43 protein-coding genes and 1 pseudogene (1 of these 44 running past the window's edge) are annotated in these 57,671 nt (G+C 59.9%); 20 read left to right on the top strand and 24 right to left on the bottom strand.

Features of this window, described 5'->3' with window-relative positions; translation table 11 throughout:
- Positions 1 to 82 precede the first annotated feature (82 nt).
- Positions 83 to 2,338: an autotransporter outer membrane beta-barrel domain-containing protein gene (locus KL786_RS06340; protein ID WP_215517046.1), complete on the top strand. Its 2,256-nt coding sequence runs from the start codon at positions 83 to 85 to the stop codon at positions 2,336 to 2,338.
- 62 nt (positions 2,339 to 2,400) lie between these two features.
- On the opposite strand, the gene KL786_RS06335 is transcribed toward KL786_RS06340, so the two are convergent.
- From KL786_RS06335 to KL786_RS06325, 3 genes are all read right to left on the bottom strand, one after another.
- Positions 2,401 to 3,042 carry a DUF1345 domain-containing protein gene (locus KL786_RS06335; RefSeq protein ID WP_215517045.1) on the bottom strand — a complete coding sequence of 214 codons (642 nt, stop codon included), beginning with the start codon at positions 3,040 to 3,042 and terminating at the stop codon, positions 2,401 to 2,403.
- 83 nt (positions 3,043 to 3,125) lie between these two features.
- Positions 3,126 to 6,218: a multidrug efflux RND transporter permease subunit gene (locus KL786_RS06330; protein ID WP_032860423.1), complete on the bottom strand. Its 3,093-nt coding sequence runs from the start codon at positions 6,216 to 6,218 to the stop codon at positions 3,126 to 3,128.
- An 18-nt stretch (positions 6,219 to 6,236) separates the two neighbouring features.
- Complete coding sequence (locus KL786_RS06325) at positions 6,237 to 7,394, bottom strand: efflux RND transporter periplasmic adaptor subunit (RefSeq protein ID WP_215517044.1); 1,158 nt, start codon at positions 7,392 to 7,394, stop codon at positions 6,237 to 6,239.
- Positions 7,395 to 7,632: 238 nt separating this feature from the next.
- Here KL786_RS06325 and KL786_RS06320 point away from each other — a divergent pair, with 238 nt between their 5' ends.
- The 4 genes from KL786_RS06320 to nudC all read left to right on the top strand — a co-directional run bounded on the left by KL786_RS06320 (position 7,633) and on the right by nudC (position 11,578).
- Positions 7,633 to 8,334: a response regulator gene (locus KL786_RS06320; protein ID WP_032860419.1), complete on the top strand. Its 702-nt coding sequence runs from the start codon at positions 7,633 to 7,635 to the stop codon at positions 8,332 to 8,334.
- A gap of 4 nt (positions 8,335 to 8,338) precedes the next feature.
- Positions 8,339 to 9,634, top strand: a complete 1,296-nt coding sequence (locus KL786_RS06315) for an ATP-binding protein (RefSeq protein ID WP_215517043.1) — start codon at positions 8,339 to 8,341, stop codon at positions 9,632 to 9,634.
- A 291-nt stretch (positions 9,635 to 9,925) separates the two neighbouring features.
- Positions 9,926 to 10,738 carry a crotonase/enoyl-CoA hydratase family protein gene (locus KL786_RS06310; protein ID WP_215517042.1) on the top strand — a complete coding sequence of 271 codons (813 nt, stop codon included), beginning with the start codon at positions 9,926 to 9,928 and terminating at the stop codon, positions 10,736 to 10,738.
- 6 nt (positions 10,739 to 10,744) lie between these two features.
- Positions 10,745 to 11,578 (top strand): NAD(+) diphosphatase, encoded by an 834-nt coding sequence (gene nudC / locus KL786_RS06305; RefSeq protein ID WP_215517041.1) that lies wholly within the window; start codon positions 10,745 to 10,747, stop codon positions 11,576 to 11,578.
- Here the strand turns inward: nudC and KL786_RS06300 are convergent.
- A complete protein-coding gene (locus KL786_RS06300) occupies positions 11,546 to 12,325 on the bottom strand; it encodes a TSUP family transporter (protein ID WP_215517040.1) in 780 nt (259 codons plus the stop codon). The genes nudC and KL786_RS06300 overlap by 33 nt on opposite strands.
- A gap of 242 nt (positions 12,326 to 12,567) precedes the next feature.
- Between KL786_RS06300 and sfnG the strand changes: the two genes are divergently transcribed.
- Positions 12,568 to 13,680, top strand: coding sequence for a dimethylsulfone monooxygenase SfnG (gene sfnG / locus KL786_RS06295; protein WP_215517039.1), 1,113 nt, complete (start codon positions 12,568 to 12,570; stop codon positions 13,678 to 13,680).
- Between the two features lie 3 nt (positions 13,681 to 13,683).
- On the opposite strand, the pseudogene KL786_RS06290 reads toward sfnG, so the two are convergent.
- Positions 13,684 to 14,154 (bottom strand): annotated as a pseudogene (locus tag KL786_RS06290) (GNAT family N-acetyltransferase); the annotation flags it as partial.
- Positions 14,155 to 14,246: 92 nt separating this feature from the next.
- On the opposite strand from KL786_RS06290, the gene KL786_RS06285 reads away from it, so the two are divergent.
- Positions 14,247 to 15,833: a RimK family ATP-grasp domain-containing protein gene (locus KL786_RS06285; RefSeq protein WP_252193615.1), complete on the top strand. Its 1,587-nt coding sequence runs from the start codon at positions 14,247 to 14,249 to the stop codon at positions 15,831 to 15,833.
- Positions 15,830 to 16,768, top strand: a complete 939-nt coding sequence (locus tag KL786_RS06280; RefSeq protein ID WP_458729634.1) for a magnesium transporter CorA family protein — start codon at positions 15,830 to 15,832, stop codon at positions 16,766 to 16,768. Before KL786_RS06285 ends, KL786_RS06280 begins: the two co-directional genes overlap by 4 nt.
- A 26-nt stretch (positions 16,769 to 16,794) precedes the next feature.
- Here KL786_RS06280 and map read toward each other — a convergent pair whose 3' ends face one another.
- Positions 16,795 to 17,550 (bottom strand): type I methionyl aminopeptidase, encoded by a 756-nt coding sequence (gene map / locus KL786_RS06275; protein WP_215517038.1) that lies wholly within the window; start codon positions 17,548 to 17,550, stop codon positions 16,795 to 16,797.
- Positions 17,550 to 17,750: a ParD-like family protein gene (locus KL786_RS06270; protein WP_197881097.1), complete on the bottom strand. Its 201-nt coding sequence runs from the start codon at positions 17,748 to 17,750 to the stop codon at positions 17,550 to 17,552. The genes map and KL786_RS06270 overlap by 1 nt, the downstream gene beginning before the upstream one ends.
- A 251-nt stretch (positions 17,751 to 18,001) precedes the next feature.
- On the opposite strand from KL786_RS06270, the gene ilvA reads away from it, so the two are divergent.
- On the top strand, positions 18,002 to 19,048 hold the full coding sequence (gene ilvA, locus KL786_RS06265) for a threonine ammonia-lyase, biosynthetic (protein WP_215517037.1): 1,047 nt from the start codon (positions 18,002 to 18,004) through the stop codon (positions 19,046 to 19,048).
- A gap of 118 nt (positions 19,049 to 19,166) precedes the next feature.
- Here ilvA and eco read toward each other — a convergent pair whose 3' ends face one another.
- The gene (eco, locus tag KL786_RS06260; RefSeq protein WP_215517036.1) at positions 19,167 to 19,649 is read right to left on the bottom strand and encodes a serine protease inhibitor ecotin; all 483 of its coding nucleotides are present in this window, start codon (positions 19,647 to 19,649) and stop codon (positions 19,167 to 19,169) included.
- A 198-nt stretch (positions 19,650 to 19,847) separates the two neighbouring features.
- On the opposite strand from eco, the gene KL786_RS06255 reads away from it, so the two are divergent.
- Entirely contained in the window at positions 19,848 to 20,105 is a 258-nt protein-coding gene (locus KL786_RS06255; protein ID WP_065942995.1) for a DUF1652 domain-containing protein, read from the top strand.
- A 153-nt stretch (positions 20,106 to 20,258) separates the two neighbouring features.
- Entirely contained in the window at positions 20,259 to 20,945 is a 687-nt protein-coding gene (gene aqpZ, locus KL786_RS06250; RefSeq protein ID WP_215517035.1) for an aquaporin Z, read from the top strand.
- Between the two features lie 6 nt (positions 20,946 to 20,951).
- On the opposite strand, the gene KL786_RS06245 is transcribed toward aqpZ, so the two are convergent.
- The 8 genes from KL786_RS06245 to KL786_RS06210 form a co-directional block, all read right to left on the bottom strand.
- Positions 20,952 to 23,606 carry an autotransporter family protein gene (locus KL786_RS06245; protein WP_215517034.1) on the bottom strand — a complete coding sequence of 885 codons (2,655 nt, stop codon included), beginning with the start codon at positions 23,604 to 23,606 and terminating at the stop codon, positions 20,952 to 20,954.
- Positions 23,607 to 23,746: 140 nt separating this feature from the next.
- Positions 23,747 to 24,688, bottom strand: coding sequence for a carbohydrate kinase family protein (locus KL786_RS06240; RefSeq protein ID WP_215517033.1), 942 nt, complete (start codon positions 24,686 to 24,688; stop codon positions 23,747 to 23,749).
- 12 nt (positions 24,689 to 24,700) lie between these two features.
- Entirely contained in the window at positions 24,701 to 26,182 is a 1,482-nt protein-coding gene (gene xylB, locus KL786_RS06235) for a xylulokinase (protein WP_215517032.1), read from the bottom strand.
- A gap of 137 nt (positions 26,183 to 26,319) precedes the next feature.
- The gene (locus tag KL786_RS06230) at positions 26,320 to 27,801 is read right to left on the bottom strand and encodes a mannitol dehydrogenase family protein (RefSeq protein ID WP_215517031.1); all 1,482 of its coding nucleotides are present in this window, start codon (positions 27,799 to 27,801) and stop codon (positions 26,320 to 26,322) included.
- A 17-nt stretch (positions 27,802 to 27,818) separates the two neighbouring features.
- Complete coding sequence (locus tag KL786_RS06225) at positions 27,819 to 28,922, bottom strand: ABC transporter ATP-binding protein (RefSeq protein ID WP_215517030.1); 1,104 nt, start codon at positions 28,920 to 28,922, stop codon at positions 27,819 to 27,821.
- 28 nt (positions 28,923 to 28,950) lie between these two features.
- On the bottom strand, positions 28,951 to 29,781 hold the full coding sequence (locus KL786_RS06220; RefSeq protein WP_215517029.1) for a carbohydrate ABC transporter permease: 831 nt from the start codon (positions 29,779 to 29,781) through the stop codon (positions 28,951 to 28,953).
- A gap of 10 nt (positions 29,782 to 29,791) precedes the next feature.
- Positions 29,792 to 30,679 (bottom strand): carbohydrate ABC transporter permease, encoded by an 888-nt coding sequence (locus tag KL786_RS06215; RefSeq protein WP_215517028.1) that lies wholly within the window; start codon positions 30,677 to 30,679, stop codon positions 29,792 to 29,794.
- Between the two features lie 162 nt (positions 30,680 to 30,841).
- Positions 30,842 to 32,152, bottom strand: coding sequence for an ABC transporter substrate-binding protein (locus tag KL786_RS06210; protein ID WP_215517027.1), 1,311 nt, complete (start codon positions 32,150 to 32,152; stop codon positions 30,842 to 30,844).
- A gap of 261 nt (positions 32,153 to 32,413) precedes the next feature.
- Here KL786_RS06210 and KL786_RS29930 point away from each other — a divergent pair, with 261 nt between their 5' ends.
- Positions 32,414 to 32,695, top strand: coding sequence for a chitin binding peritrophin-A domain-containing protein (locus KL786_RS29930; protein ID WP_353844645.1), 282 nt, complete (start codon positions 32,414 to 32,416; stop codon positions 32,693 to 32,695).
- 89 nt (positions 32,696 to 32,784) lie between these two features.
- On the opposite strand, the gene KL786_RS06200 is transcribed toward KL786_RS29930, so the two are convergent.
- The 3 genes from KL786_RS06200 to KL786_RS06190 form a co-directional block, all read right to left on the bottom strand.
- Positions 32,785 to 36,534 carry a hypothetical protein gene (locus KL786_RS06200; protein ID WP_215517025.1) on the bottom strand — a complete coding sequence of 1,250 codons (3,750 nt, stop codon included), beginning with the start codon at positions 36,532 to 36,534 and terminating at the stop codon, positions 32,785 to 32,787.
- Between the two features lie 125 nt (positions 36,535 to 36,659).
- Positions 36,660 to 37,565, bottom strand: coding sequence for an AraC family transcriptional regulator (locus KL786_RS06195; protein WP_215517024.1), 906 nt, complete (start codon positions 37,563 to 37,565; stop codon positions 36,660 to 36,662).
- A gap of 72 nt (positions 37,566 to 37,637) precedes the next feature.
- Positions 37,638 to 38,930, bottom strand: coding sequence for a glycosyltransferase (locus KL786_RS06190; RefSeq protein WP_215517023.1), 1,293 nt, complete (start codon positions 38,928 to 38,930; stop codon positions 37,638 to 37,640).
- A 168-nt stretch (positions 38,931 to 39,098) separates the two neighbouring features.
- Here KL786_RS06190 and tpx point away from each other — a divergent pair, with 168 nt between their 5' ends.
- The 7 genes from tpx to KL786_RS06155 all read left to right on the top strand — a co-directional run bounded on the left by tpx (position 39,099) and on the right by KL786_RS06155 (position 51,982).
- Positions 39,099 to 39,599 carry a thiol peroxidase gene (gene tpx, locus KL786_RS06185; protein WP_215517022.1) on the top strand — a complete coding sequence of 167 codons (501 nt, stop codon included), beginning with the start codon at positions 39,099 to 39,101 and terminating at the stop codon, positions 39,597 to 39,599.
- Positions 39,600 to 39,832: 233 nt separating this feature from the next.
- Complete coding sequence (locus tag KL786_RS06180) at positions 39,833 to 41,137, top strand: MdtA/MuxA family multidrug efflux RND transporter periplasmic adaptor subunit (protein ID WP_215517021.1); 1,305 nt, start codon at positions 39,833 to 39,835, stop codon at positions 41,135 to 41,137.
- Positions 41,134 to 44,235: an MdtB/MuxB family multidrug efflux RND transporter permease subunit gene (locus tag KL786_RS06175; RefSeq protein WP_215517020.1), complete on the top strand. Its 3,102-nt coding sequence runs from the start codon at positions 41,134 to 41,136 to the stop codon at positions 44,233 to 44,235. The genes KL786_RS06180 and KL786_RS06175 overlap by 4 nt, the downstream gene beginning before the upstream one ends.
- On the top strand, positions 44,232 to 47,339 hold the full coding sequence (locus KL786_RS06170; protein WP_215517019.1) for an efflux RND transporter permease subunit: 3,108 nt from the start codon (positions 44,232 to 44,234) through the stop codon (positions 47,337 to 47,339). Before KL786_RS06175 ends, KL786_RS06170 begins: the two co-directional genes overlap by 4 nt.
- The gene (locus tag KL786_RS06165; protein ID WP_215517018.1) at positions 47,336 to 48,787 is read left to right on the top strand and encodes an efflux transporter outer membrane subunit; all 1,452 of its coding nucleotides are present in this window, start codon (positions 47,336 to 47,338) and stop codon (positions 48,785 to 48,787) included. The genes KL786_RS06170 and KL786_RS06165 overlap by 4 nt, the downstream gene beginning before the upstream one ends.
- Before the next feature lie 280 nt (positions 48,788 to 49,067).
- The gene (locus tag KL786_RS06160) at positions 49,068 to 51,158 is read left to right on the top strand and encodes a putative bifunctional diguanylate cyclase/phosphodiesterase (protein WP_215517017.1); all 2,091 of its coding nucleotides are present in this window, start codon (positions 49,068 to 49,070) and stop codon (positions 51,156 to 51,158) included.
- A gap of 77 nt (positions 51,159 to 51,235) precedes the next feature.
- Positions 51,236 to 51,982, top strand: coding sequence for an SDR family oxidoreductase (locus KL786_RS06155; RefSeq protein ID WP_032860379.1), 747 nt, complete (start codon positions 51,236 to 51,238; stop codon positions 51,980 to 51,982).
- Positions 51,983 to 52,033: 51 nt separating this feature from the next.
- Here KL786_RS06155 and KL786_RS06150 read toward each other — a convergent pair whose 3' ends face one another.
- The 5 genes from KL786_RS06150 to KL786_RS06130 form a co-directional block, all read right to left on the bottom strand.
- Positions 52,034 to 52,492 carry a hypothetical protein gene (locus tag KL786_RS06150; protein WP_252193614.1) on the bottom strand — a complete coding sequence of 153 codons (459 nt, stop codon included), beginning with the start codon at positions 52,490 to 52,492 and terminating at the stop codon, positions 52,034 to 52,036.
- A gap of 97 nt (positions 52,493 to 52,589) precedes the next feature.
- On the bottom strand, positions 52,590 to 53,999 hold the full coding sequence (gene mapR / locus KL786_RS06145) for a GntR family transcriptional regulator MpaR (protein ID WP_032860373.1): 1,410 nt from the start codon (positions 53,997 to 53,999) through the stop codon (positions 52,590 to 52,592).
- A gap of 86 nt (positions 54,000 to 54,085) precedes the next feature.
- Complete coding sequence (ccoG, locus tag KL786_RS06140; protein WP_215517016.1) at positions 54,086 to 55,501, bottom strand: cytochrome c oxidase accessory protein CcoG; 1,416 nt, start codon at positions 55,499 to 55,501, stop codon at positions 54,086 to 54,088.
- A gap of 286 nt (positions 55,502 to 55,787) precedes the next feature.
- Positions 55,788 to 56,345 carry a hypothetical protein gene (locus tag KL786_RS06135; RefSeq protein ID WP_215517015.1) on the bottom strand — a complete coding sequence of 186 codons (558 nt, stop codon included), beginning with the start codon at positions 56,343 to 56,345 and terminating at the stop codon, positions 55,788 to 55,790.
- Positions 56,346 to 56,488: 143 nt separating this feature from the next.
- On the bottom strand, positions 56,489 to 56,647 hold the full coding sequence (locus KL786_RS06130) for a hypothetical protein (protein WP_215517014.1): 159 nt from the start codon (positions 56,645 to 56,647) through the stop codon (positions 56,489 to 56,491).
- 200 nt (positions 56,648 to 56,847) lie between these two features.
- Here KL786_RS06130 and KL786_RS06125 point away from each other — a divergent pair, with 200 nt between their 5' ends.
- Positions 56,848 to 57,671, top strand: partial view of an alpha-1,4-glucan--maltose-1-phosphate maltosyltransferase gene (locus KL786_RS06125; protein WP_215517013.1) — the 5' portion only. Its footprint extends 1,150 nt past the window's final position; 824 of the gene's 1,974 nt are visible here — the first part of the coding sequence; its start codon is at positions 56,848 to 56,850; its stop codon lies beyond the right edge, outside the window.

Below are 57,671 nucleotides of genomic sequence, written 5' to 3'. Positions count from 1 at the left end.
AGCGTTCGATTGGCAGGGTCCCATACACATTGGAACCGGCCAATTTCTTGTGAATTGGAACGCCAACCCAGAGGTCTGTTTAATGTCATCCATATTCAATTTCAATCCTTCGCCCTTGAGTCTCGCGTTGAAGGCCAACGCTGTCACTTTTCTCATGCTTATGGCTCATGCAGCAGAAGCCCGCATTATCACGGGGCCTGACGAGTATGTCCGCCCAGGTCCGGCACCGGATCGTTTTGAGTTACGTCCAGGTTCGGGTTTGACCGTCAAAGGCACCGCAACCAAGGACATCAGTGCCCAATCCGCTCGCCTGGTGGTCACGCCGGGCAGTTCGACTCAAGATATCACCGCTTTTGACTCCAATATTCGTGTAGACGGCTCCGATGTCGTTGCCCGCAAGACTGCGGATGCCGCAATTCGTGCTACTTCAAGCAATGTGTTGGTCACCAACAGTAACCTCATCCACAACAATGGTACCGCGCTGATAGCCGGGCGCTCCCTCAGTGGTACTGATGGCTCCAGCGTCAAGGTCGTCAACAGCACGGTTACCGGGACTAACCGGGGCGCCAGCGCCAGTGCCTATAGCGTGCTGGACTTCATCGACTCCTATATTGAGGCGACGAATGCCAATGGTATTGGGGTCGCATTGCACAGTGGAACAGCCTTTGCCACGGGCAGCACAATTGTAGGAGGCGACAATGGCGTGCAAATGGGGGTCGACGCCTCCTCCGGCATCATGGACAGCACGCTGGTACTGGACGGTTCCACGGTCTCGGGCACGAACGGCGCAGCGATCCTGACAAAGGCAGGTACTCACGCGGATATCCAAGTGCTCAACGGTTCGAGCCTGACGGGTGGCAACGGCAACCTTCTGGAGGTTACGGGAGGCTCCACGGCCAACCTGAATGTCGACCGCAGCGAGTTGTTTGGCGACATCGTGGCCGAAGATGGCAGCACCGCCAAAGTCCAGCTCAACAATGGTTCCTGGCTGACCGGCCAGTTGCATAACGTTGCCGAATTGAGCGTGAACGAGGCATCTCACTGGGTACTGGTGGGCGACAGCAATGTCGATGCACTGAAGATGGACGGTGGTGCCGTGCATTTTGGTGGCGCGGATGAGTTCTACGATTTGGATGTGAAGAGCCTGGAAGGCAATGGTACGTTCATCATGCATACCGACTTCGCCACCCACCAGACCGACTTCCTGAACGTTGAGGGCAAAGCCGAAGGTAACCACAGCCTGCTGCTTGCCGCCACCGGCTCGGAGCTGGCGAGCGGCGAGCCGATCAAGGTCGTACACACCGAAGGCGGCGACGCGCAATTCTCTCTGCTAGGTGACGCCGTGGAAATCGGCGCCTACAGCTACGGCTTGCAAAAAGACGGCACGGACTGGCTGCTCGACCCGACACGCCGTGGCACCAGCGCCAGCGCCCGCTCGGTATTGGCCTTGTTCAATAGCGCCCCCACCGTACTGTACGGCGAGATGAGCATCCTGCGTACACGCATGGGTGAGCTGCGTTTTAGTGCTGGCCAGGGCAACGGTTTGTGGATGCGCAGTTACGGCAACAAATTCGAGGTGGCAGGCAACAAAAATGGTGCGGGGTACTCACAAATCCAGCGAGGTTTCACCATCGGTACCGATGCACCGCTGTCGAGCGGTGACGGCCAGTGGATCGCTGGCGTGATGGCTGGCCACAGCACTTCGGACCTGAACCTGAGCCGTGGCAGTTCGGGGGAGGTCAAGAGTTACTACCTCGGCGGTTACACCACCTGGTTGGACGCCGAGAGCGGGTTGTACTTCGATGGTGTGATCAAGTTCAACCGTTTACATAATGACAGCAACGTCATCATGAGCGATGGCAAGAAAGCCAAAGGTAATTACACACAAAACGCAGTGGGTGCGTCGGCAGAATTTGGCCGCCATATCCAGTTGGACGATGACTTCTTCGTCGAGCCTTATGGGCAGTTGTCGACGGTTATCACCCAGGCGCAGAGCTATGAGTTATCCAACGGCCTGCGAGGCAAGGGGGACCGCTCAAGCACCGTTGTCGGTAAAGCGGGTGTCACCGTCGGCAAGAACATCCAGTTGGAAAGCGGCGGCGTGTTGCAACCGTACCTGCGTACCGCCCTGGCCCATGAGTTTGATCAGAGCAACAAGGTGTTCATCAACAACCAAAGCTTCAACAATGACGTGTCAGGCTCGCGCATTGAACTTGCCGCAGGTGTTGCGATGTCCGTGTCGCAAAACCTCAAATTGCATGCTGACTTTGAAACCAGCGAAGGCAAGGCGATTGACCAGCCATGGGGTGTCAACGTTGGCCTGCGTTATGACTTCTAAGGCGCACGCGTGACAAAAAAAGGAAGCTTGTGCTTCCTTTTTTTGTGGGCGCTTATCCGTTCTCAATTGAACAAGCCCGCTGCAATATTGATCGAAAATCCCAGAATGGCAGTATTGAACAGAAAGCCAATCAACGATTGTCCCAGCACCACTTTGCGCATTTCGCGGGTGGCAACACCGACATCGGAGGTTTGCACGGCTACGCCGATAGTGAAGGAAAAGTACAGGAAGTCCCAGTAATTGGGGGTAATCACCCCTTCGGCAAAGCGCAATGCTGGCTCCTTGCCTTCAGCGGTGTAATAGAGGCGGGCGTAGTGCACGCTGAAAATCACCCCGATCAACAGCCACGAGCCCATCACCGTGACCCCGGTAAAACCGTAATGCAGCAGGCGTTCGGCGGTGCCCAGGTCCTTGCTGCCGGCAAGGCCAAAGGCGATGGTCGCCAGGCTGGCAATTGCGGCAATACACACCATGAACAACACCAGGGCGGCGTTTTCATCTTCGACTTCGGCGATGCGTTTGACGTCCTCGGCCTTGGCGCGGATGGTCAGGCGCACCATCAGTATCAGGTAGGTCCAGACCCCGGCGTTCCAGCCGATCAGGACTTTGGTGAGGATTGAGTCGAAGGGCGCCAGAATGCCGATTGCCAGTCCCAGGACGGCGGCAGCGGACAGGCGAGGGTGGGTACGGGCGAGGTAGGACATGGTGCTCACAAATGCAGGTTTGGTGAGCAACCATAGCCTATTCCTGTAGGAGCCGGCTTGCCGGCGCCTACAGGGTGGGACTATCAATCGTGGCGTTTGCGCACCAGTTTCATGACGACCACGAAGAACACCGGTACAAACACCACCGCCAATGTCGCGGTGATCATCCCGCCAATCACCCCCGTACCAATCGCCTGCTGGCTCGCCGAACTGGCACCGGTGGCAATCGCCAGTGGCACCACGCCGAGGATAAACGCCAGGGACGTCATGATGATCGGTCGCAGGCGCAGGCGTGCGGCTTTCAGCGTGGCCTCGACCAGATCTTCACCCTGGTCATACAGGTCCTTGGCAAACTCGATGATCAGGATCGCGTTTTTTGCCGACAGCCCGATAATCGTGATCAAGCCGACCTTGAAGAACACGTCATTGGGCATGCCGCGCAGCGACACCGCCATGACCGCGCCCAACACGCCCAGCGGCACTACCAGCAACACTGAGGTGGGGATCGACCAGCTTTCATACAGCGCGGCCAGGCACAGGAACACCACCAGCAGCGACAACATCAACAACAGTGGCGCCTGGGCACCCGACAAGCGCTCCTGCAACGATAACCCGGTCCATTCCTGGCCCAGGCCCGCCGGCAGTTGTGACACCAGCCGCTGGATCTCCTCCATCGCCTCGCCGGTGCTATGTCCAGGTGTCGCTTCACCGGAAATGGCGATGGCCGGGTAGCCGTTGTAACGGGTCAACTGTGTCGGGCCCTGGACCCAACGTGCCTCGACAAAGGCCGATAATGGCACCATCTTCCCGGCGTTGTTGCGCACATGGATCTTCATCAAGTCTTCGACCTGGCTGCGTTGGTCGCCTTCGGCTTGCACCACCACGCGCTGCATGCGGCCCTGGTTGGGGAAGTCGTTGATATACGCCGAACCAATGGCCGAGGAGAGGATATTGCCGACATCGGCGAACGACACGCCCAGGGCGTTGGCCCGCTTGCGATCCACTTCAAGCTGCACTTGCGGTGCCTCGGCCAGGGCGCTTTCACGCACGTTGGCCAGGATCGGACTTTTTTCCGCCGCTGCCAGCAGCTCGGTGCGAGCCGCCATCAACGCGGCATGACCCACGCCACCCCGGTCCTGCAAGCGGAACTCAAAGCCACTGGAGGTGCCCAGGCCATCCACCGGCGGCGGCAGCACGGCATAGGCCATCGCATCCTTGAGCTCGGTAAACGCCATGTTGGCGCGATCGGCAATCGAGGCGGCGGAGTCGTCGCTGCTACGCTGCGACCAATCCTTGAGCGTGGTAAACGCCAGCGCCGCATTCTGCCCGGAGCCGGAGAAGCTGAAGCCCATGATCATTGTCGTGTCACCGACGCCCGGCTCGGTCGCGTTATGTGCCTCGATCTGCTCGGCCACCAGCACCGTTCGGTTCTTGCTCGCACCCGGCGGCAGTTGGATATCGGTGATGGTGTAACCCTGGTCTTCCACCGGCAGGAACGAGGCGGGCAGGCGGCTGAACAAAAAGCCCAGGCCCACCAGCAATACCAGGTAGATCAGCAGGTAGCGGCCGCTGCGCTTGAGGGCATAGGCGACCCAGCCTTCGTAGCGATCGGTCAGTTGTTCAAAGCGGCGGTTGAACCAGCCGAAGAACCCGCCCTTGGCATGATGCTCACCCTTGGCAATCGGTTTGAGCAACGTGGCGCACAGGGCCGGGGTCAAGGACAGGGCGAGAAACGCCGAGAACAGGATAGAGGTGGCCATCGACAGCGAGAACTGCTGGTAGATCACCCCCACCGAGCCGGCCATAAAGGCCATCGGCAGGAACACCGCCACCAGCACCAGGGTAATGCCGATGATCGCCCCGGTAATCTGACCCATGGCCTTGCGCGTAGCTTCCTTGGGCGACAGGCCCTCGGTGACCATGATCCGCTCGACGTTCTCCACCACCACAATCGCATCGTCCACCAGGATGCCAATGGCCAGCACCATGCCGAACATGGTCAGCACGTTGATCGAGAAGCCCAGCAACAGCATGGTGGCAAAGGTCCCCATCAATGCAATCGGCACCACCAGCGTGGGGATCAAGGTGTAGCGCACGTTCTGCAGGAACAGGAACATCACCGCAAACACCAGCGCCATGGCCTCCAGCAAGGTGTAGACCACCTTGGTGATCGAGATTTTGACGAACGGCGAGGTGTCGTAAGGAATCTTGTATTCCACATTGGCCGGGAAGTAGCGTGACAGCTCATCCATCTTCGCCCGCACCAGGGTCGCGGTGTTCAGGGCGTTGGCGCCTGGCGAAAGTTGCACGCCGATAGCGGTGGACGGTTTGCCGTTCAGGCGTGTGGAGAACTGGTATTCCTGGCTGCCGATCTCGACGCGCGCCACATCACCAATGCGCACAGTGGAGCCGTCCGGGTTGGCTTTGAGCACAATGTCGGCAAATTCGGCCGGGGTTGAGAGCTGGCCCTTGACCAGGATCGACGCGGTAATCTCCTGGGTGTTGGTGCCCGGCAAATCACCAATGCTGCCGGCCGAGACCTGGGCGTTCTGCGCGCTGATCGCGGCATTGACGTCGGCCGGGGTCAGGTTGAAACCGATCAACTTCTGCGGGTCGATCCAGATCCGCATCGCCCGCTCGGCGCCATACAGCTGGGCTTTGCCCACACCGTCCAGGCGCTTGAGCTCGTTCATCACGTTGCGCGCCAGGTAATCGCTGAGCGCCACGTCATCGAGCTTGCCGTCGTTGGATGTCAGCGTGACCAGCAGCAGGAAGCCGGCGGAGACCTTTTCCACCTGCAAGCCCTGCTGGGTCACCGCTTGCGGTAGGCGCGGCTCGACGACCTTGAGTCGGTTCTGCACATCCACCTGGGCCATTTCCGGGTTGGTGCCCGGCTGGAATGTCGCGGTAATGGTCGCCGAGCCCAGGCTGCTCTGGGATTCGAAATACAGCAGGTGATCGACACCGTTGAGCTCCTGCTCGATCAGGCTGACCACGCTTTCATCCAGGGTCTGGGCCGAAGCACCGGGGTACACCGCATAGATTTCCACTTGCGGCGGCGCGACGTTAGGGTACTGCGCCACCGGCAACTGCGGGATGGCGAGGGCGCCGGCCAGCAGGATAAACAAGGCGACCACCCAGGCGAAGATTGGGCGGTCAATAAAGAACTGCGGCATTGTCTCTGATCCCTTTGATTACTGGCCGGCTGCCTGGGCGACAGGTTCGGAGCTGGCATCGACGTCGACTTTTTCACCGGGGCGTGCATGCTGCAGGCCTTCGACGATAATCCGGTCACCGGCCTTCAGGCCGCTGTTGACCACCCAGCGATCATTGATCGCCGCGCCCAATTCCACGGGTTGCTGGCTGACGTTCTGCTCGGCGTCCACCAGTAACACCATCGGGATACCGGCGCTGTCGCGGGTGATTGCGCGTTGCGGCACACTCAGGCCTTGCTGATCGACCGCCTGCTCCAGGCGCACGCGGATAAAGCTGCCGGGCAACAGGTCAAGGTCCGGGTTGGGGAACTCGCTGCGCAGGATGATTTGCCCGGTGCCGGGGTCGACGGAAATTTCCGCAAACAGCAGCTTGCCCGGCAGCGGGTAAAGGCTGCCGTCATCCTGGATCAACGTGGCCTTGGCCTGGTCCTGGCCTACTTGCTTCAAGTGCCCGGCGCGGAAGGCACGGCGCAGGTCATTGAGTTCGCGGGTCGATTGGGTAAGGTCGGCGTGGATCGGGTCCAGTTGCTGGATCAGCGCCATGGGCGTGGCTTCGTTCTGGCCCACCAGAGCGCCTTCGGTCACCAGCGCACGGCCAATGCGCCCGGAGATCGGCGCGGTCACCGTGGCATAGCCGAGGTTGAGCTTGGCGCGCTGCACCGCCGCCTGATTGGCCGCAACATCGGCGGCAGTTTGCCGGGCAGCGGCGCGGGCGTTGTCGTAGTCCTGGGCGCTGATGGCATTGCCTTCCACCAACTGGCTGTAGCGTTGCTCTTGCAGGCGCGCCTGGAAGGCATTGGCCTCGGCCTTGCGCAGGCTTGCCTGGGCGCTGTCGAGGTCGGCCTTGAACGGCGCCGGGTCGATACGGAACAGCACGTCGCCCTGTTTGACGTCGTGGCCTTCCTTGAATACCCGCTGCAACACCACGCCTGCGACCCGTGCGCGCACCTCGGCAATACGCGGCGCGGCGATGCGTCCGCTCAGCTCACTGCTGATGGACAGTGGCTTGGCTGCGAGGGTTTCGACGCGCACCTTGGCCAGGGGCATTTCGGGGGCGTCGCCTGCGGAGTTGCCACACGCGCTCAGGGCCAATGTCAGTGCGAGAAGGCAAAACGGCGCAAACAGATTCTTTGACATGCTTTTATCCCAATATTGACTGGCGCATCCTACGGGCGCCCCCGTCACTGTGCTGTGAAGCTCTGTAGGTGGTGTGTGAAGAAATGTAAGGTACGGCGCACGCCGAGGCACGTGCGTATATCCTTCACCGCCGTGGATCCTAACAAGCTCTTGTGATCAATGACGACCTAATGTGGAAGCAAGCCCGCTCCCACATTGGATTTGTGTACGACAAAAAACCGTATTAATTGGAAGCACCATGCCCAACATCCTCCTGGTCGAAGACGACGCCGCGCTGTCCGAGCTGATTGCCAGTTACCTTGAGCGCAATGGCTATCACGTCAACGTGCTCAGCCGTGGCGACCATGTGCGCGAGCGGGCCAGGCTCAATCCGCCGGACCTGGTGATCCTCGACCTGATGCTGCCCGGCCTCGACGGCCTGCAAGTCTGCCGCCTGTTACGCGCCGATTCGGCCGGCCTGCCGATCCTGATGCTCACCGCCCGCGATGACAGCCACGACCAGGTGCTGGGCCTGGAAATGGGCGCCGATGACTACGTGACCAAGCCCTGCGAGCCACGAGTGCTGCTGGCGCGGGTGCGCACCTTGTTGCGCCGCAGCAGCCTCAGCGAACCCCAGGCGGCTAACGACCAGATATTGATGGGCAACCTGTGCATCGACCTCTCGGAACGTTCGGTGACCTGGCGCGACCAGGCGGTGGAGTTGTCCAGCGGCGAATACAACCTGCTGGTGGTGCTGGCCCGGCATGCCGGTGAAGTGCTCAGCCGCGACCAGATCCTGCAGCGCTTGCGTGGCATCGAGTTCAACGGCACCGACCGCTCGGTGGATGTGGCCATTTCCAAGTTGCGCCGCAAGTTCGACGACCATGCCGGTGAGGCGCGCAAAATCAAGACGGTGTGGGGCAAGGGTTACCTGTTCAGCCGTTCCGAGTGGGAATGCTGAGACCATGTTCCGCGTCCTGATCCGTCTTTACCTGCTGACCATCGTGACTTACAGCGCGGCGATCTACCTGATCCCCATGGGCATCATCGAGGTCTTTCACGCCCGCTACATGAACTACAACATTGAGCAGTCCCGGGGTTTGCAGAGCCTGATCGTGCGCCAGTACCACAGCCGGCCGGTGGAGCGCTGGTCCGAGGTCACCGACCAGTTGGCCCGGGACTTTGCCCCCTTGAAAGTGCAATTGATGCATCGCCAGGATGCCCGCTACACACCGGCCGAAGAGCAATTGCTGGAGCAGGGCAAGCCGGTGATTCGCCTGGGGGAGTGGGGCTGGATGGAAGAAATCAGCTCGCCGCTCAATGGGCAATTGGCGGTCAAGATGACCATCCCACCCGACCCGCTGGACATGAACCTGCTGTACTGGACCATGAACGTGCTGATCGGCGCGGCGTTGCTGGGCGGGCTGTTGATATGGCTGCGACCGCACTGGCGTGACCTGGAACGCCTCAAGGCGACAGCGGCGCAACTGGGCCGGGGCCATCTGGAAGAGCGTACGCACATTCCCCCCAGCTCCAACATCGGCAGCCTGGCAGCGGTGTTCGACACCATGGCCAACGACATCGAGCACCTGCTCAACCAGCAGCGTGACCTGCTCAACGCGGTTTCCCACGAACTGCGCACCCCGCTGACGCGCCTGGACTTCGGCCTGGCGCTGGCACTGTCCGAAGACCAGCCGGCTGCCAGCCGCGAGCGCCTGCAAGGCCTGGTAGCGCACATCCGCGAGCTGGATGAGTTGGTGCTGGAGCTGTTGTCCTACAGCCGCCTGCAAAACCCGGCGCAACTGCCCGAGCGGGTGGACGTGGTGCTGGATGAATTCATCGACAGCATCCTGGGCAGCATCGACGACGAACTGGAAAACCCCGAGATCGTGATTGATGTGGTGCTCGATTGCGCCGTCGAGCGCTTTGCGCTCGACCCACGCCTTACCGCCCGCGCCCTGCAAAACCTGCTGCGCAATGCCATGCGCTACTGCGAGCGGCGGATCCAGATTGGCGTCAAGGTGTGCGCCAAGGGCTGCGAGATCTGGGTGGATGACGATGGCATTGGCATCCCCGAGGAACAGCGCGCACGGATTTTCGAACCGTTCTACCGCCTGGACCGCAGCCGCGACCGCGCCACCGGCGGCTTCGGCCTGGGCCTGGCGATCAGCCGCCGGGCAGTAGAGGCACAAGGCGGCACACTCACCGCGCAGGCCTCGCCGTTGGGCGGTGCACGCATGCGGCTGTGGCTGCCCACCTGACCCTGCGGTGGAGCGGGGCTTGTGTTAATGCCAGTCAGTTAAGGCTTTTTTGTAGGAGCGAGGGGGACGCCTAGTTCTTGCTCGCGAAGGACGTCAACGATAACGCGTGTTTGCTAGGTAAACGCGGCGCTCTCAAGTTCTTCGCGAGCAAGCTCGCTCCTACAGAAAGCAGAACCCGCTTAACAGACTGGCATTAAGAGTCCTGTTTTTGGCACATGCACAGCCTTACCGCCCCTGACGCACCCTTGCTATAGTTCGGCCTTTATCAGCCGCCCGCCAAGGATCACTGCCATGTCCGAATACCAAGCCTTTGTCGTCGAACTCCACGGCAACGTCGCCCATGTGCAGATCAATCGCCCAGAAAAGATCAACGCCATGAACGCGGCGTTCTGGAGCGAGATCATCGAGATTTTCCAATGGATCGAAGACACCGATGCGGTGCGCGCCGTGGTCCTGAGTGGCGCCGGCAAGCATTTTTCCTCGGGCATCGACCTGATGATGCTGGCCTCGGTAGCCAATGAGTTTGGCAAGGACGTGGGCCGTAATGCGCGCTTGCTGCGGCGCAAGATCCTGCAACTGCAAGCCTCGTTCAATGCCGTGGACAACTGCCGCAAGCCGGTCCTCGCGGCGATCCAGGGCTACTGCATCGGCGGCGCGATCGACCTGATCAGCGCCTGTGACATGCGTTATGCCGCTGACGACGCGCAATTCTCGATCAAGGAAATCGACATCGGCATGGCCGCCGACGTTGGCACCTTGCAGCGTCTGCCACGCATCATTGGCGACGGCATGCTGCGCGAGCTGGCCTACACCGGCCGTACCTTCGGCGCAGAAGAAGCGCGCAGCATCGGCCTGGTCAACCGCACCTTTGCCGATCATGAAAGCCTGCTGGCCGGGGTGATGGAGCTTGCAACGCAAATTGCCGCCAAATCGCCGATCGCCGTGACCGGCACCAAGGCCATGATCAGCTACATGCGTGACCACACCATCAACGATGGCCTGGAATACGTTGCCACCTGGAACGCTGCTATGTTGCAATCCAACGACCTGCGCGTGGCCATCGCGGCCCATATGAGCAAGCAGAAACCCGAATTCGTGGATTGACTGAACATGACCCCAGGCTGGATAACCACAACGCTGCTGGACAATGACGCCCCCGGCGGCTGGGCCGTGGCCCGCAGCCGTGAAGGCTTTTTGCTGGACGACAATGGGCCGCTGTTTCCCAGGGAATGGCTCAAGCGCCAGGACTTGTCGGTATTGGCCGAGCATGGCATCGGCCACCTGGATGGCGAGCCGGTGTACCTGCTGGAGCTGAACAGCCCTGGCGATGTGCAAGGTTGCCGCTGGCAAGGCCTGCGGGCCTTTATGCTGCAAGGTGACCACCGCCTGTACAAAGTCCTGGGCTATGCCGCGCAAATCGGCACCTGGGCCCGCGAGCACCGTTTTTGTGGCAGCTGCGGCCAGGCGATGGTGCAGGTGCCCCGGGAGCGCGCGATGTTCTGTCAGGCGTGCGACCTGCGCAGCTACCCGCGTATTTCCCCCAGCATGATTGTGTTGATCACCCGTGGTGATGAGATTCTGCTGGCACGCTCACCGCGTTTCGTCACTGGGGTCTACAGCACCCTGGCCGGGTTTGCCGAGCCAGGGGAGTCTGCCGAAGACTGCCTGATCCGCGAAGTGCGCGAGGAAGTGCAGGTCGAGGTGCAGAATATCCAGTACGTGGGCAGTCAGTGCTGGCCGTTCCCGCACTCAATGATGCTGGGCTTTCACGCCGAGTATGCCGGTGGCGAGATCGTGCCCCAGGCCGACGAGATCGAGGATGCGCAGTGGTTCAACATCCACCAGTTGCCACCCTTGCCGGCGTCGCGCTCGATTGCCCGCTACCTGATCGACCTGTATGTGGCGCGCCGCTTAGGCCACGCTGAACCAGTGCTGCCAGGCTAGGCGCACAGTCAGGCCGAGGACCACGGTGATAAACACCGGGCGAATGAATTTGGCGCCGCCGCTGATGGCACTGCGTGCGCCAAAGAACGCGCCCACCATCACCGACAGGCCCATGCTCAGGCCGACAATCCAGTCCACCGAACCATTGAAGATAAACACCGACAGCGCCGCCGCGTTGCTGACAAAGTTCATGCTGCGCGCCACGCCGCTGGCCTTGACCAGGTCGACGGGGTACATCAGCAAGGTGCTGACGGTCCAGAACGCGCCGGTGCCGGGACCTGCCACGCCATCATAGAAGCCCAGGCCAAAGCCCTGGGTCGACTGCCATTTCTTCTTGATCGGCGCATCCGCGTCCAGCGGCGCCTTGGGCGTACCACCAAATAGCAGGTAGATACCACAGGCGAAAACAATCACCGGCAGCATCTTGTTCAGCCATTCGGCGGGCAGGTAATGGGCGACGACGGCACCGACCAGCGCGCCGACCAGCGTACCGACGATGGCATGCACCCACTGGCGCGGGTGGAACAGCTTGCGCCGGTAGAAGGTGAAACTGGCGGTGGCCGAGCCGAAGGTCGAACTCAGTTTGTTGGTACCCAATACCAGATGGGGCGGCATGCCGGCAGTGAGCAAGGCCGGGGTGGTGAGCAAGCCGCCACCGCCGGCAATGGCATCGATAAAACCGGCAACAAAGGCAACCACGGCCAGGATGGCCAGGGTGGAGAGGTCAACGCTGAGTTCAAAAGGCATGGAGGCGACTTATTTTCGGCGAGGCGCAGAACGGGGCTGCGCGAAAGTCCGATAGCTTACCTATAACCGATTGTTACGGCGACTGTTGCAACAACAACAGTGATTCAACAATTCACCCACCTGGGCAACATTGCCCTGCCCAGGTCCGGAACAGCCGAGCGCCCCTAGCATGGGGCTTTGCGCACACTGGCACGCTTGCTGCTCCACAACCTGCACATCCCCTGTGTGCGAGGTACCGAACAATGACTCAGCAAGCCGTGAAATTTGCCTATTGGGTGCCCAACGTCAGTGGTGGCCTGGTGGTCAGCAAGGTCGAACAACGCACCGACTGGGGCATCGACTACAACCGCAAGCTGGCACAGTTGGCAGAGGCGGCGGGGTTTGAATACGCCTTGACGCAAATCCGCTTCACCGCTGGTTACGGCGCCGAATACCAGCATGAATCCGTGGCCTTCAGCCACGCGTTACTGGCGGCCACCAGCAAGCTCAAGGTGATCGCGGCGATCCTGCCAGGCCCCTGGCAGCCGGCACTGGCGGCCAAGCAACTGGCGACCATTGATCAACTGACCAATGGCCGGGTGGCGGTGAATATCGTCAGCGGCTGGTTCAAGGGCGAGTTCCAGGCCATTGGCGAACACTGGCTGGAACATGACGAACGCTATCGACGTTCCGAGGAGTTTATCCGCGCGTTGAAAGGTATCTGGACCCAGGACGAGTTCACCTTCAAGGGCGATTTCTACCGGTTCAACAATTACAGCCTCAAGCCCAAGCCCCTGGGGCAGCCGCACCCGGAGATTTTCCAGGGCGGCAGCTCCCGTGCAGCGCGGGACATGGCGGCACGGGTGTCGGATTGGTATTTCACCAATGGCAATACCCCGGAGGGGATCAAGGCCCAGGTGGATGACATCCGTGCCAAGGCCGCCGCCAATAATCATTCGGTAAAAGTCGGGGTCAACGCCTTCGTGATCGCCCGCGACACCGAGGAAGAAGCACAGGCGGTACTGGCCGAGATTATCGACAAGGCCGACCCGGAAGCGGTGAATGCCTTTGGTGATGCCGCCAAACAAGCGGGCAAGGCCTCGCCAGAAGGCGAGGGCAACTGGGCCAAGTCCAGTTTTGCCGACCTGGTGCAGTACAACGACGGTTTCAAGACCAACTTGATCGGCACGCCGCGGCAGATCGCCGAGCGCATCGTCGCCCTCAAGGCGGTGGGAGTGGACCTGGTGCTGGCGGGCTTCCTGCATTTCCAGGAAGAGGTGGAATATTTTGGCCAACGCGTGTTACCGCTGGTGCGGGAGCTGGAGGCCAAGACTGTTACGACGGGCAGTGCCAGGTTGGTTGCGTTACCGGTATAGCGCTAGGGCCTGCTCGTCAGGTTGCCGAAGGATGGATTTTTCCAGGCGCAGGGCGTCGGTGTGGTCGGCGTAATAGTCGTTGATCAGGGCAAAACGCCGGTAGCCACTGCGTTCATACAAGGCGATGGCGCCAGGGTTGTCGGTGCGCACCTCAAGACGCAGGTAGGCACAGTCGTGCGCCATGGCGCAGGCTTCGATGTGCGCCAGCAGTTGCTTGCCCAGCCCCATGCCCCGGGCAGGCGTGGCGATGGCCAGGGAATACAGGCGCGCCAACGAGGTGCCGCGATGGAACAGCACCAGGGCATAACCGAGCAATTGTCCTGCGTTTTCGGCCACCAGCAACTGTGCGTGAGCACGGCTGATCATCCATTGGAAACTGCGCGGGGAAAGTCGGTCCGTGGTGAAGCAGTGCTGTTCCAATGCCACCAGTGCTGGCAAGTCATTGAGTGTTGCAACGCGAAAGGAAAGAGTCATATAACCGCCGTAAAAGTTGCGTAATCGAACGGGACTTCTCTGAAAGATCGTGCTTAATAGAAAAGGTCAAGTTCTCTAGCGGATCAATCAATATGTCAGCGGTACAAAGTCATTGGCGAGAAGTATCCGAGCAAACAGTCACGGCGACAATAACTTCCGGTGGATATTTTTCCACACCTCCCAAGAGTGCAAGTCAAGTCGTGATCATTGTTGAACGCAAGGAAGATTGGGCCTCCTACTTTCCCAGCGAAGACATTGTCACCGCCCAGGAATACCTCGAACACCCCCGGGAAAACGAGGCGGGTAAGCGGGTACAGGTGATCAACCTGTGTCGCAGCTACAAGTACCTGGGGCATGGCTATTACTGCTCGTTGCTGGCTGAAGCGCGCGGGCACAAGGTGATTCCGTCGGTGCGGACCATCAGCGAACTGACAAAAAAGTCCCTGTATGGCCTGGCTCTGGATGACCTTGATAAAACCCTCGATAAAGCGCTGAGTCATCATCTTTACAGCAATACAGAAGGTTTTACCCTGACACTGTATTTTGGCCGAACCAATATTGCACCGTTGCAGGACTTGGCCCGGCAGTTATTTGAAGCCTTTCCGTGCCCAATCCTGTTAGTTGAGTTTCGCAAGAATAACGGCTGGCATATCGAAGGTGTCAAGTCCGGGGTCTTACATAAGTTGCGTGATGATCAGGAAGATCAATTTGCCCATGCCCTGGACAACTTCAGCCGCAGGATCTGGCGCCAGCCGCGTTCGCGGCGTCTGGCCCGTTATGACCTGGCGATCCTGCATGATCCCCAGGAACAGTTGCCACCGTCCAATGCCAAGGCCCTGGATAATTTCGTACGGGTGGGCAAGGGGCTGGGGATCGATGTCGAGTTGATCGAACGCAAGGACTACGCACGGCTGGCCGAGTACGACGCCTTGTTGATCCGCGAAACCACCAGCGTCGATAACCACACTTATCGTTTCGCCAAGAAAGCCGAGAGTGAAGGGTTGGTGGTGATGGATGATCCTGCTTCGATCCTGCGCTGTACGAATAAGGTCTACCTCACGGACCTGCTCAAGAGCCATCAATTGGGCATGCCCGCCACCGAAATCCTCTACAAGGAACGACCGGAAGATTTCGAGCGGGTTGGCGAGCGCCTGGGCTTTCCCCTGGTGCTGAAAATCCCCGACGGTTGTTTTTCCCGTGGGGTGATCAAGGTCGAAAGCCAGGAGGCGCTGCTGGCCGCCACGGCGGAGCTGTTCGAACATTCGGTGTTGCTGCTGGCCCAGGAGTTTTTCTATACCGAGTACGACTGGCGCATTGGTGTGCTCAACCGCAAGCCGATCTTTGCCTGTCAATACTTCATGTCCAAGGGCCATTGGCAGATCTACAACCACAAGGCCATCGGCCAGGATATCAACGGTGAGTGTCGCACCCTGGCAGTTCACGAGGCACCGAAGGCGGTGGTGGAACTGGCGGTCAAGACCGCAAACCTGATCGGCGACGGGTTGTACGGCGTGGATTTAAAGCAGTCTGGTGACAAGGTGGTGGTGATTGAGGTCAACGACAACCCGAATATGGATGCCGGGATTGAAGACGCCTATTTGCAGGACGACCTGTATTCCCTGGTGCTGGAGGAGTTCGTGCGACGCCTGGAGCTCAAACGCCAGGGTCAGGTCTGGTGATTTGCCTTGAACTCAGCGAGGGCGCATTGCGCCGCACCGAGCGCGAAAGCGCCGAGATCCTGTTGTTCAGCAATCCCGATAGCCATGAACGTGAATTATTGCGCGAGCGCTACAAAGTCGATGAGCATGCGCTGGCGTCAGCGCTGGACCCGGACGAGGTGTCGCGTATTGAGTTCCATCCCGACAACCTGTTCCTGATCTGGAAGCGCCCGCAAAACTATTCCGGTGGCAGCAACCTGGTGTTTGAAGTGTCATCCTGTGGCTTGCTGTTTTCACCGGACCGCCTGCTGGTGATTGCCACCGACGACAGCCAACTATCCGGCCTGGGTGCGCGCCGGCCACTGCATACACCGCTGGATGTGCTGCTGGATCTGCTGCTTAACAACATCCACCACTATCTGGGCCATCTCAAGGTGATCAAGCTGGTCGCCCGGGAATTGCAGCAGCAGTTCAACGCCTCGATGAGCAATCGCCACCTGATGCAGATGTTCAGCCTCAGCGAGAGCCTGATCTATTACATCAATGCGCTGCACAGCAACGGCGCAGTCTTGACGCGCTTGCGCAACCACGGCGAGAAGGAACATTTCAGCCCGCAGACCCTGGGCTTGATCGACGACCTGATCATCGAGAACAACCAGTGCTACAAGCAGGCAGAGATCTACTCCAATGTGTTCTCCGGGCTGATCGATGCCCGGGGCAACCTGATGAACAACAGCATGAATAACCTGCTGCGCAAGCTTACGCTGATCAACGTGGTGTTCCTGCCGTTGAACCTGATCGCCAGTATTGGAGGGATGTCAGAGTTCAGCATGATGACGGCAGGGACGCCGTGGTGGGTGGCGTATCCATTGTTTCTGCTGGCGATGGCGCTGGGTGCAGTGGGGATGGTGCTGGGGCTCAGGCGGATTGCCAGGGGCGGGGGGAAAGCGGGGTGACTGAAGCCCGCTTCCCACATGGGTGCCTAGGCACCGGCTTGCAGCGTCAGCACTTCAAAGCCATCCGCGGTGACGGCCACCGTGTGCTCCCACTGCGCCGACAAGCTGTTATCGCGAGTCACCACGGTCCAGCCATCCTTGAGACTGCGCACCTTGGCGCTGCCCTGGTTCAACATCGGCTCGATGGTGAACACCATGCCTTCGCGCAGAGTCAAGCCGGTGCCCGGGCGGCCGAAGTGGAGGATTTGCGGCTCTTCGTGCATTTCACGGCCAATCCCGTGGCCGCAGTACTCACGCACCACACTGTAGCCATTGGCCTGGGCGTGGCTCTGGATCGCATGACCGATATCTCCCAGGCGGGCGCCGGGCTTGACCTGGCGAATGCCGGCCCACATGGCCTCGAATGTCTGCTCCACCAGGCGCCGGGCCTTGGGTGCGACCGCGCCGATCATGTACATCTTGCTGGAGTCGGCGATAAACCCGCCTTTCTCCAGGGTGATGTCGATATTGACGATATCGCCGTCCTTCAACACGGCCTTGGCATCCGGCATGCCGTGGCACACCACTTCGTTGATGGACGTGTTGATGCAGAAGGGGTAGTCATATTGCCCAAGGCTGGCAGGGCGCGCCTGCAGGTCGTGGCGGATAAACGCCTCGACGGCGGCGTCCAGTTCCAGGGTTGACTGGCCGGCGCAGACCCGGCTGTCGAGCATGCTGAATACTTGGCCCAGCAGGCGGCCCGCTTCGCGCATCACGGCGAGCTGTGGGGCAGTCTTGATCATCAACTGCGCCCCCGGATCAGATCGGGCTTGTCGAGCAATAGTTTGTTGATCAGATCGTTGTAGGCCAGGTGCGGATTTAGCTCGGCCAGCAGGCCGATCTTGATCCAGAACTCGGCCTGGGCGTTGATGGAACGGTCCATGGCGGCGCTGGCCAGGCGGATTTGTTCATGCAGTTGGTCGGTGATCTTGACGATGCCCATGAGCTTCACTGTGCGGGATTGATATACAAAGCGTATACGTTTCGTATATTGCTCGTAAACCCCGGCAGTTGACTTGCCACTGGCCGCCGGTTAGTTTCGCTTCATGACATTTCAAACCTATCGTTCCCAGCCAAGCATTATTACCGCCATTCCTCATTTGGCGGGATAGCGCTCGGCTGTACCCAAACCCGCCCTAGAGGCGGGTTTTGTTTTTCCGTCTCCTGGGCTCTGCTAAACGTCAGGAGACACCCATGAGTAGCCCGCTGCCGCAGCCCAACGCCGACGATGGATTGCTTGAGCATTATGTAAAGAAAATCCTCGCCGCACCGGTCTACGACCTGGCCGTGCGCACTCCCTTGCAGCCGGCCCCGGCGCTATCCGCGTTGCTTGGCAATCAGGTCCTGCTCAAGCGCGAAGACTTGCAGCCGACGTTTTCCTTCAAGATCCGCGGCGCTTACAACAAACTGGTGCAGCTTACGGATCTGCAAAAAGAACGCGGGGTAATCACTGCATCGGCGGGTAACCACGCCCAGGGCGTGGCACTGGCGGCGCGTGAACTGGGGATCAAGGCGACCATCGTGATGCCGTGCACCACGCCTGAATTAAAAGTGCTGGGCGTGCGCTCGCGAGGCGCCGACGCGGTGCTGCACGGGGCCAGTTTCCCGTTTGCCTTGGCCCATGCATTGCAGTTGGCCGAACAGTCGGGCGGTACCTTTGTTTCGCCGTTCGACGATCCGGATGTGATCGCCGGCCAAGGCACGGTCGCCATGGAAATCCTGCGCCAGCAACAAGGTGCGCTGGACGTGATTTTTGTGCCGGTGGGCGGTGGTGGCTTGATTGCCGGGATCGCTGCCTACATCAAGTATTTACGCCCAGAGGTGCGGGTCATTGGCGTGGAACCGGAAGGCTCCAGTTGCCTGCTGGCAGCCCTGCGCGCAGGCGAGCGGGTGGTATTGCCCAGCGTGGACAGCTTCGCCGATGGCACCGCCGTCGCACAGATCGGCGCCTACGGTTTTGAAATCTGCCGCCAGTACGTCGATGAGGTCATCACCGTCAGCAACGATGAACTGTGCAGTGCGATCAAGTTGATCTACGACGATACCCGCTCCATCACCGAGCCATCAGGCGCGCTGGCGGTTGCCGGAATCCGCCGCTACGTGGCACGTACCGGGGCCCAGGGGCAGACGCTGGTGGCGATCAACTCCGGGGCCAATATCAACTTTGACAGTTTGCGTCACGTTGCCGAACGGGTGGCGGCGCAAGAGCACAGATTGAATGTGGGAGTTGTCGAGCTTTAGCGAGGCTACGATGGCGCCAGCAAAAACACCTCGGGGTGTCAGATGGCCAACGTCATCGTTAACGACCATCGCAGGCAAGCCAGCTCCCGCATTTGATCTGCGGCGTTGACTGGCTGCGTTATTGCACACTGGCCTTCTCGACGGTGGCCGATGCCGACCAGATGCGGTAACGCACTTCGACATCTTTTGGAACATATACAACGATGGGCAGCTTGCTGTTGTAACGCAGTACAAAACCGTCACCGACTACCGGCACAAAGTCCTTGCGGGTCTTGCCGTCGGGGCAGGCCATCAGCGTGCTCATGGGGCCGTTGACCTTCTCCAGCCGGTAGAACGGATAGCCCCAGCCTTCGAGGTTCTTTTCTTCCAGCACACCGCCCAGGCGTTGTTGGTTGCAGTCTACGGTCAAGGTCTTGCCGGCCAGGATCTCGACCTTGAAGTCCTGCTCCTGCGGCTTTGCGACCAGGTGGATGACTTGGCGCACATAACCGGCATCAGCCTTGGGGTAAGGTGCAATGTCTTCAAGTTTTGCCGCATTGGCCTGGGCGCAACAGGCTGCAAGGCCAAGGAGGGCGAGGGTATTGAGCAGAGGGAAGTTCATGGGGCGTCCTTGTCTGGAAGGATGAAAAACCCGAACACGATGCCAGCCTACGGCCCAGGCTGCAAATTGCCCTACAACTTATATAAGCATCGTCGCTGCTTATGAGAAAAGGATCCAACGCGCTCGGACCCGGGGAGTAGGCTAGTGGGTTGAAGGCGTTTGCCAGCAGGTGAATATTGATAATAAGGAGAGGTAGCCATGCTTTCGGAACTGGAACTGCGCAGCATTATTGAAGGAAGTTTTCTGCCGAAACGTTGTGAATGCATCAAGGCCGAGGATGCGTCGCTGACGATCAAAGTCTACGACGATGACGGTACAGACCTGACCGTCACCGGCATCCAGGCCGACAAGCTCGACAGCAGTCGGGCCATTTGCAATCTGATCACTGAGTTGCGTGAAGACCTCAAGCACGCCCACGCACCCGCCCCACGCAGGGCCGGCGCGAGATTTTACTGATCAGCACGCTGTAGGCGGTGTCATGACAGTTTGCGGGCCTGGATAACCCCAGGCCCAGCATTATCTGCGTGGACACTGCCAGCCTCAGACAATTCCGATACGGCTCACTCCTATCTCCTTGTTACTGTTTCCCCACATCTGGGGAGGTAGTGCGTGCAACAAAAAATCGCAGCAGAGTTTCTCGGTACCTTCTGGTTGACTTTCGGCGGTTGTGGCAGCGCCATCCTGTCGGCGGCGTTTCCCGGACTGGGGATCGGTTTTGCCGGCGTGGCATTGGCGTTTGGCTTGAGTGTGCTGACCATGTCTTACGCGGTGGGTAGCATCAGCGGTGCACATTTCAACCCGGCGGTGACCGTCGGCCTGTGGGTTGGCGGACGACTGCCAGGGCTGGATGTATTGCCCTACATCATCGCCCAGGTAGCCGGTGCGACTGTTGCCGCGGCGATACTGGCGCTGGTTGCCAGCGGCAGGCCGGGGTTTGAAATAGGCGAATTCGCCGCCAATGGCTATGGTCACTTGAGCCCGGGGCAGTACAGCTTGTTGGCCGCAGTGGTGGTGGAAACGGTGTCGACGTTCTTCCTGGTGTTCATCGTCATGCGAACCACGGCGCCTGGGGCGACTCAGGGGTTTGCACCGATTGCCATTGGCCTGACGCTGACCCTGATTCACCTGGTGTCGATACCTGTGACCAATACGTCGGTCAACCCGGCGCGCAGCACCGGGGCCGCATTGTTTGCCGGCACCGATTACCTGATGCAGCTCTGGCTGTTCTGGCTGGCGCCGTTGGCGGGTGGCATTGTCGGCGCCGTGGTAGCCAGGGCCATACGGGAACGGCCGTGAGCCGGGCTACCAACTCATCCGGATGCCAGCATTGCCGCTCACGCCTTCCTGTGTGTTGGTGTCCAGTTGGGTGCTGTAATCAGCGGCCACGTACACGCTGACGCTGGAGGACAGTTTGGCGACCACGCCGACGCCAAGATCAGCATAGGCCGATTTGTGGTCACTTTTGATCCGGTCAACGTCATCGTAAGTCACCGTGTCGCTGCCACCGAAGGTGCGCCAAGCGTTGACCCGCAGATAAGGTTCGACAGGGGTGTCTTGCAGCAAGTAGCGGCCTTTCAAGCGTGCACCCACGCGTCCTGTCCAGTAATCCTGGGAGTCGAAGGACACACTGGAGATCCCGTCGTTCTGGCGGTCCAGGTCAATCTGTTGGTGGATCACCTGGGCTTGCGGCTCCACCACCCAGTTCGCGGAAACGGCAAACGGGTAGCCCGCTTCGGCAGACAAGGCCAGCGCATGGCCTTTGGTATCCATTTTTATCCCGCGCTCGGATTTATTATCACCGTCCAGGCGCGTGCCCATGGCCACCAGGTCCACGTACCAGCCCTTTGGATCGGTCAGCGTCCAGTAAGCGCCATAGTTGTCGCCGGTGAGTTTGACTTGCCCGGAACGCTGGTCCTCAAAACCCAAGGCAAAACCTTTGACATCGCCTTGCAAGCGGCTCTGACCGATAAACAGTCCCAAGCGCTGGATTTGCCCGTCATCGGTTGCCGAGGCGTACAGATCATGGCCCACCTGATAGCCCTTGAGGCTGCCGTCGAAACTCGGCGACACCGTGCCCGACCAACTCAGCCGCAAGTCGCTGCCATAGGCCCGGCCCCAACCAGCAGGAACCGTGCCGGTTTCGCCCAACAGGCTTTGCTCGCCCTGGCGATCATGGAAGGTGCCAAGTGCTTGCAAGGTCATGCGCTGGGCCGCCGGCACCACCACCGAGTACACCGGCACTTCGACGCGATACAGCGGGATCGGCTCCGCGCCAGCAACAGCGGTAGGCAAGGGCGGTGTGGTAACGGCGGGTGCCGGCGAGGTTTCAGCCGGTACGGTGGTCGGTGGTGGAGCCGGAGGCTCGACCGGTGCCACAGGCTGATCTGTGGGAGGTTCCACCGGTGGCTCGTCAGGATCGACCACCGGCGGCACGGCCGGGATCGGTGGTTCCGGAACGATCACCGGTGGAACCACTGGCGGCGTTGGCACGGCGGGAGGCTGGACGGCGACCACGGAGGAGCGCAGGTACCAGTTGTTCTCTGAACCGGCGGTTACGCCACCTTTGAACAGGAAATACTCATAGGCCCCGGCAGACACCGCGCCTTTGAGGGCAAAGGCATCGGTAGTGCTGGTTGCGCCGTTAAGCGCCTGCACCACTTCAATCCCGTTGTTGCGGGTCAGCCCACCCAGGCCACCAAGGTTGCTCACCGCCAGTTGGGTATTGCCGCTGATCGCACCTTGGGATACCACCAGCTTGTCACTGGCCGAAGTCTCGTCACCCAGCACTGTTTGCAGCCACAGTTGGCCATTGTTGCCGACATAATTACCGTACACCGTCAGCGAATCCGTGGCGCTGTTGCTGGCGCTGGTCATATCGATGGTCCCGGCGTTATTGACCGTCGCCAGTTGGCCGGCGGTATAGGGCCGGACACTGCCTTGGGTCACCGCCAGCACGCTGCTGTTGTCGATGGAGAACACCCCGGTGCCGCTGGCGCTATCGCCCAGGAACAGATCCCCCGCCAGGTCCAGGCGCGAGCCATTGTTGAGGTCGAAGGTTTCCCAGCCGATATAGCGGCCGGCGTTACTCGAAGTGGTGTTGTCGAAGGTCAATCGATCATTGCCCAGGCCACCATCTATCGACGGTGTGCCAGCCAGTTGGCTGGCACCCAGGCCAGCCAGCAACGCAGTGTCATCACCGTCGCCCATCAAGATGGCAGACTTGATCTGACCACCCGCGCGCCATTCCAAGGTGTCGTTGCCCACGCTGGCGCGTATCTCGCCATTGATCACGCCGCCGCTGACGATAATGGTGTCATTGCCGCCGCTGACGCTGATGTTGCCGCCAATACTGCCGCCGGTCACGCGGATCCAGTCAGTACCAAAGCCGGTCACCAGGTTGCCAAGGATGGCGCCACCGGACATGTCATAGATATTGTTGTCCAGCTTCATATCCACCCGGCCGATAGTCCCGGCGGTCTGACTGGCGACATCGCCGTCTTCAAACGCGCCGACGATGGTGCCGCCCAACATGCGGAACGTATCGCGGCCATCGCCCTGGGCCAGGGCCTGGATCTGCCCGCCACTCATCACGAAGTCGTCGATGCCGTTGCCTTGGGAGACCGTTCCGGTGACGGTACCGGCGCTGATCTGGAGGCGATCGGCGCCGTCGCCCTGAGTCACCGAACCGACGATACGCCCGGAATTTATCGCGACCCCATCGTCGCCCGCGCCAAACACCACGTCGCCATTGACGGTGCCCGAGCCGCCCGCAGGCAGGGTCAAGGTGTTGTTGCCGGACAAGTCGACCAGGCCTGCTGCGGAGGTGTCGCTGTCGCAGGTATAGCTGTCGTCACCGGCGCTTGGGGCGAAGACGCAGGCGGCTTGTGCCGGGGTTTGCAGTGAAAGGATGCCGACCACAAAAACGGCGGGTTTGATAGAGAAGTGGTCATTGCTCATCGGTCGTCCTTGTCTTTGTAGGAAAACTGCACGCTGTAAAGGTCTAGTACAGTTTGCGGCGACTGGCAATGTTTAAGAAACGGCTGAAAGCCACGTAAATCGTGGCTTTCAGTGATGGCGTTGTGAGACTGCTTGAGGGGTTATTCGTTTAATTGCTGGCGATAGGGTAGGTCGGGCCCTGTCTTGCCACACGTCAACGCTGCGGCACGAATGGCGAACTTGAGCATGGCGTCGATCTGCTCCTTGGCAAGGCTGCGCAGACCTTCGACCGAATCCAGTTGCTGCTCGGTCAGCCAGGCAATCAAGGCTGCCTGGAAGGTATCGCCAGCGCCTACCGTGTCGGCCATCACCACCTTGACTGCGGGAGCCGACCAACTGCCATGCTGGCGGCTGAACACGCTGGCCCCGTCACCGCCACGGGTGAGGAAAATCAGTTGGCAGCGGTGCTGAAACCAGCCTTGCAGCACGCTTTCTGGCGCCTGGCCGGGGTAGAGCAGGTGCAGGTCTTCGTCGCTGACCTTGATCAGGTCGGCATGTTGCACCAGCTCTGCAACCCGCTGGCGCCACAACTCGATGTTGGGTTCGGGATTGAGGCGCACATTCGGATCGAGGCTGATCAGGCGTTTGCCGCTTTCCCGGCGGACCAACGCCAGCAGGCTGTCGGCCACCGGCTGCACCACCAGGGAGAACGAGCCGAAATGCAGGCCGCGCACCTGCGCATCAAGGACGGGCAGATGCTCGATCTGCAATTGCCGATCCGCACAGCCTTCGCCGCGGAAGCTGTATTGCGGTGATCCATTGGCTCCCAGGGCAACCATCGCCAGGGTGGTCGGTGCGGCAAACTCAACCAGGTAATCGTCGCGCACACCTTCGTCCCTGAGGACCTGGCGCAGGCGCTGGCCCAGGTAGTCGCTGGACAAACCGGCGAACAGGCCCGCGTCGATCCCCAGGCGACGCAAGCCGACGGCGACGTTAAACGGCGAGCCGCCGGCAATGGCCTTGAAATTGACTTTGGAGGCCTGTCCGCTGGCATCCTCTTCGCTGAAAAAATCAAACAGCGCTTCGCCACACACCAGATACATAGTTATTCGCTCTTAAAGGGTTGCCACGTGCTGTTGATAGCGCTCATAGGCCTGCTGATAAGCCACGACGCTGGCGGCGACGGGTTGGGTGCGGCTCGCCGGGTCGACGCTGACGCAACGTGCACACAACGCCTCAAGGCTTTCGCCGGACTGGCACCACGCCGCCTGTATCGCCGCGCCCAGGGCCGCTGCTTCGCTTTGTTCGGTGCAGACCACGTCGGTGTCCATGATATCGGCGACCATCTGCCGCCACACCGGGCTTTTTGAACCGCCGCCGATCAGGCGGATACTTTGGCTGTGCAGGCCGGTCTCGCGCAACAGGTCAAGACCTTGGCGCAAGCCAAAAGTGGTGCCTTCGACCACCGCACGGCACAGGTTGCCACGGGTCAGGTTGGTCATGGTCAGGCCGTGCAGGCTGCCAGTGGCGTGGGGCAGGGCAGGCACGCGCTCGCCATTGAGGAATGGCAGCATGCTGACGCCCTCGGCGCCGATCGGGGCCTGGGCCACCAGGGCGTTGAACGCCACCAAGTCCAATTCGAACAGCTCGCGGATAACGCCGGTGGCATTGGTCAGGTTCATGGTGCAGATCAGCGGCAGCCAACCGCCACTGGATGAACAGAACGTCGCTACCGAGGCCTGGGCGCTGACATTTGGCTGCTCGGCGAAGGCATAGACAGTGCCCGATGAGCCCAGGCTCATGGTAATCACCCCCGGCGCGATATTGCCGGTACCAATGGCTCCCATCATATTGTCGCCGCCACCACTGGACACAATGGCATTGGGGTTGATACCGAGGCGCTCGGCAACGGCCGGCAGAATGCTGCCCAGCGTCTGATCGGCTTCGATCAGTGGGGGTAACGCGGCCTCCAGGCGCCCGCTGGCATCGATATGCCGCAGCAAGGGCAGGTCCCATTGCCGGGTGCGCACATTGAAATAACCGGTGCCCGAGGCATCGCCATACTCGGCGCAGGCCCGGCCGGTGAGCCAATAGTTGAGGTAGTCGTGGGGCAGCAGGATATGTGCAATACGCGCGAAAACATCCGGGTGCTGCTCCAGGGTCCACAACAGCTTGGACACGGTGTAACCCGGTGCAATCGCGACGCCCAGGCGCTCCAGTGAGCCGCTTTCACCGCCCAGGTACTGCAGCAATCGCTGGTTTTCGGCGCTGGTCTCGGTGTCGCACCACAGTTTGGCCGGGCGCAGTACCCGGCCATTGTCGTCCAGCAGCACCAGGCCATGTTGCTGGCCGGAAACGCCAATGCCGAGGATGTCCTGGCCGTCCACACCGGCCTGTTGCAAGGCGCGGTGGGTGGCTTCGGTAAAGGCATCGAGCCATTCCTGGGGGGGCTGCTCGCGACGACCATTGGCGCCGCTGATCAGGGTGTGCGCAGCGGCGCCCAGGCCTAGCACCTTGCCGCTGGCAGCGTCGAGGACAATGGCCTTGGTGCCTTGGGTACCGCAGTCGATGCCGAGGAACAGAGATTGTCGGATCATAGTTATCGCTCAATGGGGCGCGGTCAAAATGTGTGTGCGGGCTTGCTCGCGAAAGCGGCGTTTCAGTCAAACATTTATCAGCTGACCCACTGCTTTCGCGAGCAAGCCCGCTCCCACATTATTTTGCCCAAGTTGTGTCAGTGAACGTTGGCGAGCAGCTGCTTCAGGGTCTCTGCGACACCCTTGTCACGCAAACTGGCAAAACACCGTTCAAACGCTGCCACAAACGCGGGTGAGTTGGGAATCGCCGTACCAAAAATCTCTTCAACGCTCAGCAACCGCTGGCTGATCAACGCATCGTCCGCCACCAGCGCCCGGCAGAAGTCCGCACGAGGGTCGGGGATCCGGTAGCGTACGCCGTTCTCATCCACACCCTGCAAATACAAGGCCCAGGCCGCCACCACCAGTGCTGCCCGTTCAGTTTCGCGGCCATCGGCGATCAAGCGGTTGATGGTCGGTACGGTGAACTTGGGAAACTTCGATGAGCCATCGGAACATACGCGCTCCAACTGATCGGCAATCGCCTGGTTGGAGAAGCGGTCTACCAGGGTCTGCTTGTAGTCGCCCAGGTCGATACCCGGTACGGGCGCCAGGTTGGGCGTCACGTCCAGGTCCATATAAGCACGCATATACGCGACAAACAGCGGGTCGTTCATGGTCTCGTGGACAAACCGATAGCCCTTGAGAAAGCCCAGGTAGGTCAGGGCCAGATGGCTGCCGTTGAGCAGGCCGATCTTCATTTCTTCATAAGGCGTGACGTCGTCGGTGAACTGCACCCCCACCTGTTCCCAGGCCGGGCGGCCGTTGACGAACTTGTCTTCCAGCACCCATTGCACAAAGGGCTCGCACACCACCGGCCAGGCATCGTCGATGCCGTGTTCATCATGCAGTTGCAGACGATGTGCAGTGCTGGTCATCGGCGTGATGCGGTCGACCATGGCGTTGGGGAAACTCACATTTTCCTTGATCCAGTCATGCAGGTCAGCATTGTGCAGCGCCGCGAAGGCCAGCAGTGCCTTGCGAGTCACGGCGCCGTTATGGGGCAGGTTATCGCAGGACATCAGGGTAAAGGCTGGAATACCTGCAGCGCGGCGCTGGGTCAGGGCCGCGCAGATAAAACCGAACACGGTTTGGGGCGCGTCGGGGTGGGCCAGGTCATGCTGGATCTGCGGCAGGTGGGCCATGAACTCGCCATTGCTGTCGTCGATGCAGTAGCCGCCCTCGGTGATGGTCAGCGACACGATACGAATCTCTGGGCTGGCCAGTTTGTCGATCAGGGCCTGGGCACCGTCCTGGGCCAGCAGCATATCGCTGATGGCGCCGATCACGCGTACTTCGGTATCGTCGGTGTCGCCCAGCTCAAACAGGGTAAACAGATAGTCCTGGCCAGCCAGGTCATCTCGCGCCTTGCGGTCCTCAGCGCGCAGGCCGATACCGCAGATGCTCCAGTCCAGGCCCTCGCCGGTATTCATCAAGGCATCGGTGTAATACGCCTGGTGCGCGCGGTGGAAACCGCCAACCCCGATATGGGCGATGCCCTGGCGGGTATCAGCAATGGCGTAGGCCGGCAGGCGGACTTGCGGCGCGAGCTGCGTGAGGTTTTGCTTGTTCAGTTTCATCAAAGGTTCTCGCGAAATCAGGCGGCAGCGCGCAGTGGACGAGCCACGGCAACACCCGCGGTGTCGAACAGATGGCAGTGCGCCGGGTCCAGATGCAGTTGCAGCGTCTCGCCATATTGGCTGGCCATGTCGCCACGAATGCGCAGGGTCAGCGGCTCACCGCTGCTGGTGAGCACATGGCAGAACGTGTCGCTGCCCAGGCGCTCGCCCACATCGGCGGTGACGGTCAGGGTGGTATCGCCCGGCGCGGCGAGTTCCAGGTGCTCGGGGCGGATGCCCAGGGTTACCGCACTGCCCGCGCTCAAGCTGGCGCCGCTCAACGGCAGGCTGATCAGGGTGCCGGCATCCAGCTGTACGTCGCAGCCCTGGCCATCGACACGCGTGACCTGGCCTTTGAGAAAGCCCATTTTCGGCGTCCCCAGGAAGCCTGCGACAAACAGGTTGGCCGGCTGGTGGTACAACTCCAGGGGGGAGCCGACCTGTTCGATGCGGCCGCTGTTGAGCACCACCACTTTGTCGGCGAGGGTCATGGCTTCGACTTGGTCGTGGGTTACGTAAATCATCGTCGCTTGCAGTTCTTTATGCAGGCGCGCCAGTTCCAGGCGCATTTGCACGCGCAGCGCCGCGTCGAGGTTGGACAGCGGTTCATCGAACAGGAAGATTTTCGGGTTGCGCACAATCGCCCGGCCAATGGCCACACGTTGGCGCTGGCCGCCAGACAACTGCTTGGGCTTGCGCTCCAGCAACGGGCCCAGCTCAAGGATGCGGGCAGCCTCACTGACTTTGCTGTCGACGATCTGTTTGTCGACGCCGGCCAGGTCCAGGGCAAACGACATGTTCTTGCGCACGCTCATATGCGGGTACAGGGCGTAGGTCTGGAACACCATGGCCAGGTCGCGCTTGGCCGGGGTCACTTCGGTGATGTCACGGCCATCCAGTTCGATGGTGCCCTCGGTGACTTCCTCAAGGCCGGCAATCAGGCGCAGCAGGGTGGACTTGCCACACCCGGACGGCCCGACGAAGACTACGAATTCCTTGTCGTTCACTTCCAGGTCGATGCCCTTGATGATGGAAAAACCTTCGAAGCCTTTTTGCAAATTCTTGATTTTCAGGTTGGCCATGATGGGCCTCCATTTTTTATAGGGGTCGTTATTTCACAGCGCCAAAGGACAGGCCGCGCACCAGTTGCTTCTGGCTGATCCAGCCGAAGATCAGGATCGGCGCGCAGGCCAGGGTCGAGACGGCGGACAATTTGGCCCAGAACAAGCCTTCGGGGCTGGAGTAGGAGGCAATCAGCGCGGTCAATGGCGCGGCGTTGGACGAGGTCAGGTTCAGTGACCAGAACGCCTCGTTCCAGCACAGGATCAGTGACAGCAGCACGGTGGAGGCCAGGCCGCCCTTGGCGATGGGCAGCAATACCCGCACCATTTCCTGCCACAGCGTGGCGCCATCCAGGCGTGCGGCTTCGAGGATGTCCTTGGGAATGTCCTTGAAGTAGGTGTAAACCATCCACACCACAATCGGCAGGTTGATCAGGGTGTAGATGATGATCAGCGCAAGGCGCGTGTCCAGCAGGCCCATGCTCTTGGCCAGCAGGTAGATCGGCATCAGCACCCCCACCGGTGGCAGCATTTTGGTCGACAGCATCCACAGCAGCGTGCCCTTGGTGCGCTGGGTTTCGTAGAACGCCATGGAGTAGGCCGCAGGCACCGCAATCAGTAGGCACAAGGCGGTCGCGCTGAAGGAAATCAACACCGAGTTCCAGGCATAGCTGAAATAGTTGCTGCGCTCGTTGATGTGCAGATAGTTCTCAAGGGTTGGCGTGTAAATGAACTGCGGCGGCGTGGCAAACGCATCGATTTCGGTCTTGAAACTGGTGAGCACCATCCAGAAGATCGGGAAGAAAATCACGATCGCGATGGCCCAGGCCAGAGTGCCGAGCAACAAGCTTTGCAGGCGGCGGGATTGTTGAAGTGTCATGGCGCGGCCCTCAAGGCTTGTCAGTCAGGTTTTTGCCGAGCATCCGCACCAGGATGATCGCCGCGATATTGGCAATGACCACGGCAATCAAGCCGCCTGCCGAAGCCATGCCCACATCGAACTGCACCAGCGCCTGGTTGTAGATCAGGTAGGCAAGGTTGGTCGAGGCGTAGCCGGGGCCGCCGTTGGTGGTGGTAAAGATTTCGGCGAACACCGAGAGCAGGAAGATGGTCTCGATCATCACCACGACGGCGATGGGCCGTGCCAGGTGCGGCAGGGTCAAGTGCCAGAAGATCGCAATCGGGCCGGCACCGTCCAGGCGCGCCGCTTCTTTTTGCTCCTGGTCCAGGGACTGCATGGCGGTCATCAGGATCAGGATCGCGAAGGGCAGCCATTGCCAGGACACAATGATGATGATCGACAGCAGCGGGTAGTGCGCCAGCCAGTCCACCGGCTGCGCGCCAAACAGCTTCCACAGGGCGGCCAGCACGCCGGACACCGGGTGGAAAATCAGGTTTTTCCAGATCAGCGCACCGACGGTGGGCATGATGAAGAACGGCGAGATCAGCAGCACCCGCACCAGCCCACGGCCAAAAAACTCGCTGGCCTCCAGCAACGCACTGATCAACACCCCCAGCACCACGCTGATCAACAGCACGCTGCCCACCAGCAATAGGGTATTGGTGGCACCGGGCAGGAAGCCCGAATCGGTGATGAAGTAAGTGAAGTTCTCCAGGCCCACGAATTGGTTTTCGCCGGGGTAGAGCAGGTTGTAGCGGATCAATGAAAAGTACAGGGTCATGCCCAGGGGCACGATCATCCACAGCAGCAACAGGGCTACCGAGGGGCTGACGAGGAACCAGCCTGGGTTGAGCAGGCGGTTTTTAGAAGTATTCATGACAATCAGAACCCATTGGAGGCCGACAGAATCCGCCTTGGAATGCGGTCAATGTAGGCGCTGGCTTGCCTGCGATGGCGACCTGTCAGTAGATAAATCAGTTGATTGATCGACCGCTATCGCAGGCAAGCCAGCTCCCACATTTACAGTGTTAAGGCTGGGTTATTTGGGGTAGCCGGCCCGCTTCATTTCCCGCTCGGTGGTGGTCTGTGCGGCAGCCAGGGCCTGGTCCACCGTCTGCTGGCCGGTCAGGGCGCCGGAGAAGAATTTGCCCACCTGGGTGCCAATGGCCTGGAATTCAGGAATGGTCACCAACTGGATGCCGATATAGGGCACCGGCTTGAGGGTCGGGTTGGTCGGGTCCGCAACTTTCAGTGACTCCAACGTCACCTTGGCAAAGGGCGCGGCCTGCATGTACGCCTCGCTATAGGTCGAGGCGCGGGTGCCTGGCGGGACATTGGCGATGCCATCGGTCTTGGCCACCAGCGCACCGTACTCCTTGGACGTCGCCCAGGCACTGAAGACCTTGGCGGCATCCTTGGCCTTGGAGCTGGTGGGGATCGCCAGCGACCAGGAATACAGCCACGAGGTGCCCTTGTCGGTGACCTGTTGCGGGGCAAAGGTGAAGCCGACGTGATCGGCGACCTTGCTCTGGGTTTTGTCGGTAACGAACGAACCGGCGACGCTGGCATCCACCCAGATCGCGCACTTGCCACTGTTGAACAGCGCCAGGTTTTCATTGAAACCGTTGCTGGACGCGCCCGGCGGGCCGGACTTCTTCATGTTGTCCACGTAGAAGTTCAGCGCATCCTTCCACTCGGGGCCGTTGAATTCGGGCTGCCATTTCTCATCGAACCAGCGTGCACCATAGCCATTGGCCAATGTGCCGATCAGCGCCATGTTCTCGCCCCAGCCGGCCTTGCCGCGCAGGCACAGGCCGTATTGCTCCTTGCTCTTGTCGGTGAGCTTTTGCGCAAACTCGCCAATCTGCACCCAGGTCGGATGTTCAGGCATGGTCAGCCCGGCAGCCTTGAACAGGTCGGTACGATAGTAGGTGATGGAGCTTTCGGCATAGAACGGCAGGGCGTACAGCGAGCCCTTGACGGAAAGGCCGTCGCGTACCGAAGGGAAAACATCGTCCAGGTCGTAGGAGGCCGGCAGATCCTTCATCGGTTCCAGCCAGCCCTTGGCGCCCCACAGTGCGGCTTCGTACATGCCAATGGTCAGTACATCGAACTGCCCGCCCTGGGTGGCGATATCCGTGGTCAGGCGTTGGCGCAGGACATTTTCTTCCAGCACCACCCAATTCAACTTGATGTCCGGATGCTCGGCCTCGAAGGTTTTCGAGAGCTTTTGCATGCGAATCATGTCGCTGTTATTGACGGTGGCAATGGTCAGGGTTTGTGCGCCAAGGCTGACGGCGCTGAGGGTCATGCAGGTACAGGCAAGCAGTGCTTTTGCTGTGAAATTCATCGCGCACTCCAGTTCTGCGCCGAGGGGCTGCAGAAGGACAGTTATTGTTGTTGTGTCTTCCATGGCAGCAGGAAGAGTGTGCGTTGATTACAGCCTGCTGTAGGCGTGGTGACAAATCCTTGGGAGCACTTGGGCTGATACTTTTTTGCACTGAGCCTGCGGGGCAGTCAAAACCTCACATAGAGCAGCGACCTGTTATTTCTGACAGTAGACGCAAGGGAACAGCAGAGGGTTAATGGTTTGGCAAAACCTAACCAGGAGATGCTTATGAACTGTTCCCGCGTAAACCCTAAAGACCACACCCTCTATAAAATCGCACTGGGCTTACTCATGGCGATTTCTATCAGTGCCTGTACAACAAAACCTCCCGAATCACGAGAACCTCCTTGTACTCAGGCGGGGTATTTTAAAAGCACTGACAGAGTGGGGGGGTTCTACCGATGTGTGTTTAATTCAGCGATCCAACGGTGGATTCAGTATCCTTATACATGTCCCACCGGGCTGGAGTTTGACGAACGTCTGGTGGCATGTGTAAGGCCTTAGCAGTTTCGGAGAACGCTGGCTGCTGGGTGAATCAACGCAAAAAAAACAGGGGATAAGTGCATTGCACCTATCCCCTTGTTTGCTGCAGTTCAACCCGGAAAGTGTCGCTGTTGGATCCAGACATCATCTATATCGTAGATCCCGCCAGTCGTCGGATTCATAACAGCTATTGAGGCTTGAAAACTCCCGCCTTTCCAATAACCCAGATATTCATCGACATAGTTCCATGTATTGAGGTTGTTGACGGTAATGTTGCGCGTTAAATTAGCCAGATGAATGAACATACTGGTTGGCCCGCCGATGCTGGCAAACTTGTTGACCCTGTATTTGAACCTGACTCGATAATACCCATAGTCGACCGGGGTATAGGTTTTGTAAATTCTGACACCATCTCCTGTCAGAGGGCCGTGCCGTAGGTAGTAGTTGCCGTCCGCCTCGCGCTGGATGCTTTTCTCTTTGGGATACTGGCTGATCCAACCATTCATGAACCCACCGGTAAAGGGCGTTTTGTCTGAGATCAGCAAGCTCAAGATGGAGTACGCAACCACTGGAAACTCAAGCGCTGTCCATTCATCGGTACTGTGATTGAGGGCCACTTTGAACTGCATTGTCAGTAAAGTGCCATTTCCCAGGTCTCTCAGGTAAGTATTGAGTAGCGTCAGCAGTTGATACCCTTGGTTCAACCACCCATCAGTCACCCGGGCACCCTGGGTACCGTCCAGCAGGGTTAAGTTGTGTGCCGTACCGTCGGGTTTGTTACCGAGAAAACGCAGCCATACCGGCTGGCCCCTGGCAATGAACGGCCAGATCCCCAACCTTACCGTTGCATCACCAATCAACTCGTCCACATTAAGTACGCCGTTAGCCGCTTCATCGATGCGGATTACGGTTTTGCTCAATTCGGTCACTGGAATGGCCTTCAGCGTCACGATCAGCACCGCTGACGACCGGGTCACGCCATTGCGTATGACGGAATACCTCATGGTGAGCAGCGTGTCGCGGTTGTCCAGGTTTGCGGCAAAGAGTCCCGCCGGCAGGTTGAATCTGACCGTCCCACCCGCTTCTCCAAATCTGGGGCCGAATTCCCCCGAGCCTGGCGCGGGGGCACCCAACACCTCCAGCGTGATACTGTCGGTGGTGGGCATCGGACTATAGGCAACTTCTACCGTTGCACCGGACGTGACCTTCAGCGGCAATAACGTCACTGAGTTGCCGGAACCGGTTGCCTCCAGCAAGGTAGGCACCGCAAATTCCGCAGGGATGGCCTGCACGGTGTATCTGCGCTCTGGAAACCACAAGACATTGGACGAGGAGGCTGTTCGGTCAAATGTCACCCCGAAGCGCATGGTCAATTGCGTGCCATCCTTGGCTTGGCGCAGTTCAAATATAGGTGCCTGCGGCTGGATACCGTTCTGCTCGCCGCTATACATCACCAAGTCGCCGTTGTAGAGCGTGCCGTTATAGGGTGCGCCATTCGCATAGGTGCCGCTCAGTTCAAACCACATCCGTTGATTACGATTGATAAAGCTCCAGCGATCGACCAGGGCCCGTTCGTTGCCGATCAATTTGCTGATATCCAGTACGCTGCCGGTATGACCTTCGAGGTAGGGTTGAGGGAGCACAGGTGGTAACACAAACAGGTTCAGTACCTGCGATGGCTTTTGATGGGCGCCCAGCAATACGGTGTACTTCACTTCGATATAGCGCCCAAATGCAGTAAGGTTGGCGCCAATGACTTCTGCTGGCACCTCGAAGTGCACGGTTCTGGAGGTGTTGCCATCCTTCGTTTCGCAATAGGTACCGATCTCGGGAATACCGGTCCAGCAGGCGCGGATAAGATGACTGGGGAGCATTTGTGGGTAGGTGACAGCGATAGTTGCGCCGTTCAGGGCGGCCTCGGGCACCAACTGGTCGGGGGAGCGCTGGGCTTGCAACACCTCAGGGCGTAGCAGGTCCAGGGCTTGCCCCACTGTGATAACCAGGACCTCTGAGTAACGTGTGTCGCCGCCGGTTGCGGATACCAGTGAATAGCTGAGGCGTATTTCCCGATTCAAACTGGCATAGATCAGCTCCTCTAACAGCGTAAACACCACTAGTTTGCCTGCCGTCCCGCTATTGAGGGGGATCTCGCCACTGTCGCTACCACTGCTGTTCGCTCCGAGCAATACCCACTTGAAAATATCGCCGAGGAACGTACGCGTGTACGGCAGCGTTACCTGGAGCTGGCCTCCTTTTATGCGATCCGGGTCCAGATTGTTGAACTCATCGACATATTGCATCTGCGGCGCCGGCAGTTCGGCATAGCGTGGACCGAAGGTTACGACCAGTTCGTCGGATTTGCGTATCGTCATGCCGTCGTCGACAAGATAGAACACCCGGACCGCGCCAAGGCCGAAGAAACGAGCGAAAATCTCCTGGAGCACAGTGCGATAGCGCTCCGGTGGTGGCTCGGCACCTGCCAATTGTGTCTCTTCATAGGAAACCAGGCCGCCTCCTGACCGTATGGCCTCCATGCGCATCGTCACATTGTAGTTACGGTTGTAAGGGGTGTACCGCGGGAAAAAGACTTTGATAAAAGGGTGTTCAGGGTCGATGTTGCCGCCCTCGTCTTGCTCGATGTGCATTGCAGGCATCGAAGTGTTCGTACCGGAGACGCCAATAGTCAGGGGATTGGATATGGCAAGGAACACACCTGTGGAGGTTGTCAGCGTGTATTCGAAATCCATGTGGCTATTGATCACTGCCTCAAGGTCTTTACGGTCGACGTCGACCAAGGTCGACAGACCAATTCGGGCCTTAACCGGTGGCAATGTCTTTTCAAAGGGCAAGCCATTAACTTCCCACTTCAATTTCATGACTATCAAGGCACCACTGGGTGTCGCGGTTCCATTTGGAAGCGTTTTGGGAACAACCATTTCCAAGTTGAAAGTCAAGTCTGCATGGAAATCAAGATTGAGTGCGTAGACGACATCCCCGTCCACCACGAAGTGTGGTGCTTCGAGCTTGCTAGGATCCAGCGTGGTCTTGACCGTCAGGGCCTGTGACCATTGCTGCTCTGGCCCGGAAAAGTTGAACACTGTGTCATAGAGTCGAAAGCGAATGATTGCCGTGTTGTTGAGCTTGCGCAGGATAATTGACTCAGGAACCAACACGATAATCGACTTGATGCCGATGACATGCTCATGATCAATCGTCAGAGTTATGCTAGTGCCGTTCCAATACACCTCGACCGTGTCGCCTTCACTTATGTTGGGGTAGCTGTTGACTCTCAGCTCTACCCCATGCCTTGCACGCTCGCGGTCGATCACACCGTTCTCCAGATCTGGAGGCAGATGGATTATCAACTCCGTGTGATAGGGCAGCGCTGGATCCCTACTGACCCCTCCTGGACGTGTGTACTTGATAAACCAGGTTTGTTTGGGAGAGCGACTGATAGTGCCGCTGCCTGATCGAATCACCTCGCAAAAACATGGATAGACAAAGCCCACCGGTGTATTGGGAGGCGCGCCGGGGTTGGGGTTCGCAGCGATTACCAACTGTACTTGCGTCTCGTCCAGATCCTCGCTCCTGACCTCACCCGCCGCAATGGCAAAGCGATCACTGCCCATGTAGAGCTTGTAGTTATCTCCGATGTTGAACTGCAGCCAGCGTAGGATGTTTACCACAAGAAAAGGCGTGGTTTCCTGGAGACCCAGGCCGAACGCAGCGCCCGGTAGCGGGCGCACCGGGTCATTGACGAAGGGTGGCTCCAGTTCGTCATCATCGGCCGGTCGAGACGTTCCATTGTCATGAGGCAGACGGAGCAAAGAGGTCGAGGTGGGTGACACAGGCTTCTTCATCGCGGGAGATCCTTGTGCAGGGAAAACTGGACAAAGGAATCACACACCCGGGGAGGTGCTGCGTGAAACTGTCAAAATTAACAGTGGCGACGAATGGTCGTGATTAACGCCTTCGGAGGGGGTGGTCAGGTCAGGTTTTGCTCGGTCAGTCGCTGTACTGCCAGCCGCCGATAATGGGAAGGCGTCATACCCTTGAGCTGCTGGAACCGGCGGTTGAAATTGGAAATGTTGTTGAACCCCGACTCAAAGCACACATCGGTCACGGCTTTATCGCCATCGGCCAGTAACTCGCAGGATTTGCTGATGCGCAAGCGATTGACGAACTCGACGAAGGTGCGCCCGGTGGCCTGCTTGAACACCCGGGAAAAGTAGGTTGGCTTCATCCCCAGGTAGCGCGCGACTTCCTCCAGGGGCAACTCGCGGGCGTAATGGGCAAAAATATAGTCCACCGCACGGTTGGTGCGGTCGATGCTGTGCTCATCGGCCAGTTGCGCCGTGGTCACGGCTGATAACAACTGGTAGTCCTCACAGGTACTGAGCGCCTCCAGCAAGATAAAAAAGTGCCCCAGCCGCGTCATGCCCTGGGCGTCTTCGATGCGCTGCATCAGGGTCATTGCCTGGGCGATGGTTTTTTTACAGCGAAACTCGATGCCGTACTGTGCCCGCTCCAGCAGCGGTACCAGGCTCTTGAGCTCAGTGAAGATCTGGCTGCCGCCCCCCAGCAACTCATCGGTGAAATTCACCAGCATGTCGCGCTTGGGCACCACTTCGTCTTCCTCCACCTGGCTGATCCAGTTGTGGGGCAGGTTGGGGCCAGTGAGGAACAGGCTTTGCGGGTAGAAGTTGCCGATATAGTCGCCGATAAACACCTTGCCGGAACTGGCCACAATCAGGTGCAGCTCGTACTCCTTGTGAAAATGCCAGCGCACCAGAGGGCAGGGGAAGCCGTGCTGGCGATAGATGATGGACAGGCCGTTGTGGTCGTCCATCAACTCGTAGGAAGGGTCAGTGATTCGCGCGGCTCGGGTCATGCTGGCGTCGCTTTTATTGTGGTTGCACAGCCGATAATGCCCCGTTGCGTGCCACCTCGCCAGCATGGGTGTTTAAAGCACGCGGTTTTTCGCCTCGATCCATTGCGCCATGTATTGGGTACTTTTGTGCAAATGGTGGCGCAACATGCTGCCGGTAAAGTTATTGCGCCGGTGCTGTGCCAATTCGTCACGACAGTGTTGCAGGCGCTTGACCAGTGCCGGCCCGTGGATGTGTGCGGTGTAGCGCTGGGCAAGCAGCTCCCTGCCACGTTGCTGGGCCATGGTCCAGGCTTGCGGGTCTTCGTACAGCGTTACGGCGGCGGCCGCCAGGGCTGCGGCACTCTGGGCGATCACCCCAGGCCAGGGCTGCTCGTCGCTCATGCCTTCGGCGCCGATGGGCGTGGTGACACTGGGCGTTCCACAGAGCATGCCATCCGCTAGCTTGCCCTTGATCCCCGCGCCAAAACGCAGCGGCGCCAGGCAGATGCGCGCTGCCGACATCACTTGCAGGGCATCCTCGGCCCAGTTCATCACATGAAAGCCTTGCGCCGGATTGTGCAGAGCGGTGGCCTTGGGCGGTGTGTAGGCACCATAGACATGCAGTTGCGCCCCGGGCAGGTGCTGGCGAATCAACGGCCAGACACTGTTTTTCATCCACAGCACGGCATCCCAGTTGGGCGCGTGACGGAAGTTGCCGATGCTCAGGAAATGCGCGCGGTCTTCGTAGGGTGTAAACGCTTCGGCGGGCGGGTCGACCATCAGCGGGCACCAGTGGAGCAGGGCGGCAGGCACCTTGAAGTGTTCGGTGAGCAGTTGGATTTCGACGTCGGAAATCATCAGGCTGATATCACAGCGGTAGATCGCCGCAATCTCGCGCTTGGCCAGGTCAGTGTCGGCCATCAACTGGAATTCTTCTTCCAGGGCCGGAGCGAACAAGGGGCTGAAGTCATCGGCCTGTGGCGAGTGTTTCAGGAAATCCTTCAGGCGTTGGTGGCGGGCGTCGCGCAGGCTCTGCAAATCGGAGGTTTCCAGCACACGCAAGGCATCGGGGCAGTGTTTTTCTACTCGCCAGCCGAATTGCTCTTCCATCATGAAACGGTCGAACAGCACGATATCCGGGGCCAGTTCGTGGATAAAATCATCGAAACTGCTGTTATTGAGCTCGATAGCGCATTCGCGAATGCCGAGTGTCGCGAGGTCGGCCTTATGTTCGCCAATGGCCGCCGGGCTGCTGAAGGTTATTTCCCAATCTTGTGTAAGAAAACTCTCCAGGATCTGCATCATATGTCCGCCAGCGGCCGACGAGCGTGGCTCCGGCCAGACATAACCAATGACCAGAACGTGGATGGCAGGCTGATTCTTCAACGGTGGGTTCCTTCAAGGGCAGGGCAAAAGCGCGGTAATTAAACCACAGCACCTCAGTCCTGATGCCGACATGAGTTTTTCTCGCGGCCCATAGGTGTCAATCGCACTTTGTGGTTAACTTCGGCCTCTCGAATTTGTTTCATCTAACCCAGCATAAGGATTCCGTTCATGGCTCAAGTCACCCTCAAAGGCAACCCGGTTCAGGTTGAAGGCGAGTTGCCGCAAATTGGTACCCAGGCCCTCGACTTTTCCCTGACCGCAGGCGATCTGTCGGACGTCACCCTGGCGACTTTCGCTGGCAAGCGCAAAGTACTGAACATCTTCCCAAGCGTTGACACCCCGACCTGCGCGACTTCGGTACGCAAGTTCAACGCCCAGGCCAACGACCTGAACAACACCGTTGTACTGTGCATCTCCACCGACCTGCCATTCGCCCAGGCTCGCTTCTGCGGTACCGAAGGCCTGGAAAACGTGAAGAACCTGTCGGACTTCCGCAATGCCGACTTCGCCGTTGACTACGGTGTCTCCATTGCCGACGGCGCCCTCAAGGGCTTGACCGCCCGCGCCGTGGTGGTACTGGACGAAAACGATAAAGTGCTGCACAGCGAACTGGTTGGCGAGATCGCTGAAGAGCCAAACTACGAAGCGGCCCTGGCCGTACTGAAGTAATTGTTCCTACGCGTTACTGTCGCTTTGCAGTAACCCGTATGATGTTTGCTTGCGGCCTGGCCTAGTCCAGGCCGTTTTTATTTGTGCTTCAGCGGTTTAGCCCAAATTGCTGATGTTTTACGTCGAAAAGTAAATGTTTGTAAGCCCGAAGGTAAATAGCCGGTAAAGGCGCTTCTCTAAACGCGCTCCAGTGCTTATCTTTCAGCCTCCCAAAGAAGAAGCCCTCGCATCCAATGGTTGATCAATCCATGCAATCGTCTCCCCGCAATTCCCGCCGCTGGCTGTTTGGCTTGCTTGTCCTGTTGGTGATCGCCGGCCTGTGCTGGAAGTTCTGGCCTGCCGGCACCGCCCAGAAAGACGCCCCGCCAGCCAGGACCAGCAAGACGGGGATGATGCGTCCAGGCTTCGGTGGCTCGGGCGCTGCGGTGCCGGTACGTGTCGCGCCAGCAGTGACGGGGGATTTCCCGCTGTACTACAAGGCGCTGGGTACCGTGACCGCATTGAACACCATCAACGTGCGCAGCCGGGTCGGGGGAGAACTGGTCAAGATTGCCTTTGAAGAGGGCCAGATGGTCAAGGCTGGCGACTTGTTGGCGCAAATCGACCCGCGCAGCTATCAGAATGCATTGCTTCAGGCCCAGGGCACGCTGCTGCAAAACCAGGCCCAGTTGAAAAACGCCCAGGTCGACCTTGAACGTTATCGCGGCCTGTATGAGCAGGACAGTATCGCCAAGCAGACCCTGGACACCGCCGCTGCGCTGGTCCTGCAATACCAGGGCACGGTCAAGACCAACCAGGGCGCGGTAGATGACGCCAAGCTCAACCTTGAATTCACCCAGATCCGCGCGCCGATCTCCGGCCGTGTCGGCCTGCGCCAACTGGACGTCGGCAACCTGGTAGCGGCCAACGACACCACCGCCCTGGCAATCATCACCCAGACCCAGCCGATCAGCGTGGCGTTCACCCTGCCGGAGAACACCCTGCAAACCGTATTGGCCCGCTATCGCACCGGTAACAAGCTGCCGGTGCAGGCCTGGGATCGTGGCGATGTGCAACTACAAGCCACCGGCGTGTTGCAGAGCCTGGACAACCAGATCGACGTTGCCACCGGCACCTTGAAATTCAAGGCGCGCTTCGATAACCAGGACCAGGTGTTGTTCCCCAATCAGTTCGTCAACGTGCGCCTGCTGGCAGACACTCTGAAAAACGTGGTGCTGGTCCCATCGGCCGCGATCCAGTTTGGCACCAATGGCACCTTTGTCTACGCCCTGGACGGTGACAAGAAGGTCAAGATCCGCACGCTGGTCGTTGGTGATACCGATGGCCAGAACACCGTGGTCAAGGACGGCCTCGCCGCTGGCGACCGCGTGGTGTTGGAAGGCACCGACCGCCTGAAGGACGGCACCGACGTAGAAGTGGTCAACGACAGCAACCAGGTACCGACCACACCAACCGAACATTTGCAGGGCAAGCCCGCGGCACAAGGCGAAAGCAGCCCGGCGGCGGATGCCGGCAAGGCGCAAAAGGCCGGCGCATGAACCTGTCACGGCTGTTCATCCTCAGGCCCGTCGCCACCACCCTGAGCATGCTGGCCATTGTCCTGGCCGGCCTGATTGCCTATCGCCTGATGCCGGTGTCGGCCTTGCCCCAGGTGGATTACCCGACCATCCGTGTCATGACCCTGTACCCCGGCGCAAGCCCGGACGTGATGACCAGCGCGGTAACTGCGCCGCTGGAGCGCCAGTTCGGGCAAATGCCCGGCCTCACGCAGATGGCCTCCACCAGTTCCGGTGGCGCCTCGGTGCTGACCCTGCGCTTCAACCTCGACGTCAATATGGACGTCGCCGAGCAACAAGTGCAGGCCGCAATCAACGCGGCCAGCAACCTGTTGCCGTCGGACTTGCCGGCGCCGCCGGTGTACAACAAGGTCAACCCGGCCGACACGCCGGTACTGACCCTGGCCATCACGTCTAAAACGATGCTGCTGCCCAAGCTCAATGATCTGGTCGATACGCGCATGGCGCAGAAAATCGCGCAGATCAGCGGCGTCGGCATGGTCAGCATTGCCGGTGGCCAGCGCCAGGCGGTGCGGATCAAGGTCAACCCCGAAGCCTTGGCGGCCAATGGCTTGAACCTGGCGGACGTGCGCAGCCTGATCGCCGCCTCCAACGTCAACCAGCCCAAGGGTAACTTTGACGGCCCGACCCGGGTCTCGATGCTCGACGCCAACGACCAGTTGGTGTCACCCGAGCAGTACGCCGAACTGATCCTGGCTTATAGCAACGGTGCGCCGCTGCGCTTGAAAGACGTCGCGCAAATCGTCGATGGCGCCGAAAACGAACGCCTTGCCGCCTGGGCCAATGAAAACCAGGCCGTGTTGCTCAATATCCAGCGTCAGCCTGGAGCCAACGTGATCGAGGTGGTGGACCGCATCAAGGCGCTGCTGCCGAGCATCACCGACAACCTGCCGGCGGGCCTGGACGTGACGGTCCTTACCGACCGCACCCAGACTATCCGCGCTTCGGTCACCGATGTGCAGCATGAATTGCTGATTGCCATTGCCCTGGTGGTGATGGTGACGTTCCTGTTCCTGCGCCGCTTCAGCGCCACCATCATCCCCTCGATTGCCGTGCCGCTGTCCTTGATCGGCACCTTTGGCGTGATGTACCTGGCCGGGTTCTCCATCAACAACCTGACCCTGATGGCCCTGACCATCGCCACCGGCTTTGTGGTGGACGATGCAATCGTGATGCTGGAGAACATCTCCCGCTATATCGAGGAAGGGGAGACCCCGATGGCTGCCGCGCTCAAGGGCGCCAAGCAGATTGGCTTTACCCTGATTTCCCTGACCTTGTCGCTGATCGCGGTATTGATCCCTCTGCTGTTCATGGCTGATGTGGTCGGGAGGCTGTTCCGCGAATTTGCCATCACCCTGGCGGTAGCAATCCTCATTTCCCTGGTGGTGTCCCTGACCCTGACGCCGATGATGTGCGCGCGCCTGCTCAAGCGTGAACCCAAGGAAGAGGAACAGGGCCGCTTCTACAAAGCCAGTGGCGCCTGGATCGACTGGCTGGTGGCCGCCTACGGGCGCAAGTTGCAGTGGGTGCTCAAGCACCAGCCGCTGACCCTGCTGGTGGCCGTCGCCACCCTGGGCCTGACCGTGGTGTTGTATCTGGTGGTACCCAAGGGTTTCTTCCCGGTGCAGGACACCGGGGTGATCCAGGGCATTTCCGAAGCCCCGCAGTCGATTTCCTTTGCAGCCATGAGCCAGCGCCAGCAAGAACTGGCGAAGATCATCCTCGAAGACCCTGCGGTAGACAGCCTGTCATCCTACATTGGCGTGGATGGCGATAACGCCACGCTCAACAGTGGTCGCCTGCTGATCAACCTCAAGCCCCACAAGGAGCGGGACCTGAGCGCCGTCGAGGTGATCGCCCGCCTGCAACCGGCATTGGACAAACTGGTGGGGATCCGCCTGTTCATGCAGCCGGTGCAGGACCTGACCATCGAAGACCGCATCAGTCGCACCCAATATCAATTCAGTATGTCGTCCCCGGATGCCGATCTGTTGGCACTGTGGAGCGGCAAACTGGTCCAGGCCCTGAGCCAGTATCCGGAACTCACCGACGTGGCCAGCGACCTGCAGGACAAGGGTTTGCAGGTCTACATGGTGATCGACCGCGATGCGGCCTCGCGCCTGGGCGTCTCGGTTGCCAATATTACCGACGCCTTGTACGACGCCTTCGGCCAGCGGCAGATTTCCACGATCTACACCCAGGCCAGCCAGTATCGCGTGGTGTTGCAGGCCCAGTCCGGCGAAAGCCTGGGGCCGGATGCGCTGAACCAGATCCATGTGAAAACCACCGATGGCGGCCAGGTGCGCCTGTCGAGCCTGGCCCGTGTCGAGCAGCGCCAGGCCCAGTTGGCGATTACCCATATCGGCCAGTTCCCGGCGGTGATGATGTCGTTCAACCTGGCGCCCGGCGTGGCCCTGGGCAAGGGTGTGGAACTGATCAACCAGGTGCAGAAGGACATCGGCATGCCGGTCGGCGTGCAGACCCAGTTCCAGGGTGCGGCCCAGGCGTTCGAAGCCTCGCTGTCGAGCACCTTGCTACTGATCCTGGCAGCGGTGGTGACCATGTACATCGTGCTCGGCGTGCTGTACGAGAGCTACATCCACCCGATCACCATCCTCTCGACCCTGCCATCAGCTGCGGTCGGGGCCTTGCTGGCGTTGCTGCTCAGTGGCAATGACCTGGGAATGATCGCGATCATCGGCATTATCCTGCTGATCGGCATCGTCAAGAAAAACGCGATCATGATGATCGACTTCGCCCTCGACGCCGAGCGCAACCAGGGCCTGGACCCGCAGACCGCGATCTACCAGGCGGCGCTGCTGCGCTTCCGGCCGATCCTGATGACCACCCTGGCAGCCTTGTTCGGTGCGGTGCCGTTGATGCTCGCCACCGGTTCCGGTGCCGAGTTGCGCCAGCCCCTGGGCCTGGTGATGGTCGGTGGCCTGCTGTTGAGCCAGATCCTCACGCTGTTCACTACTCCGGTGATCTACCTGTACTTTGATCGCCTTGGCCGTCGCTGGCGCAAGACCCCCGAAGCGCTGGAGCCGGTTGAGCCATGAACCTGTCCGGACCTTTCATTCGCCGGCCGGTAGCCACCATGCTGCTGAGCCTGGCGATCATGTTGCTGGGCGGCGTCAGTTTCAATCTGCTGCCGGTGTCTCCGTTGCCGCAGATCGACTTCCCGGTGATTGTGGTCTCCGCCAGCCTGCCTGGCGCCAGCCCGGAAGTGATGGCGTCTACCGTGGCGACGCCCCTGGAGCGCTCCTTCGGCGCGATTGCCGGGGTCACCACCTTGAGCAGCTCGTCCAGCCAGGGCTCGACCCGGGTGATCCTGGCGTTCGACTCCGACCGCGATATCAACGGCGCGGCGCGGGAAGTGCAGGCGGCGATCAACGCCTCGCGTAACCTGTTGCCCAGCGGTATGCGTAGCATGCCCACCTACAAGAAGATCAACCCGTCCCAGGCGCCGATCATGGTGCTGTCGCTGACCTCGGATGTGTTGCCCAAGGGCCAGCTCTACGACCTGGCCTCGACCATCCTCTCGCAAAGCCTGTCCCAGGTGCCGGGCGTGGGCGAAGTGCAGATCGGCGGCAGTTCCCTGCCGGCGGTGCGCATCGAACTGGAACCCAAGGCCCTGGACCAGTACGGCGTATCCCTGGACGAAGTGCGTGACACCATTGCCAATGCCAACGTGCGCCGGCCCAAGGGCTCGGTGGAAGATGGCCAGCGCAATTGGCAGATCCAAGCCAATGACCAGTTGGAAAAGGCCAAGGACTACGAGCCGTTGCTGATCCGCTACCAGGACGGCGCTGCCTTGCGCCTGAGTGACGTGGCCAAGATCAGCGACGGTGTCGAGGACCGCTACAACAGCGGGTTCTTCAACAACGACTCAGCCGTGTTGCTGGTGATCAACCGCCAGTCCGGTGCCAACATCATCGAGACCGTCAAGCAGATCAAGGCCCAGTTGCCGGCGCTGCAGGCGGTGCTGCCGTCCAGCGTCAAGCTCAACCTGGCCATGGACCGCTCGCCGGTGATCACCGCCACCTTGCACGAAGCAGAAATGACCCTGCTGATTGCCGTGGCACTGGTGATCCTGGTGGTGTACCTGTTCCTCGGCAACTTCCGCGCCTCGCTGATCCCGACCCTGGCGGTGCCGGTGTCACTGGTGGGCACCTTTGCGATCATGTACCTCTATGGCTTTTCCCTGAACAACCTGTCGCTGATGGCCCTGATCCTCGCCACCGGCCTGGTGGTGGACGACGCCATCGTGGTGCTGGAGAACATTTCCCGGCACATCGACGACGGTATCGCGCCAATGAAGGCCGCTTACCTGGGGGCCAAGGAGGTCGGCTTCACGCTGCTGTCGATGAACGTGTCGCTGGTGGCAGTGTTCCTGTCGATCCTGTTCATGGGCGGGATTGTCACCAGTCTGTTCCGTGAGTTTTCCATCACCCTGGCGGCGGCGATCATCGTTTCGCTGGTGGTTTCGCTGACCCTGACCCCGATGCTCTGCGCCCGCTGGCTCAAGCCCCATGTCAAAGGGCAGGAGACCGGTTTGCAGCGCTGGAGCCAGAAGGTCAACGATAAGATGGTGGCCGGTTACGCCCGCAGCCTGGACTGGGTCCTGCGGCACAAGCGCCTGACGCTGCTCAGCCTGTTCGTGACCATTGGTGTGAATATCGCGCTGTATGTGGTGGTGCCGAAAACCTTTATGCCGCAGCAGGACACCGGGCAACTGATCGGTTTTGTACGCGGGGACGACGGCCTGTCATTCACTGTCATGCAGCCCAAGATGGAAATCTTCCGCAAGGCCGTGCTGCAAGACCCGGCAGTGGAAAGCGTGGCCGGCTTTATCGGTGGCAGCAACGGTACTAACAATGCGGTGATGCTGGTGCGCCTCAAACCGATCAAGGAGCGCAAGCTGTCGGCCCAGGCGGTAATCGAGCGCCTGCGCAAGAACGTGCCGCCGGTGCCAGGTGGCCGCTTGATGCTGATGGCAGACCAGGACCTGCAATTTGGCGGTGGCCGCGACCAGACGTCGTCGCAATACTCCTACATCCTGCAAAGTGGCGACCTGGCAGCCTTGCGCCTGTGGTACCCGAAAGTGGTCGCCGCCTTGCGTGAACTGCCGGAACTGACCGCCATTGACGCTCGCGAAGGCCGTGGCGCACAACAGGTGACGCTGATTGTCGACCGTGATCAGGCCAAGCGCCTGGGCGTGGACATGGCCATGGTCACCTCGGTGCTGAACAACGCCTACAGCCAGCGGCAGATTTCCACGATCTACGACAGCCTCAACCAGTATCGGGTGGTGATGGAGGTCAATCCGAAATATGCCCAGGACCCGATCACCCTCAATCAGGTACAGGTGATTACCGCCGATGGCGCGCGGATTCCGCTGTCGACCATCGCCCACTACGAAAACAGCCTGGCCGACGATCGCGTCAGCCACGAAGGGCAGTTCGCCTCCGAAAACATTGCCTTCGACATGGCACCTGGGGTCACGGTGGAGCAGGGCACAGCCGCCATCGAGCGGGCGATTGCCAAGGTCGGCTTGCCGGAGGATGTGATTGCGAAGATGGCCGGCACCGCCGATGCCTTCGCCGCCACCCAGAAAAGCCAGCCGTTCATGATCCTCGGCGCGCTGGTGGCGGTGTACCTGGTGCTGGGGATTCTCTATGAGAGCTATATCCACCCGCTGACCATTCTCTCGACCCTGCCGTCGGCTGGGGTTGGTGCGCTGTTGTCGATCTACGTACTGGGCGCCGAATTCAGCCTGATCTCGCTGCTGGGCCTGTTCCTGTTGATCGGGGTGGTGAAGAAAAACGCGATCCTGATGATCGACCTGGCGCTGCAACTGGAACGCAAGGAGGGCATGGATCCCCTGGAGTCGATCCGCAGCGCGTGCCTGCTGCGTTTGCGGCCGATCCTGATGACTACCCTGGCAGCGATCCTCGGCGCTTTGCCCCTGCTGCTGAGCACCGCAGAAGGCGCGGAAATGCGCCAGCCCCTGGGCCTGACGATTATCGGCGGCCTGGTGTTCAGCCAGATCCTGACCCTTTACACCACCCCGGTGGTTTACCTCTATCTCGACCGCCTGCGCCACCGTTTCAACGGCTGGCGCGGGGTGCGTACCGACGCTGCTCTGGACACTGCGCTATGACCGAATCAATCGTTTTCCGGGCCCCTGCATTGGCGGTGATTTTTTGCGGCGTGCTACTCAGCGCCTGCGCCGTAGGCCCCGATTACCAGCGCCCGCAAGTGGCTGAGCCGGCGCAGTACAAAGAGGCCCAGGGCTGGCGCCAGGCGGCGCCCAGCGATGCCCTGGCCCGTGGCGCCTGGTGGGAGCTGTATGGCGACCCGCAACTCAACAGCCTGGTGAATAAACTCAACAACGCCAACCAGACCGTGGCCCAGGCCGAAGCCCGCTACCGCCAGGCCCAGGCCACTGCGCGTAGCTCCCGGGGCGCATTCTTCCCAACGGTCGACCTGAGCGCCGGGAAAACCCGCGCCAGCCAGGGCACCGGCAGCAGCAATGCGAGCTTGAGCAGCTCCAGCAGCGGTATCCGCGACACCCTCAATACGCAGTTGGGTGTGAGCTGGGAGGCGGATATCTGGGGCAAGTTGCGTCGTGGCCTGGAGGCCAGCAACGCCAGTGAGCAAGCCAGCGCCGCCGACCTTGCCGCCATGCGCCTGAGCCAGCAGTCGGAGTTGGTGCAGAACTACCTGCAACTGCGGGTCATGGACGAACAGACGCGCTTGTTGCAAGCCACCGTGGAGACCTACCAGCGCTCGCTGCAAATGACTGAAAACCAGTACCGTGCGGGTGTCTCCGGCAAAGACGCAGTGGCCCAGGCCCAGACCCAGCTCAAAAGCACCCAGGCCAGCATGATCGACCTGGTCTGGCAGCGGGCACAGCTGGAAAACGCCATCGCGGTGCTGATCGGGGAGGCCCCGGCCACGTTCAACCTGACGGTGAGCAAGGACATTCCCGCACTGCCGCAGATTCCTGCCAACCTGCCATCGCAACTGCTGGAGCGCCGCCCGGACATAGCCTCGGCAGAGCGCGCCGTGATCGCCGCCAACGCCAATATCGGCGTGGCGAAAACCGCCTACTACCCGGACCTGACACTGAGCCTGGCCGGTGGTTACTCCAGCAGCACTTACACCGACTGGATCAGCCTGCCGAATCGTTTCTGGTCGGTGGGGCCCAAACTGGCGATGACCTTGTTCGACGGCGGGCAGCGTTCGGCACAAGTCGATCGCGCCGAAGCGTCTTACGACGAAACCGTGGCCAAGTACCGTCAGACTGTACTCGACGGTTTCCGCGAGGTGGAAAACTACATGGTCCAGCTCAAGGTCCTGGAGGATGAGGCAGGCGTGAGCAACGAAGCGCTGCAATCAGCTCGTGAATCCTTGCGCCTGACCCAGAACCAGTACAAGGCGGGTCTGATCGCCTACCTGGATGTGGTCAATGTGCAGACCACGGCACTGAGCAACGAGCGCACCGTACTGACCCTGCTGCAAACCCGACTGGTCGCCAGCGTGCAACTGATCGCCGCGCTGGGCGGCGGATGGGACGGACAGATGCAGGCAGACGCAAAACCCTGATTGCGAATCCCCCGCATCTCCCCTGTAGGAGCGAGCTTGCTCGCGAAGAACGCAACAACAACGCGCTTACTCTGGTAGCACGCGTTATCGCTGATGTTTCTCGCGAACAAGCTCGCTCCTACAGGGCGCGGCTCCGCGCTTTGATGTGGATAGGGAAGGGCAAATAGCCAGTAATGGCCCTGTGATAATATTTCAACTGCTCAAGAATTATTCTCGCTACAATCCCGGACTTTTCCCCTGCGGCACGGACGCCGTTCGCACCGCCAGCCATGAGAAACCCATGCTTACCGGCACCTATTCCCCCGCACTGGTCCTCATCTCCCTGTTTGTGGCAATCCTTGCGTCCTATACCGCCCTGGACCTGACCGGCCGCATCGCCACGGCCAAGGGCCGGGCGGTGTACCTGTGGATGGCCGGCGGGGCGTTGGCCATGGGGATTGGCGTGTGGTCGATGCACTTTATCGGGATGCTGGCCTTCCGCCTGCCGATCGCGCTGGGCTACGACATCGGCATTACGGCGTTGTCGCTGGTGATCGCGATTTTTTCCTGCGGGTTCGCCCTGTGGCTGGTTAACCAATCGCGCTTGCCCATCTGGCAACTGGGTTTTGGTGCCCTGATCATGGGCGCTGGTATCAGTAGCATGCACTACACCGGCATGGCCGCCATGCGCATGACACCGGGCATCGACTACGATCCAACGCTGTTTGGCGCCTCATTGCTGATTGCGGTAGGGGCTTCGGCCGCCGCGTTATGGATCGCCTTCAATCTACGGCGCAATACCCCTTACGTACGCCTGGCACGGGGCGGCGCAGCGGTAGTGATGGGTATCGCTATCGTCGGCATGCACTACACCGGCATGGCTGCCGCGCGTTTTGCCGATGGCAGTTTTTGCGGGGCATCGGTGGATGGCCTGAGCGGCAGCGGCCTGGCCAACCTGGTGCTGGTGACCACCTTGGCGGTACTGGCCATCGCCCTGTTGACTTCATTGCTCGACGCCCGGCTGGAAGCGCGCACCGCCGTGCTGGCCGACTCGCTGACCCTGGCCAACCAGGAACTCACGCACCTGGCCTTGCACGACACGCTGACCGGTCTGCCAAACCGCACGCTGCTGGCTGATCGTATTCAGCAGGCAACACAACTGGTGACGGAGCAGGGCGGTTGTTTTGCCCTGATGTTTATTGATCTGGACGGCTTCAAGCCGGTCAACGATGCCTTTGGCCATCATCTGGGCGACCAGTTGTTGCGTGAGGTGGGTCTGCGCCTGCGTGAAGACCTGCGCAGCCAGGACACCCTGGCCCGGATCGGCGGCGATGAGTTCGTACTGCTGGTGCAATTGTCCCAGCCCGACGATGCCCTGCGCCTGGCCGAGCGTCAGGTCGGGTTGATCAACAAGTCATTCCGAGTAGCGGAGCATGACCTGAACATTTCCGCCAGCGTCGGCATCGCGATGTTCCCCGGTAACGGCGAAACGCCCCAGGAACTGCTGATGAATGCCGATGCGGCGATGTATCACGCCAAGGGCATGGGCAAGAACGGCTACAGTTTTTTCGATGTGTCGATGAACACCAACGCGCGCAAGCAATTACAACTGTTGCAAGACCTTCGCAATGCGGTGGAGCAACAGCAATTTCGCCTGTATTACCAGCCCAAGTTCGACGCGATCAGCGGCCGCGCCATCGGCGCTGAGGCCCTGTTGCGCTGGGAGCATCCACAACATGGTCTGTTGCTGCCGGACAAGTTTATCGAGTTGGCAGAAAAGACCGGGCTGATCATCGCCATTGGCGATTGGGTGCTCAACGAAGCATGCCGCCAAATGCAAGTGTGGTTTGCCCAGGGTTATCGTGACTGGCGCATTGCGGTCAACCTGTCAGCCCTGCAGTTCTGCCATGCCGGGTTGGTCGCCAGCGTCGCCAACGCCCTGCAACGCCACCAGTTGCCAGCTAATAGCCTGACCTTGGAAATCACCGAAACCACGGCCATGAGCGACGCCGATGCCAGCATGACGGTGTTGCAAAAACTCTCGGAAATGGGCGTTGACCTGTCTATCGATGATTTTGGCACGGGCTATTCCAGCCTGATGTACCTCAAGCGCTTGCCGGCCAACGAGCTGAAAATCGACCGCGGCTTTGTCCGTGATCTTGAACATGACAGCGACGATGCCGCCATCGTCTCGGCCATTGTCGCCCTGGGCCAGGCCCTCGGCCTGCGCATCGTGGCCGAAGGGGTCGAGACCGATGTGCAGCAGAACTTCCTCACGCGCCTGGGCTGCGACTCGCTGCAAGGCTACCACCTGGGCCATCCGTTGCCACCGGATACATTCATGAGTGCCATCGTGGCCAAGGAACATCCTCCTGCCCCTGAGATCAATTGACCCCGGCCCATGCAAAACCTGGCAGGCACAGGTATTCTTGGATCCAACAGCTCAGGTTGAATCGGGAGTCAGTACACATGGACAAAGTCGTCATCATCACCGGTGGCAGTCGTGGCATCGGGGCCGCCACGGCCTTGTTGGCGGCCCGTCAGGGCTATCGCATCTGTATCAACTTCCAATCCGACGAAGAAGCCGCGTTGCGTGTCCTGGAGCAGGTCCGCGCACTGGGCGCCCAGGCCATTGCGGTGCGCGCCGATGTCAGCATCGAAGATGAAGTGATCAGTCTGTTCCACCGGGTCGACACCGAGTTGGGCCGCGTCACCGCACTGGTCAACAATGCCGGGACCGTCGGGCATAAGTCGCGGGTCGATGAGATGTCCGAGTTCCGCATCCTCAAAATCCTCAAGACCAATGTGCTGGGCCCGATCCTGTGCGCCAAGCATGCGCTGCTGCGCATGTCGCCCAGGCATGGCGGGCAGGGCGGCAGTATCGTCAATGTCTCGTCGGTGGCCTCACGCCTGGGTTCGCCGGGCGAGTACGTGGACTATGCGGCGTCCAAGGGCGCACTGGACAGTTTCACCATCGGGTTGTCCAAGGAAGTGGCGGGCGAGGGGATTCGGGTCAATGCAGTGCGCCCTGGTTACATTTTCACCGACTTTCACGCCCTGAGCGGCGACCCGGACCGGGTCAGCAAGCTTGAATCGGGCATTCCCATGGCCCGTGGCGGGCGCCCGGATGAAGTGGCGGAAGCGATTGTCTGGCTGCTCTCGGACAAGGCGTCCTATGCCACCGGGACATTTGTTGACCTGGGCGGTGGCCGATAAGCCTAGCGAGGCGGGCTTGCCTGTGACGAAGTCAGGCCCACGGTTAGAGCATCAGAAGGTGTGCAGTACCCAGTAGCCTTCACGGGCAAACTGGTCCAGGCGGTCAGCCTCCGAATTGTGCAGGATGACGACCCCCAATTCGGAAAAACCATCTATCTTGCCGTTGCGCTCCTCGCTTCCGTTGAGCCTGGACTCGTCCAGATTATCAATGTAACGCAACACCTTTTCCAGGTCGTAGGCGGCATTGGCGCGCGCATCCGGGTCTGGGTTGGCCTCAGTCCAGTCGCCGACATGCCGCTTGAGATCCACAACAAGCTGAGGGGAGTCCCTTGAGTCGAGGTAGTTCTTCAATACCGGGCTCTGTTCGATAATCCTTTCAGCCGAGCGGTGATCACCCGCTGGACGGCCCATTGGCCCACTCATCTGACGCACTTCACCCCGTTCTGCGACTCGCATGTAGTTGGGTGGGATGGGCAGCGGACGAACGCCAGGGGGGAGATTAATTTTCATGGCAGGTTTCTTTCATCGGGGAAAAATCCATTCCCAATCTGTGAAATGGCATTCAACGAAGTGGGCCAATAGCGAGATTTGGTTCCAATTCCTCCTGTTAAAACGAACGCACAATCCGCCCCAGCGTCTCCATCGCCTTTTCCGCCGCCTCATCCCAGGGGCTGCCGTAGTTCAGGCGGATGCAGTTGCGAAAGCGCTGGGTTGGCGAAAAGATTGGCCCCGGCGCAATGCTGATGCCCTGGGCCAGTGCCATCTGGAACAATTTCAGCGAGTCGGTCTGTTCCGGTAACTCCAGCCACAGGAAGTAGCCACCGGCCGGTTGGCTGACCCGGGTTTGCGCCGGAAAGTAGCGGGCGATGGCGGCAAGCATGGCACTTTGCTGCTCTTCCAGGGCATAGCGCAGCTTGCGCAGGTGCCGGTCGTAGCCGCCGTGTTGCAAATAGTCGGCAATGGCGGCCTGGGCCGGCATCGAGGCACAGAGCGAGGTCATCAACTTCAGGCGTTCGATTTTTTGCGCATAACGGCCTGCCGCCACCCAGCCGACGCGGTAGCCAGGGGCCAGGCTCTTGGCGAAGGAGCCGCAGTGCATCACCAGGCCTTCCGTGTCAAAGGCCTTGGCTGGCTTGGGCGCCTGTTGGCCGTAATACAACTCGGCGTACACATCGTCTTCGATCAGCGGCACCTGATGCCCGCGCAACAGTTCGACCAACTCCTGCTTCTTGGCCTCGGGCATGGTTGCGCCCATAGGGTTCTGGAAGCTGGTCATGCACCAGCAGGCCTTGATCGGGTAGCGCTCCAGGGTCTGGGCCAGGACCTTCAGGTCAATGCCATCGCGCGGGTGTACGGGAATTTCCACGGCCTTGAGCTTCAAGCGCTCCAGCACCTGCAGGCAGGCATAAAACGCCGGAGCTTCGATGGCTACCAGATCGCCCGGCTCTGTCACCGCTTGCAGGCACAGGTTCAGCGCTTCGAGGGCGCCGTTGGTGATCAGCAACTCCTCCATGGGCAGCATCAACCCGCCGACCATGTAGCGCAGGGCAATTTGCCGGCGTAATTGCGGGTTGCCCGGCGACATGTCGGTGACCACCATACGCGGGTCCATCTCACGGCTGGCACTGGCCAGGGAGCGGGCCAGGCGTTGCAGCGGAAACAGCATCGGGCTGGGAAAGGCCGAGCCAAAGGGTACGGTCTGCGGGTCCTTGATCGAATCGAGTACCGAAAACACCAGCTCACTGACATCCACTTCGGTGGATTCATGTACATGGGCGCTGACCGCCGGCTCCGAGAACGGGCTGGGGGCATGGGTATTGACGAAATACCCCGAGCGCGGCCGCGCACGGATCAGGCCTCGGCGCTCCAGCAGGTAATAGGCCTGGAACACCGTGGATGGGCTGACGCCGTAGGTCTGGCTGGCATAACGCACCGACGGTACCCGCTGGCCCGGTCCGAGGACACCGGAGCGGATCAGTTCAGCGATGTCGTCGGCAAATTTCTCGTAGCGTTTCATCGTGATCCTAATGGTCTACATGTTTCCAAATGTGGGAGCAAGCCCGCTCCCACAAGGGGGATTTATTGATTCCAAGACCGTGGATATCAGCGGTTCAGCGGCGCCACAAAACGGCTGTCGGCGACACTATAAACACTTGGCTCATCTATATCCGTCACCTTGAAACGGATGGTTTGCGAGCTGCTGGTTGGTTTGTCACGGGTCAGCGCCACCGAAACCGGCACATCGGTGATTTCCCCAGGCGCCAGGCTGATCTCGGTCTTGCCCTGCAGCTCAAAGCCATCACCCTCTACCAGTTCCACGCGGTAATCCTGGCGCTGCTGGGTCTTGTTGATGATCTTCAAGCTGTAGATGTTCTCGATCAGCCCCTGGCTGTTTTCACGGAACATGCCCCGGTCCTTGGTCACGTCCAGCGAGACCATGGGGCGCTGCACCAATGCCATCACCAGGGCCGCGATCATCACCAGCAGCACCGCACTGTAGCCGATCAACCGTGGTCGCAGCAGATGCGTCTTGCCACCTTGCAACTGGTGCTCGGAGGTGTACCCCACCAAACCTCGCGCATAGCCCATCTTGTCCATGATCGAATCACAGGCATCGATACACGCTGCGCAGCCGATGCATTCCATTTGCAGGCCGTCGCGGATATCGATGCCGGTAGGGCAGACCTGTACGCACAGGTGACAGTCGATGCAATCGCCCAGGCCGACTTCGCCCGGGTTCACATCACGCTTGCGCGGGCCACGGCTTTCGCCACGGGCGGCATCGTAGGAAATGGTCAGGGTGTCCTTGTCGAACATCACGCTCTGGAACCGCGCATACGGGCACATATGCATGCACACCGCTTCGCGCAGCCAGCCGGCATTGATGTAGGTGGCACCGGTGAAGAACAGCACCCAGAACAGGCTGACACCGCCCATCTGCCAGCTCAGCAGTTCTTCGGCCAAGGGGCGGATCGGGGTGAAATAGCCGACAAACGTCAGGCCGGTCAGCACACTGATCGCCAGCCACAGCGTGTGTTTGGCGGCGCGGCGCGCCAGTTTGTTCACGCCCCAGGGTGCGGCCTGCAGCTTGATTCGTTGGTTGCGCTCACCTTCGGTGACTTTCTCGCACCACATGAACAGCCAGGTAAACGAGCTTTGCGGGCAGGTATAGCCACACCACACACGGCCGGCAAATACCGTAATGGCAAACAGCCCAAAGGCACAGATGATCAACAGCGCCGACAACAGGATGAAATCCTGAGGCCAGAAGGTTGCGCCAAAGATATGGAACTTGCTTTCAGCCAGGTCCCACAGCACCGCCTGGCGTGAGTCCCAGTTCAGCCACACGGTGCCAAAAAACGCCAGGAACAAAAAGCCCGCACCGCTTATGCGCAAGGTACGGAACAGGCCGGTGAAACTGCGGGTGTGAATCTGGTTGTCGCTGGATTTGGCCTTCATCTTCTTTGGATGTGCAGGCTCGAAATGTTCAACTAATCGGACGGGGATTCTATCGCTCATGGTCTTTCGCTCATCAGCCTCCATCAGGCGGATGAACTATGCGACGTGATCTGTTTGCATAACAGACTCAGGTAAATCGATAAAAAGCGGATCAGATGGTTTTTTCAGGTGCTACTGCGACAATGTGCAGCACCCCGTATGCCTTGGGCGGGGGCCTGGATCAAGAGTATTCAAGGCATGCTGATCCAGATCAATCAAATCACCGAATCACCGAATCACTGGTACTGGCCTGACTGTCGACAGTGTGCTGCAGTTGATCGTCAGCGGGCAGCAGAGGGGACGCTGATTACTTGTCTTTGTCGATGTTGAACAGCTCACCGTAGCCCCTGAGCGTGCTGGCGTTATTTTTGATATGACCTGCGTGTGCCTGTGAAGCAAGGATCGAGGCCTGCAATTCGTTCCATATCCCCTTGGCCGTGTCCCACCCCGCCTCAGGATCGGCCAGGCTCAGCCGCAGGAGGTTATCGAAACGCGTTGCCTCGTACTTTCTGGCTTCGCTCTTGACATAGGCGCCCAGGGATTCGTTCGTACGTTGGTGGATGGCACTCTCGCTCAACAACGTGGCGATAGCGCTGAGGGCCTTGCTGGTATCCCCCGAAGGGTCACGGCGCATTAGGCTGAGGGTATCCTTGTTGATCAATCTGCTCAGTTGAGCAAGTACTTCAGCTACGGCGGGAGATTCAGGATTGCGCAACATGGCGTCGATATTCTGCTCACTTAACAGCCTGCGAATTTCATTCAGGCGTTGCATGGTCGCTTGCCCGGCGGGCGTGTTAACGCGTTGCGTGGGGTCGTTCGGGGGCAACGGACGGTAGGCGTTCAATCCTGTATTAATGGATGACATGTGTTTTTTCACCTTGCGAGTTGAAGTGTCGTGACGCCCTCCCAGGTTTCGGGGGCGCCAGACAAGTATCAACTCGGGGTGTGAGAACTGCCTGAGGACATACCTTTTACATCCGTCGGAAATTTCGTCGTCGCATCCTCTGTTCAGACGATCACGGGCGGCATGGGTTTCACCGGTTCCTCCACCGCCGGGGGCTGGCTGCCAGGTGGCTCCTGTTCGGGAACCGGTTGCGGCTCGGTCGGCGGCAGAATGGGTTTATCGATATTCGGGTCTGGGGTTTCAGCGGGAATCGGGATGTTCATCGCGGTGGCCTCGTTTGTGCTTTGCTCAATCGATGGACAATCGCCTTGGCCAATTGATTCCCGCCCGATGGCGGTACATCCACCTGAACTTTTCAAAGGTGGCCGGGCTCGGACCTTATACGGCCGGCTCAGGGAGAACCTGCCCGCAGCACTGACTATCAAGCACTAGAACGCCCATTGGGTGTAGGGGGAGATGCTCGATGACTGCTGAAATACCCGCATTGCCGCTGTCCCAGGCGCTGTTGCTGCCCAGGATCGCCATTGAAGACACGATGCCGGTGATCGATGCTGGCGCATTCGCGGTCAAGGCCGTGCAAGGCCAGCAGATCCACGTCACCAGCAAGGTATTTGCCGACGGCCATGACTCGTTGGCGGTGTTGATCCGCTGGCGGTCATTGAGCGAAGCGGCTTGGCACGACGTGCCCATGGGCGACCAGGGCAACAATGCCTGGCGGGGCGCGTTCAGCGTGACCGAGCAAGGCCCACACCAGTTTTGTATCGAAGCCTGGATCGATCAATTCGCCAGTTTCTGCTACGAGCTGGGCAAGAAACACACGGCTGGCGTCCCCGTCAGCCTGGAGCTGCAGGAAGGTCGCCACCAGGTCCTGCAAGCGGCTGAACGCAGCGACGGCCTGTTGCAACAACGCTTGCGGCTGTTGCATGAGCAGTTGTCCGGGCTGCTGGAAACCGAGCAGGTCGCGTTGTTCCTGCACGAAGACAGTGCACAGCTGATGGCCCAGGCTGACCTGCGGCCCTACCTGAGTATCAGCCCGGTCTATGCACTGGATGTGGAGCGTCCACAAGCGTTGTTTGCCAGTTGGTACGAGCTGTTCCCGCGCTCGATCACTGACGATCCGGCCCGCCACGGCACCTTCAATGACGTGCATTCACGCCTGGCGATGATCCACGACATGGGCTTTGACGTGTTGTACTTCCCGCCGATTCACCCCATCGGCCGCAGCCATCGCAAGGGCCGGAATAACTCACTGAGCGCCGGCCCCGATGATCCCGGCAGTCCTTATGC

The organism is Pseudomonas sp. TAE6080, from assembly GCF_018732265.1.
Lineage (GTDB): Bacteria > Pseudomonadota > Gammaproteobacteria > Pseudomonadales > Pseudomonadaceae > Aquipseudomonas > Aquipseudomonas brenneri.
Note: the sequence above shows the minus strand (reverse complement) of the source record. Positions and strands in the feature narration are given on the sequence as shown.

What these genes read in the sequence shown, in the direction of transcription:
- KL786_RS06340 (WP_215517046.1), top strand. Translation starts at nt 83, where the DNA reads ATGTCATCCATATTCAATTTCAATCCTTCGCCCTTGAGTCTCGCGTTG.
- KL786_RS06335 (WP_215517045.1), bottom strand. Translation starts at nt 3,042, where the DNA reads ATGTCCTACCTCGCCCGTACCCACCCTCGCCTGTCCGCTGCCGCCGTC.
- KL786_RS06330 (WP_032860423.1), bottom strand. Translation starts at nt 6,218, where the DNA reads ATGCCGCAGTTCTTTATTGACCGCCCAATCTTCGCCTGGGTGGTCGCC.
- KL786_RS06325 (WP_215517044.1), bottom strand. Translation starts at nt 7,394, where the DNA reads ATGTCAAAGAATCTGTTTGCGCCGTTTTGCCTTCTCGCACTGACATTG.
- KL786_RS06320 (WP_032860419.1), top strand. Translation starts at nt 7,633, where the DNA reads ATGCCCAACATCCTCCTGGTCGAAGACGACGCCGCGCTGTCCGAGCTG.
- KL786_RS06315 (WP_215517043.1), top strand. Translation starts at nt 8,339, where the DNA reads ATGTTCCGCGTCCTGATCCGTCTTTACCTGCTGACCATCGTGACTTAC.
- KL786_RS06310 (WP_215517042.1), top strand. Translation starts at nt 9,926, where the DNA reads ATGTCCGAATACCAAGCCTTTGTCGTCGAACTCCACGGCAACGTCGCC.
- nudC (WP_215517041.1), top strand. Translation starts at nt 10,745, where the DNA reads ATGACCCCAGGCTGGATAACCACAACGCTGCTGGACAATGACGCCCCC.
- KL786_RS06300 (WP_215517040.1), bottom strand. Translation starts at nt 12,325, where the DNA reads ATGCCTTTTGAACTCAGCGTTGACCTCTCCACCCTGGCCATCCTGGCC.
- sfnG (WP_215517039.1), top strand. Translation starts at nt 12,568, where the DNA reads ATGACTCAGCAAGCCGTGAAATTTGCCTATTGGGTGCCCAACGTCAGT.
- KL786_RS06285 (WP_252193615.1), top strand. Translation starts at nt 14,247, where the DNA reads ATGTCAGCGGTACAAAGTCATTGGCGAGAAGTATCCGAGCAAACAGTC.
- map (WP_215517038.1), bottom strand. Translation starts at nt 17,550, where the DNA reads ATGATCAAGACTGCCCCACAGCTCGCCGTGATGCGCGAAGCGGGCCGC.
- KL786_RS06270 (WP_197881097.1), bottom strand. Translation starts at nt 17,750, where the DNA reads ATGGGCATCGTCAAGATCACCGACCAACTGCATGAACAAATCCGCCTG.
- ilvA (WP_215517037.1), top strand. Translation starts at nt 18,002, where the DNA reads ATGAGTAGCCCGCTGCCGCAGCCCAACGCCGACGATGGATTGCTTGAG.
- eco (WP_215517036.1), bottom strand. Translation starts at nt 19,649, where the DNA reads ATGAACTTCCCTCTGCTCAATACCCTCGCCCTCCTTGGCCTTGCAGCC.
- KL786_RS06255 (WP_065942995.1), top strand. Translation starts at nt 19,848, where the DNA reads ATGCTTTCGGAACTGGAACTGCGCAGCATTATTGAAGGAAGTTTTCTG.
- KL786_RS06245 (WP_215517034.1), bottom strand. Translation starts at nt 23,606, where the DNA reads ATGAGCAATGACCACTTCTCTATCAAACCCGCCGTTTTTGTGGTCGGC.
- KL786_RS06240 (WP_215517033.1), bottom strand. Translation starts at nt 24,688, where the DNA reads ATGTATCTGGTGTGTGGCGAAGCGCTGTTTGATTTTTTCAGCGAAGAG.
- xylB (WP_215517032.1), bottom strand. Translation starts at nt 26,182, where the DNA reads ATGATCCGACAATCTCTGTTCCTCGGCATCGACTGCGGTACCCAAGGC.
- KL786_RS06230 (WP_215517031.1), bottom strand. Translation starts at nt 27,801, where the DNA reads ATGAAACTGAACAAGCAAAACCTCACGCAGCTCGCGCCGCAAGTCCGC.
- KL786_RS06225 (WP_215517030.1), bottom strand. Translation starts at nt 28,922, where the DNA reads ATGGCCAACCTGAAAATCAAGAATTTGCAAAAAGGCTTCGAAGGTTTT.
- KL786_RS06220 (WP_215517029.1), bottom strand. Translation starts at nt 29,781, where the DNA reads ATGACACTTCAACAATCCCGCCGCCTGCAAAGCTTGTTGCTCGGCACT.
- KL786_RS06215 (WP_215517028.1), bottom strand. Translation starts at nt 30,679, where the DNA reads ATGAATACTTCTAAAAACCGCCTGCTCAACCCAGGCTGGTTCCTCGTC.
- KL786_RS06210 (WP_215517027.1), bottom strand. Translation starts at nt 32,152, where the DNA reads ATGAATTTCACAGCAAAAGCACTGCTTGCCTGTACCTGCATGACCCTC.
- KL786_RS29930 (WP_353844645.1), top strand. Translation starts at nt 32,414, where the DNA reads ATGCTTATGAACTGTTCCCGCGTAAACCCTAAAGACCACACCCTCTAT.
- KL786_RS06200 (WP_215517025.1), bottom strand. Translation starts at nt 36,534, where the DNA reads ATGAAGAAGCCTGTGTCACCCACCTCGACCTCTTTGCTCCGTCTGCCT.
- KL786_RS06195 (WP_215517024.1), bottom strand. Translation starts at nt 37,565, where the DNA reads ATGACCCGAGCCGCGCGAATCACTGACCCTTCCTACGAGTTGATGGAC.
- tpx (WP_215517022.1), top strand. Translation starts at nt 39,099, where the DNA reads ATGGCTCAAGTCACCCTCAAAGGCAACCCGGTTCAGGTTGAAGGCGAG.
- KL786_RS06180 (WP_215517021.1), top strand. Translation starts at nt 39,833, where the DNA reads ATGGTTGATCAATCCATGCAATCGTCTCCCCGCAATTCCCGCCGCTGG.
- KL786_RS06175 (WP_215517020.1), top strand. Translation starts at nt 41,134, where the DNA reads ATGAACCTGTCACGGCTGTTCATCCTCAGGCCCGTCGCCACCACCCTG.
- KL786_RS06170 (WP_215517019.1), top strand. Translation starts at nt 44,232, where the DNA reads ATGAACCTGTCCGGACCTTTCATTCGCCGGCCGGTAGCCACCATGCTG.
- KL786_RS06165 (WP_215517018.1), top strand. Translation starts at nt 47,336, where the DNA reads ATGACCGAATCAATCGTTTTCCGGGCCCCTGCATTGGCGGTGATTTTT.
- KL786_RS06160 (WP_215517017.1), top strand. Translation starts at nt 49,068, where the DNA reads ATGCTTACCGGCACCTATTCCCCCGCACTGGTCCTCATCTCCCTGTTT.
- KL786_RS06155 (WP_032860379.1), top strand. Translation starts at nt 51,236, where the DNA reads ATGGACAAAGTCGTCATCATCACCGGTGGCAGTCGTGGCATCGGGGCC.
- KL786_RS06150 (WP_252193614.1), bottom strand. Translation starts at nt 52,492, where the DNA reads ATGAAAATTAATCTCCCCCCTGGCGTTCGTCCGCTGCCCATCCCACCC.
- mapR (WP_032860373.1), bottom strand. Translation starts at nt 53,999, where the DNA reads ATGAAACGCTACGAGAAATTTGCCGACGACATCGCTGAACTGATCCGC.
- ccoG (WP_215517016.1), bottom strand. Translation starts at nt 55,501, where the DNA reads ATGAGCGATAGAATCCCCGTCCGATTAGTTGAACATTTCGAGCCTGCA.
- KL786_RS06135 (WP_215517015.1), bottom strand. Translation starts at nt 56,345, where the DNA reads ATGTCATCCATTAATACAGGATTGAACGCCTACCGTCCGTTGCCCCCG.
- KL786_RS06130 (WP_215517014.1), bottom strand. Translation starts at nt 56,647, where the DNA reads ATGAACATCCCGATTCCCGCTGAAACCCCAGACCCGAATATCGATAAA.